Origin of the sequence: Paramaledivibacter caminithermalis DSM 15212 (assembly GCF_900142245.1) — a bacterium.
Taxonomy (GTDB): domain Bacteria; phylum Bacillota; class Clostridia; order Peptostreptococcales; family Caminicellaceae; genus Paramaledivibacter; species Paramaledivibacter caminithermalis.
This window is the reverse complement of the sequence record NZ_FRAG01000001.1, coordinates 57,672-115,342: the sequence shown is the minus strand read 5'-3', so window position 1 is coordinate 115,342 and position 57,671 is coordinate 57,672. Positions and strand designations below refer to the sequence as shown.

At 29.1% G+C, this 57,671-nt stretch carries 62 protein-coding genes (2 of these 62 cut by a window edge); 57 read left to right on the top strand and 5 right to left on the bottom strand.

The annotated features are described in order from the left end of the window. The 30 genes from htpG to BUB36_RS00415 all read left to right on the top strand — a co-directional run. Positions 1 to 1,763: the 3' portion of a molecular chaperone HtpG gene (gene htpG, locus BUB36_RS00565; RefSeq protein ID WP_073146391.1), read on the top strand. Its footprint begins 118 nt before the window's first position; only the last 1,763 of its 1,881 coding nucleotides appear in the window; its start codon lies beyond the left edge, outside the window; it ends in the stop codon at positions 1,761 to 1,763. Between the two features lie 405 nt (positions 1,764 to 2,168). Beyond that, positions 2,169 to 2,630, top strand: a complete 462-nt coding sequence (locus tag BUB36_RS00560; RefSeq protein ID WP_073146389.1) for a D-Ala-D-Ala carboxypeptidase family metallohydrolase — start codon at positions 2,169 to 2,171, stop codon at positions 2,628 to 2,630. A 471-nt stretch (positions 2,631 to 3,101) separates the two neighbouring features. Beyond that, positions 3,102 to 3,365 (top strand): late competence development ComFB family protein, encoded by a 264-nt coding sequence (locus BUB36_RS00550; RefSeq protein ID WP_073146386.1) that lies wholly within the window; start codon positions 3,102 to 3,104, stop codon positions 3,363 to 3,365. Between the two features lie 224 nt (positions 3,366 to 3,589). Beyond that, complete coding sequence (locus tag BUB36_RS00545) at positions 3,590 to 4,651, top strand: M24 family metallopeptidase (protein ID WP_084111540.1); 1,062 nt, start codon at positions 3,590 to 3,592, stop codon at positions 4,649 to 4,651. A gap of 160 nt (positions 4,652 to 4,811) precedes the next feature. Continuing rightward, entirely contained in the window at positions 4,812 to 5,369 is a 558-nt protein-coding gene (gene efp / locus BUB36_RS00540; RefSeq protein WP_073146382.1) for an elongation factor P, read from the top strand. A 103-nt stretch (positions 5,370 to 5,472) separates the two neighbouring features. Then, positions 5,473 to 5,880 carry a CD1247 N-terminal domain-containing protein gene (locus BUB36_RS00535; RefSeq protein ID WP_073146380.1) on the top strand — a complete coding sequence of 136 codons (408 nt, stop codon included), beginning with the start codon at positions 5,473 to 5,475 and terminating at the stop codon, positions 5,878 to 5,880. A gap of 112 nt (positions 5,881 to 5,992) precedes the next feature. Further along, complete coding sequence (gene spoIIIAA, locus BUB36_RS00530; protein WP_084111538.1) at positions 5,993 to 7,048, top strand: stage III sporulation protein AA; 1,056 nt, start codon at positions 5,993 to 5,995, stop codon at positions 7,046 to 7,048. Continuing rightward, positions 7,038 to 7,559, top strand: coding sequence for a stage III sporulation protein AB (locus BUB36_RS00525; protein ID WP_073146378.1), 522 nt, complete (start codon positions 7,038 to 7,040; stop codon positions 7,557 to 7,559). Before spoIIIAA ends, BUB36_RS00525 begins: the two co-directional genes overlap by 11 nt. 14 nt (positions 7,560 to 7,573) lie before the next feature. Next, positions 7,574 to 7,777 (top strand): stage III sporulation protein AC, encoded by a 204-nt coding sequence (spoIIIAC, locus tag BUB36_RS00520; RefSeq protein WP_330390349.1) that lies wholly within the window; start codon positions 7,574 to 7,576, stop codon positions 7,775 to 7,777. Positions 7,778 to 7,793: 16 nt separating this feature from the next. Further along, positions 7,794 to 8,180, top strand: a complete 387-nt coding sequence (gene spoIIIAD, locus BUB36_RS00515; RefSeq protein WP_073146376.1) for a stage III sporulation protein AD — start codon at positions 7,794 to 7,796, stop codon at positions 8,178 to 8,180. Between the two features lie 11 nt (positions 8,181 to 8,191). Then, on the top strand, positions 8,192 to 9,376 hold the full coding sequence (spoIIIAE, locus tag BUB36_RS00510) for a stage III sporulation protein AE (RefSeq protein ID WP_073146375.1): 1,185 nt from the start codon (positions 8,192 to 8,194) through the stop codon (positions 9,374 to 9,376). 8 nt (positions 9,377 to 9,384) lie between these two features. After that, complete coding sequence (gene spoIIIAF, locus BUB36_RS00505) at positions 9,385 to 10,005, top strand: stage III sporulation protein AF (RefSeq protein WP_073146373.1); 621 nt, start codon at positions 9,385 to 9,387, stop codon at positions 10,003 to 10,005. A 115-nt stretch (positions 10,006 to 10,120) separates the two neighbouring features. After that, on the top strand, positions 10,121 to 10,723 hold the full coding sequence (gene spoIIIAG, locus BUB36_RS00500) for a stage III sporulation protein AG (RefSeq protein WP_073146371.1): 603 nt from the start codon (positions 10,121 to 10,123) through the stop codon (positions 10,721 to 10,723). Positions 10,724 to 10,739: 16 nt separating this feature from the next. Then, complete coding sequence (locus tag BUB36_RS00495; RefSeq protein WP_073146369.1) at positions 10,740 to 11,435, top strand: SpoIIIAH-like family protein; 696 nt, start codon at positions 10,740 to 10,742, stop codon at positions 11,433 to 11,435. A 192-nt stretch (positions 11,436 to 11,627) separates the two neighbouring features. Beyond that, the gene (locus BUB36_RS00490) at positions 11,628 to 12,023 is read left to right on the top strand and encodes an Asp23/Gls24 family envelope stress response protein (protein WP_106406453.1); all 396 of its coding nucleotides are present in this window, start codon (positions 11,628 to 11,630) and stop codon (positions 12,021 to 12,023) included. A gap of 167 nt (positions 12,024 to 12,190) precedes the next feature. Next, a complete protein-coding gene (nusB, locus tag BUB36_RS00485) occupies positions 12,191 to 12,601 on the top strand; it encodes a transcription antitermination factor NusB (RefSeq protein ID WP_073146365.1) in 411 nt (136 codons plus the stop codon). After that, positions 12,594 to 13,535 carry a Kae1-like domain-containing protein gene (locus BUB36_RS00480; protein WP_073146363.1) on the top strand — a complete coding sequence of 314 codons (942 nt, stop codon included), beginning with the start codon at positions 12,594 to 12,596 and terminating at the stop codon, positions 13,533 to 13,535. The genes nusB and BUB36_RS00480 overlap by 8 nt, the downstream gene beginning before the upstream one ends. Before the next feature lie 181 nt (positions 13,536 to 13,716). After that, the gene (gene xseA / locus BUB36_RS00475; protein ID WP_073146361.1) at positions 13,717 to 14,943 is read left to right on the top strand and encodes an exodeoxyribonuclease VII large subunit; all 1,227 of its coding nucleotides are present in this window, start codon (positions 13,717 to 13,719) and stop codon (positions 14,941 to 14,943) included. Then, a complete protein-coding gene (locus BUB36_RS00470; protein ID WP_084111534.1) occupies positions 14,933 to 15,178 on the top strand; it encodes an exodeoxyribonuclease VII small subunit in 246 nt (81 codons plus the stop codon). The genes xseA and BUB36_RS00470 overlap by 11 nt, the downstream gene beginning before the upstream one ends. A gap of 1 nt (position 15,179) precedes the next feature. Then, a complete protein-coding gene (locus BUB36_RS00465) occupies positions 15,180 to 16,070 on the top strand; it encodes a polyprenyl synthetase family protein (protein WP_073146359.1) in 891 nt (296 codons plus the stop codon). Positions 16,071 to 16,086: 16 nt separating this feature from the next. Next, positions 16,087 to 16,530: a divergent PAP2 family protein gene (locus BUB36_RS00460; RefSeq protein ID WP_073146357.1), complete on the top strand. Its 444-nt coding sequence runs from the start codon at positions 16,087 to 16,089 to the stop codon at positions 16,528 to 16,530. A 30-nt stretch (positions 16,531 to 16,560) separates the two neighbouring features. After that, positions 16,561 to 16,800: a hypothetical protein gene (locus tag BUB36_RS00455; RefSeq protein ID WP_242655690.1), complete on the top strand. Its 240-nt coding sequence runs from the start codon at positions 16,561 to 16,563 to the stop codon at positions 16,798 to 16,800. Positions 16,801 to 17,404: 604 nt separating this feature from the next. Then, complete coding sequence (locus tag BUB36_RS00450) at positions 17,405 to 18,019, top strand: hypothetical protein (RefSeq protein ID WP_073146355.1); 615 nt, start codon at positions 17,405 to 17,407, stop codon at positions 18,017 to 18,019. Positions 18,020 to 18,107: 88 nt separating this feature from the next. Next, positions 18,108 to 19,979 (top strand): 1-deoxy-D-xylulose-5-phosphate synthase, encoded by a 1,872-nt coding sequence (gene dxs, locus BUB36_RS00445; protein WP_207550729.1) that lies wholly within the window; start codon positions 18,108 to 18,110, stop codon positions 19,977 to 19,979. A 22-nt stretch (positions 19,980 to 20,001) separates the two neighbouring features. Then, positions 20,002 to 20,811: a TlyA family RNA methyltransferase gene (locus BUB36_RS00440; RefSeq protein WP_073146353.1), complete on the top strand. Its 810-nt coding sequence runs from the start codon at positions 20,002 to 20,004 to the stop codon at positions 20,809 to 20,811. Between the two features lie 118 nt (positions 20,812 to 20,929). Next, the gene (locus tag BUB36_RS00435; RefSeq protein ID WP_073146352.1) at positions 20,930 to 21,379 is read left to right on the top strand and encodes an arginine repressor; all 450 of its coding nucleotides are present in this window, start codon (positions 20,930 to 20,932) and stop codon (positions 21,377 to 21,379) included. 16 nt (positions 21,380 to 21,395) lie between these two features. Next, positions 21,396 to 23,114, top strand: a complete 1,719-nt coding sequence (recN, locus tag BUB36_RS00430; protein ID WP_073146350.1) for a DNA repair protein RecN — start codon at positions 21,396 to 21,398, stop codon at positions 23,112 to 23,114. A gap of 231 nt (positions 23,115 to 23,345) precedes the next feature. Continuing rightward, complete coding sequence (gene spoIVB / locus BUB36_RS00425) at positions 23,346 to 24,650, top strand: SpoIVB peptidase (protein ID WP_073146348.1); 1,305 nt, start codon at positions 23,346 to 23,348, stop codon at positions 24,648 to 24,650. A 212-nt stretch (positions 24,651 to 24,862) separates the two neighbouring features. After that, positions 24,863 to 25,675, top strand: coding sequence for a sporulation transcription factor Spo0A (spo0A, locus tag BUB36_RS00420; RefSeq protein ID WP_073146346.1), 813 nt, complete (start codon positions 24,863 to 24,865; stop codon positions 25,673 to 25,675). Between the two features lie 274 nt (positions 25,676 to 25,949). Further along, positions 25,950 to 26,786, top strand: a complete 837-nt coding sequence (locus BUB36_RS00415; protein WP_073146344.1) for a hypothetical protein — start codon at positions 25,950 to 25,952, stop codon at positions 26,784 to 26,786. Positions 26,787 to 26,987: 201 nt separating this feature from the next. Here BUB36_RS00415 and BUB36_RS19525 read toward each other — a convergent pair whose 3' ends face one another. Continuing rightward, positions 26,988 to 27,134 carry a hypothetical protein gene (locus tag BUB36_RS19525; protein WP_165613005.1) on the bottom strand — a complete coding sequence of 49 codons (147 nt, stop codon included), beginning with the start codon at positions 27,132 to 27,134 and terminating at the stop codon, positions 26,988 to 26,990. Positions 27,135 to 27,411: 277 nt separating this feature from the next. After that, positions 27,412 to 27,879: a YbaK/EbsC family protein gene (locus BUB36_RS00410; protein ID WP_073146342.1), complete on the bottom strand. Its 468-nt coding sequence runs from the start codon at positions 27,877 to 27,879 to the stop codon at positions 27,412 to 27,414. Between the two features lie 328 nt (positions 27,880 to 28,207). On the opposite strand from BUB36_RS00410, the gene BUB36_RS00405 reads away from it, so the two are divergent. The 16 genes from BUB36_RS00405 (at position 28,208) to scpB (ending at position 46,191) form a co-directional block, all read left to right on the top strand. Then, a complete protein-coding gene (locus BUB36_RS00405) occupies positions 28,208 to 29,374 on the top strand; it encodes a leucine-rich repeat domain-containing protein (RefSeq protein ID WP_073146340.1) in 1,167 nt (388 codons plus the stop codon). A gap of 725 nt (positions 29,375 to 30,099) precedes the next feature. Further along, complete coding sequence (gene steA / locus BUB36_RS00400) at positions 30,100 to 31,236, top strand: putative cytokinetic ring protein SteA (RefSeq protein WP_073146338.1); 1,137 nt, start codon at positions 30,100 to 30,102, stop codon at positions 31,234 to 31,236. Then, positions 31,230 to 32,123 (top strand): copper transporter, encoded by an 894-nt coding sequence (locus tag BUB36_RS00395; protein ID WP_073146337.1) that lies wholly within the window; start codon positions 31,230 to 31,232, stop codon positions 32,121 to 32,123. The genes steA and BUB36_RS00395 overlap by 7 nt, the downstream gene beginning before the upstream one ends. 144 nt (positions 32,124 to 32,267) lie before the next feature. Beyond that, positions 32,268 to 32,951 (top strand): glycosyltransferase family 2 protein, encoded by a 684-nt coding sequence (locus BUB36_RS00390; protein WP_084111528.1) that lies wholly within the window; start codon positions 32,268 to 32,270, stop codon positions 32,949 to 32,951. Next, complete coding sequence (locus BUB36_RS00385) at positions 32,939 to 33,754, top strand: MraY family glycosyltransferase (protein ID WP_084111526.1); 816 nt, start codon at positions 32,939 to 32,941, stop codon at positions 33,752 to 33,754. The genes BUB36_RS00390 and BUB36_RS00385 overlap by 13 nt, the downstream gene beginning before the upstream one ends. A 244-nt stretch (positions 33,755 to 33,998) precedes the next feature. Then, positions 33,999 to 35,075, top strand: a complete 1,077-nt coding sequence (locus tag BUB36_RS00380) for a DUF3866 family protein (protein ID WP_073146335.1) — start codon at positions 33,999 to 34,001, stop codon at positions 35,073 to 35,075. Between the two features lie 51 nt (positions 35,076 to 35,126). Continuing rightward, positions 35,127 to 35,660 (top strand): NUDIX hydrolase, encoded by a 534-nt coding sequence (locus tag BUB36_RS00375; protein ID WP_073146333.1) that lies wholly within the window; start codon positions 35,127 to 35,129, stop codon positions 35,658 to 35,660. Between the two features lie 177 nt (positions 35,661 to 35,837). Further along, complete coding sequence (spoIIM, locus tag BUB36_RS00370; protein WP_165613004.1) at positions 35,838 to 36,470, top strand: stage II sporulation protein M; 633 nt, start codon at positions 35,838 to 35,840, stop codon at positions 36,468 to 36,470. Positions 36,471 to 36,825: 355 nt separating this feature from the next. After that, positions 36,826 to 37,710: a site-specific tyrosine recombinase XerD gene (xerD, locus tag BUB36_RS00365; protein WP_073146332.1), complete on the top strand. Its 885-nt coding sequence runs from the start codon at positions 36,826 to 36,828 to the stop codon at positions 37,708 to 37,710. A 186-nt stretch (positions 37,711 to 37,896) separates the two neighbouring features. Further along, complete coding sequence (locus BUB36_RS00360) at positions 37,897 to 39,063, top strand: phosphopentomutase (protein ID WP_408633760.1); 1,167 nt, start codon at positions 37,897 to 37,899, stop codon at positions 39,061 to 39,063. A gap of 212 nt (positions 39,064 to 39,275) precedes the next feature. Next, positions 39,276 to 40,442: a D-alanyl-D-alanine carboxypeptidase family protein gene (locus tag BUB36_RS00355; protein ID WP_073146329.1), complete on the top strand. Its 1,167-nt coding sequence runs from the start codon at positions 39,276 to 39,278 to the stop codon at positions 40,440 to 40,442. A gap of 434 nt (positions 40,443 to 40,876) precedes the next feature. Then, positions 40,877 to 42,181: a response regulator gene (locus BUB36_RS00350; RefSeq protein ID WP_073146327.1), complete on the top strand. Its 1,305-nt coding sequence runs from the start codon at positions 40,877 to 40,879 to the stop codon at positions 42,179 to 42,181. 194 nt (positions 42,182 to 42,375) lie between these two features. Further along, on the top strand, positions 42,376 to 43,554 hold the full coding sequence (locus tag BUB36_RS00345) for an HDOD domain-containing protein (RefSeq protein WP_073146325.1): 1,179 nt from the start codon (positions 42,376 to 42,378) through the stop codon (positions 43,552 to 43,554). Between the two features lie 35 nt (positions 43,555 to 43,589). After that, positions 43,590 to 44,666 (top strand): response regulator, encoded by a 1,077-nt coding sequence (locus BUB36_RS00340; RefSeq protein WP_073146323.1) that lies wholly within the window; start codon positions 43,590 to 43,592, stop codon positions 44,664 to 44,666. A gap of 165 nt (positions 44,667 to 44,831) precedes the next feature. Next, complete coding sequence (locus BUB36_RS00335) at positions 44,832 to 45,584, top strand: segregation and condensation protein A (RefSeq protein ID WP_073146322.1); 753 nt, start codon at positions 44,832 to 44,834, stop codon at positions 45,582 to 45,584. 64 nt (positions 45,585 to 45,648) lie between these two features. Then, positions 45,649 to 46,191 carry an SMC-Scp complex subunit ScpB gene (scpB, locus tag BUB36_RS00330; RefSeq protein WP_073146320.1) on the top strand — a complete coding sequence of 181 codons (543 nt, stop codon included), beginning with the start codon at positions 45,649 to 45,651 and terminating at the stop codon, positions 46,189 to 46,191. 149 nt (positions 46,192 to 46,340) lie between these two features. Here scpB and BUB36_RS00325 read toward each other — a convergent pair whose 3' ends face one another. Further along, on the bottom strand, positions 46,341 to 46,880 hold the full coding sequence (locus BUB36_RS00325) for a helix-turn-helix domain-containing protein (protein WP_073146318.1): 540 nt from the start codon (positions 46,878 to 46,880) through the stop codon (positions 46,341 to 46,343). Positions 46,881 to 47,141: 261 nt separating this feature from the next. On the opposite strand from BUB36_RS00325, the gene BUB36_RS00320 reads away from it, so the two are divergent. The 8 genes from BUB36_RS00320 (at position 47,142) to BUB36_RS00285 (ending at position 53,975) form a co-directional block, all read left to right on the top strand. Then, positions 47,142 to 47,771 carry a DUF2953 domain-containing protein gene (locus BUB36_RS00320; protein WP_073146316.1) on the top strand — a complete coding sequence of 210 codons (630 nt, stop codon included), beginning with the start codon at positions 47,142 to 47,144 and terminating at the stop codon, positions 47,769 to 47,771. A gap of 12 nt (positions 47,772 to 47,783) precedes the next feature. Next, positions 47,784 to 48,233, top strand: a complete 450-nt coding sequence (gene ytfJ, locus BUB36_RS00315) for a GerW family sporulation protein (protein WP_073146314.1) — start codon at positions 47,784 to 47,786, stop codon at positions 48,231 to 48,233. 49 nt (positions 48,234 to 48,282) lie between these two features. Beyond that, complete coding sequence (locus tag BUB36_RS00310) at positions 48,283 to 49,389, top strand: D-alanyl-D-alanine carboxypeptidase family protein (protein ID WP_073146312.1); 1,107 nt, start codon at positions 48,283 to 48,285, stop codon at positions 49,387 to 49,389. Positions 49,390 to 49,612: 223 nt separating this feature from the next. Further along, entirely contained in the window at positions 49,613 to 50,578 is a 966-nt protein-coding gene (locus BUB36_RS00305; protein ID WP_073146310.1) for a sulfide/dihydroorotate dehydrogenase-like FAD/NAD-binding protein, read from the top strand. Continuing rightward, positions 50,578 to 51,858 (top strand): FAD-dependent oxidoreductase, encoded by a 1,281-nt coding sequence (locus BUB36_RS00300; RefSeq protein WP_073146308.1) that lies wholly within the window; start codon positions 50,578 to 50,580, stop codon positions 51,856 to 51,858. The genes BUB36_RS00305 and BUB36_RS00300 overlap by 1 nt, the downstream gene beginning before the upstream one ends. A 122-nt stretch (positions 51,859 to 51,980) precedes the next feature. Continuing rightward, positions 51,981 to 52,688 (top strand): pseudouridine synthase, encoded by a 708-nt coding sequence (locus tag BUB36_RS00295; RefSeq protein ID WP_073146306.1) that lies wholly within the window; start codon positions 51,981 to 51,983, stop codon positions 52,686 to 52,688. A gap of 202 nt (positions 52,689 to 52,890) precedes the next feature. Next, positions 52,891 to 53,364: a GNAT family N-acetyltransferase gene (locus BUB36_RS00290; RefSeq protein WP_073146304.1), complete on the top strand. Its 474-nt coding sequence runs from the start codon at positions 52,891 to 52,893 to the stop codon at positions 53,362 to 53,364. A 41-nt stretch (positions 53,365 to 53,405) separates the two neighbouring features. Next, positions 53,406 to 53,975, top strand: a complete 570-nt coding sequence (locus BUB36_RS00285; protein ID WP_073146302.1) for a tRNA (mnm(5)s(2)U34)-methyltransferase — start codon at positions 53,406 to 53,408, stop codon at positions 53,973 to 53,975. A gap of 376 nt (positions 53,976 to 54,351) precedes the next feature. Here BUB36_RS00285 and BUB36_RS00280 read toward each other — a convergent pair whose 3' ends face one another. Continuing rightward, on the bottom strand, positions 54,352 to 54,990 hold the full coding sequence (locus BUB36_RS00280) for a hypothetical protein (protein WP_073146300.1): 639 nt from the start codon (positions 54,988 to 54,990) through the stop codon (positions 54,352 to 54,354). Between the two features lie 172 nt (positions 54,991 to 55,162). Between BUB36_RS00280 and surE the strand changes: the two genes are divergently transcribed. Beyond that, a complete protein-coding gene (gene surE / locus BUB36_RS00275) occupies positions 55,163 to 55,924 on the top strand; it encodes a 5'/3'-nucleotidase SurE (RefSeq protein WP_073146298.1) in 762 nt (253 codons plus the stop codon). 342 nt (positions 55,925 to 56,266) lie between these two features. Here the strand turns inward: surE and BUB36_RS00265 are convergent, their stop codons facing one another. Then, positions 56,267 to 56,935 (bottom strand): hypothetical protein, encoded by a 669-nt coding sequence (locus tag BUB36_RS00265; protein WP_073146295.1) that lies wholly within the window; start codon positions 56,933 to 56,935, stop codon positions 56,267 to 56,269. A 398-nt stretch (positions 56,936 to 57,333) separates the two neighbouring features. Here BUB36_RS00265 and BUB36_RS00260 point away from each other — a divergent pair, with 398 nt between their 5' ends. Both BUB36_RS00260 and BUB36_RS00255 read left to right on the top strand, forming a co-directional pair. Next, positions 57,334 to 57,543: an indolepyruvate ferredoxin oxidoreductase subunit alpha gene (locus BUB36_RS00260; protein ID WP_330390343.1), complete on the top strand. Its 210-nt coding sequence runs from the start codon at positions 57,334 to 57,336 to the stop codon at positions 57,541 to 57,543. Next, positions 57,533 to 57,671 carry the 5' portion of a 2-oxoacid:acceptor oxidoreductase subunit alpha gene (locus tag BUB36_RS00255; RefSeq protein ID WP_242655689.1) on the top strand. Its footprint extends 998 nt past the window's final position, so only the first 139 of its 1,137 coding nucleotides appear in the window; its start codon is at positions 57,533 to 57,535; its stop codon lies beyond the right edge, outside the window. The genes BUB36_RS00260 and BUB36_RS00255 overlap by 11 nt, the downstream gene beginning before the upstream one ends.

The window sequence follows — 57,671 nt, the reverse complement described above, 5'->3', positions numbered from 1 at the left end:
TTGATAAAATGTATTATAAAGAATTAACTGATGATTCTTTAACTTTTAATAAGGAAAACCATTATATAAAGGTTATTGCTGATAAAGAAAAGAGAATACTTAAGGTTTCTGATACTGGTATAGGCATGACAAAGGAAGAACTTGAAAATAACCTCGGAACCATTGCCAAAAGTGGATCATTGGCTTTCAAAAAAGAAAATGAGATAAAGGATGGATATGATATCATTGGACAATTTGGTGTTGGATTCTATTCTGCATTTATGGTGTCAGATGTTGTCACTGTTATTAGTAGGGCTTTTGGTAGCGATAAAGCATATAAATGGCAATCTCGAGGTACAGAAGGGTATACTATTGAAGAGTGTGAAAAGGATAGCGTTGGTACAGATATTATACTGAAGATTAAAGAGAACACAGAAGATGAAAAATATGATGAATATTTAGAAGAGTATAAATTAAAATCTATAATAAAGAAATACTCTGATTTTATTAAGTATCCAATAAAAATGAATGTTACCGAAAGTAGGATAAAAGAAGGAACAGAAAATGAATATGAAGATTATATTGTTGAAAGAACTATAAATAGTATGGTTCCTATTTGGAGAAAGAACAAGACAGAACTTACTGATGAAGACTATGAAAATTTCTATTCTGAAAAACATTATGGTTTTGACAAGCCATTAAAGCACATACATATTAGTGCTGATGGGGCTATAAGGTATAATGCAATATTATTTATTCCTGAAAACATCCCCTTCGATTATTATACTAAGGAATATGAAAAGGGTCTGGAGTTATATTCAAATGGCGTTTTAATAATGAATAAATGTCAAGAATTACTTCCTGATTATTTTAGCTTTGTTAAAGGAATGGTTGATTCAGAAGACTTATCTTTAAATATATCTAGAGAAATGTTACAGCATGATAGGCAGCTTAAGCTTATTGCTAAAAATATAAAGAATAAGATTAAAAAAGAATTAGTGAATATGTTGAAGAATGAAAGAGATAAATATGAAAAATTCTATAAAGCCTTTGGAAGACAATTAAAATATGGAGTATATGATAAATTCGGAATGAATAAAGACTTTTTACAGGATTTATTGATGTTTTATTCTTCAAAAGAGAAGAAAATGGTATCACTAGATGACTATATTTCAAGGATGCCTGAGGACCAAAAATACATTTACTATGCTGTTGGAGAAACATATGAAAGAATTGAAAAAATGCCTCAGATAGAACTTGTATCAGAAAAGGGATATGAAATTTTATATTTTACTGATGATATTGATGAGTTTGCCATAAAGGTATTAATGAATTATAAAGAAAAAGAATTTAAATCTGTGTCAAGTGGGGATTTAGGTATTGAGCCAGAAGAAAGCGAAGATAAATCTGATAACGAAGATAATGAAAATATAAAGCTATTTGAAAAAATGAAAAATATATTAGGAAATAAAGTAAAGGACGTAAGAGTGTCAAAAAGATTAAAAAATCACCCTGTATGCTTGGCAAATGATGGTGAGTTATCTATTGAAATGGAAAAAATACTTAACTCAATGCCTAATAACCAAAATATAGAAGCCGATAAGATATTGGAAATCAACGTTAACCATGAGGTGTTCAAAGCATTAAAGAATGCTTATGAAAAAGATGAAGAGAAATTAAATTTATATACTAATTTACTATATAATCAAGCATTGCTTATTGAAGGTTTACCTATAAATGATCCCGTAGAATTTTCAAATAATATATGTAAGATTATGGGTTAAGCTTACAGAAGCTAGTCTAAATATTTATACAACATCATAGGTTTAATTAAAAGAGTCAATAGATAATCATGAAATTATTGATCTTATTGACTCTTTTTTTATTGCTAAAGAACTCAAACTTTTTTTGCAAGAAATTACATGTTTGAATTCAAGTAAATTCAAATAACAGAAAGTAAATGCAAACTATTACCAGAAAAATTTTAGAATCAGGAGTTAAGGTTTTTTAGACCTAAAAGAATGACCTTAAAACTTGGAACTTGTAACTTACAACTAAAATGCGTCGAAGAAGCCTTTGTCCTGTGGATATATAAAAAGCATATATTTCTGATAAGTCCAGAAAGGATTAGAGTTTTCTGAGTAGCAAAAACAAGATGATTGAGTATTATATTAAGGGGTGAAACTAGAATGTTGAAAATACAAGTTTTTGATGGACAAATAACAAAAAATTTTAACATAGATGAATTTAAATGCAAAAATAATGGAGAAGTCCTTTTAAATGCAGCAGTATTAGATCATATAGAAAGATTACAAAAATTTAGAAATTGGTACAATAGGCCAATGATAGTTGTTTCAGGATATAGAACTAAAGAATATAATAAAAAAATAGGTGGTAGCCCTAACAGTAGGCATATGCAAGGTATAGCCAGCGATATATTATTACCCGATGAATTTTATGGCTTTACAAAAAAAAGACAAGAACAATTTTTGAATAATTTAAAAAATAAATGGATAGAGTTGTGTGAACTAGGAGGACTAGGTGGAGGAATAGGCTTTTATGATAATTTTTTTCACATAGATAGTAGAAAAAAAGGGAACTACAAAAACGGAGTATATGCTTTTTGGGATAATAGAAAGAAAAAGAAATAGTATGAAGCCAAGAACTATAAAACATCTTCATATTTTTTGTGATGAAGCATAGTATGTTGAAAGGGCAGAAGGTTTTTGGGTACATTTTTCATCCCAAAATTATGTGCTATTTTCCAGATAGCACATTTTTTATAGTAATATTTACAAAAATTTGATTTAAAAACCTCTTTAAAAGCCTTCTCATTTTTAATTGTGCCATTAATGTAAGAACATTCTTTTATATAGATACACTGACTCATATTAATAAACCATCCTTTCTTATATAATTCTTATTAATATTCGAAAAAGAGAAAAATATGATTATAAGATATTAAAAAACAGTAAATCCTTGGAGGATTTTTTGAAAACTAATTGAATTCTAATATATGAAGATATTATAAAGGATTATGTTTGAGAGACTGTACAAACATATGAGCATACGTTTTATAGATGTGCCAGTAAAAGGGTTGATTAAATTATGGAGGGATTTTTATGTTTCTTAAGAATTATATGGAATTAGCTGTTGACCATGTATTACCAAATTTACTTAAGGCTTTCGATAAAATATGTACCTGTGAAAAATGTATGTTAGATATGAAAGCTATTGCTTTAAATAAACTGAAGCCTCATTATGTTGTTACCAATAAAGGAGAACTATATTCAAAAGTTGATGAAATGAATAGTCAGTTTGAGACTGATGTAATGAAAGCATTGATAGATGCTATAGACATAGTTTCAAAAAATCCAAGGCATTAGTTAGTATATTTAATACCTTATTAAAAAGGGTGTACATTTTAATCTATAACCGTTTATTATTCCGAACTTTTGTATATAATAATGCAGAGAATAAAGTATATTCAAACAATGATTTTTATGATATTATAATCTAGTAAGAAGTGGCAAAAGCTTTATCAGAACTATATACTACTTATTTATAATTTTATAATGATTTAGCATCAATTTATAATGGGGGTGTACTTTTGAATAAGAGGGTTGAAGGTTTAAAAAAATACTTAAAGGATAAAGAACTAGATTCAGCAATAGTTTACAAACCAGAAAATAGAAGATATTTATGTGGATTTACTGGAACGTCAGGATATGTAATTATTACTGAAGATAGAGAGCTCTTTGTTACAGATTTTAGATATGTACAGCAAGCATCCGACCAATGTAAAGGGTTTGATATAATTGAACATAATAATGAAAGAACCTTATATGATATTTTGAATGAATTAGGTTTGAAGAAATTAGGCTTTGAAGATGAATATGTTACAGTCAGCCAATATAACGAATTTATGGAAAAGCTTAATAATATTGAATTAAATCCATTGAAGGATACGCTAAATAAGCTTAGAATAGTAAAAGATGAGGATGAAATAAAACAGATAAAAAAGGCTGCAGAAATAGCAGATAAGGCCTTTGAGTACATATGTAGTATACTAAGACCTGGTATTACTGAATGGGAAGTGTCTTTAGAGCTAGAAGGCTTTATGAAGAAAAAAGGAGCTTCAGGTACATCCTTTGAAAGCATAGTTGCTTCAGGTAAAAGATCTTCACTGCCCCATGGTGTGGCATCAAAAAAGAAAATAGAAGATGGAGATTTTGTGACATTAGATTTTGGATGTATATATAATGGATATTGTTCTGATATGACTAGAACAGTTGTAATAGGTAAAGCGACGGATAAACAAAAAGAAATATACAACACAGTATTAGAAGCTCAAGAAGAGGCTTTAAAGCATATAAAACCTGGTATTAAAGGATGTGATGTTGATAAGCTAGCACGTGACATAATTGAGAAAAAGGGCTATGGGAAGTATTTTGGTCATGGATTAGGTCATGGTGTTGGATTGGAAGTCCACGAAGGGCCAAGATTATCTCCACTAGGCAAAGATACTTTAAAAGCTAATATGGTAGTTACCGACGAGCCAGGGATATATTTACCGAATTTTGGAGGAGTTAGGATAGAAGATTTAATAGTAGTAACTGAAGATGGATGTGAAACTTTATCTAAATCACCTAAACATTTAATTGAATTATAGTTTGATATAATAAATATACTTGCAAAGCGTATTAATAACTATTATACTGTAAAAAGCAAGTCTAAAAACTTGACTCATACTAAAATCTAGCAGCTGGCAGCTGGCTAAAAAATTATTGATTTTTAAATTTGAAAACTAACTATTATGGAGGGATAAAAAAATGATTTCAGCAGGAGATTTTAGAAAAGGAATAACATTTGAGATTAATGGACAGCCATATGTAGTACTTGATTTTCAACATGTTAAACCAGGTAAAGGGGCTGCGTTTGTTAGAACTAAATATAAAAATATAGTAACAGGTTCTATTAGAGAAGAAGCTTTCAATCCAAATGATAAATTTCCTAGAGCGCATATTGAGACTAAAGAAATGCAATATTTGTATAATGATGGAGAACTTTATTATTTTATGGATAATGAAACCTATGAACAAATACCTCTTACAGAAGATCAAGTAGAAGATGCAATAAAGTATATTAAAGAAAATGATAACGCCACCTTGAAATTTTATAAAGGTAAATGCTTTCAGGTTGCTCCACCCAACTTTGTTGAGCTAGTTGTATCTGAAACTGAACCTGGTGTAAAGGGTGATACAGCTACTAACGTCACAAAACGTGCCGTGCTTGAAACTGGAGCTGAAGTTCAAGTGCCTTTATTTGTTAATGAAGGAGACAAAATTAAAATAGATACTAGAACAGGAGAGTATTTATCAAGGGCATAAAGGTAATAATATAAAATGAAGCTTAGAATGTACAAGTGTTTATTTATTGTTAAGTTTTTTTAGAAATGACTTTAAATAAAAATTAATTTTAAGGAGGTTTACTATGAGCTATTTAAATGAAAGGGTTTCATATCTTAAAGGATTAGCAGAAGGAATGGAATTAGATACAAATACTAAAGAGGGTAAACTATTAAAAAATATTATTGATGTTCTTGAAGACTTTGCTGATTCAATAGATGAATTAGATGATGGATTAGCAGAAGTTAATGATTATGTAGAAGCAATAGATGAAGATTTAACTGATATAGAAGATGATTTTTATGATGAATTTGATGATGAAGAGTTTATTGATTTTGACGAAATAAAATGCCCAGTTTGCGGAGAAATAATCTACTTAGATGAAGATTTATTAGATGAAAATGATGAAGGTGAAATAAAAATAGATTGTCCAGAATGCAATGAAACCATACATATAACTAATGATGATGAATGTGATTGCTGTAACCATTAAAATTTGAATTTAAACCCGATACAATTCGTATCGGGTTTTTGTTTTTTTTGAAAAAAAAACAAGCATAAATTCTTAATAAGAAAATATTATTTATAAAAAGGAGGGACATGTAGTGGAAAAACTAAAGAATAAGAATGTGAATTTAAAACTAAGCAACATAGGAGAAAACTTAGAAATAAATTATAGAGAAATATTTGAAATTTTACCTAGAAAGCTGAGAAACATTTTAGGTAATTTGCAGTATAGTTTTTTAAAAGATGTCGAAGAAATCAGATTGAGGGTCAATAAACCATTGCTCATAAATTGCCATGGAGAAGATTATTTTTTATCAGAGAATGGATGGCCTACAAAAATGATACATAAAATAATTATGGTAAATAAAGATGATATAATGACTTGTTTTAGGCTCGTAACCGATTATTCTGCCTATGCCCTTGAGGAAGAGATAAAAAATGGCTTTATAACCATAAAAGGAGGACATAGGGTGGGAATATGTGGTAAAGCCATTATTGAAAATAGAAAAGTTAGAACTATTAAAGATATATCGGCATTAAATATACGTATATCCAAAGAAAAAATAGGATGCAGTGAGAAGGTTATAAATTATATAATAAATGGTCCAGATTCAGTATTTAACACCCTTATAGTTTCGCCTCCTGGCTGTGGAAAAACAACAATATTAAGGGATATTATAAGACTTATTAGTAGCGGTATTAGGAGATACAATTTTAAGGGTATTAGTGTTTCTATAGTCGATGAAAGATCAGAAATAGCAGGATGCTATAATGGTATTCCTCAAAAGGATATTGGAATCAAAACCGATGTTCTTGATGGTTGTCCAAAGGCCGAAGGTATGATTATGCTTATTAGATCCATGTCTCCAAGGGTAATAGCAACCGATGAAATAGGTAGGGATGAGGATATATATGCATTAAAGGAGGCCATGAATGCAGGAGTAAAGTTCATTACAACCGTTCATGGAGATAGTATTGAAGATATAAAGAGAAAAAATATATCGATTTTAATTGAAAATAAAATATTTGAAAGAGTAATAATATTGACAAACAGACCAAGGGTTGGAACAGTTAAAGAGGTTATTGATCTAAAAACAAATAGTATTCTAAATGAAATACCCATAGATGAGAGGAGGGAAGGACATGGTACTTAAGCTTACTGTCGGGACAGTTTTACTATTCTCATCTTGGGCAATAGGATACCTAATATCTCTAAAATATGGACTAAGGGTTAGGCAGATAGAATATTTTATAAGTGCCCTTAATAGCTTGGAAAATGATATAGTATACTATTCTAATCCCCTTCCAGTAGCTATGAAAAGAATTGCTGATAGAAGTCATAAAAGTATAGCTTGGGTTTTTGAAGAAACATGGGAGAAGCTAAATAATAGAGAGGGGAATGGCATAGATGAAGCTTGGAAGCAGGTTATAAACAATAATATTGATTTATTATTCCTTACAGGGGAAGATATAGAGATAATAGTTGATTTTGCTAAGGAGCTTGGCTTAGGAAATAAGGAAACTCAACGAAAACATTTTGAATATACAAAAATACTTTTAATTCAACAGAAAGGTAAAGCCATAAAAGAAAAAGAGAAGAATGGAAAAATATTTAATAAACTAGGAGCTTTACTAGGCTTGGCAATAGTAATAATTTTAATTTAATTAGGAGGGTTAATATGGCAATAGATATAAGCTTGATTTTTAAGATTGCTGCCATTGGAATTTTAGTATCGATACTTAATCTGGTGCTTAAACATTCTGGAAGAGATGAAATGGCAATGATGACTACAATAGCTGGGCTAATAATTGTTCTTTTGATGATAGTAAAGCTGATAAACAACTTATTTACAACAGTACGAGCTATGTTTGAAATATATTGATAAAAGGTGTGATTTGATGGAGATATTCAAAATTGTTGCTCTTGGAATCACAGCTACAATACTTGCAGTGATAGTAAAGCAATACAAACCTGAATACGGAGTTCATATAAGTATCGCTGCTGGAGTAGTAATCTTTTTGCTTATGATAAGCAAGCTTGCTTCTATATTAGAGGTTATCCATGAGCTTACAAATAAACTGGATATAGAAGTAATATATTTAAAATCAATTTTCAAAATTATAGGTATAGCATACATTACTGAGTTTGGTGCTCAGGTTTGCAGGGACACTGGTGAGTCATCAATAGCATCAAAAATAGAGTTTGCTGGAAAGATTATTATAATGACTTTGGCATTACCAATATTACTGTCGGTTTTAAATTTAATAATTAAATTGATACATTAGGATGTGAGCAAATGAAGAAAAAAATAATTATTGTACTAATGTTATTTATTGCACTTACTAATATAGTTTACTGTAAGGAAGGCGATAAGAAAACGCTAGGACTTACGGAAAATTTAATAATGGAGCAGCTTGATTCCATAGACTTAAGCGAAATAGAAGAACTGATTAATAGTATGAATGATGATAATTCAATGAATATGACAAAAATTAATATTAAGACATATATAATGAAGGCTATAAAAGGAGAATTGAATTTATCCTTCAAAGGCATTTTAATAGGATTCATTAAGAAACTTTTTAAAGAAATAATTGTAAATTCAAAATTGCTATCTCAATTAATTATTATATCAGTATTATGTAGTCTACTAAACAATTTAACTAATTCTTTTGGAAATAATTCCACTAACGAAATAGCATTTTATGCCTGTTATCTAGTAATTGCTGGTTTGTTGGTAAAAGCCTTCACAGTTGCTATGAATGTTGGTCAGCAGGCTATAGATAATATGGTGAGCTTCATGCAATCTTTAATGCCCATATTACTTAGCTTATTAATGGCAGCAGGAAGTATAACCTCATCGGCTATTTTTAAACCAATTATGGTGGGAACAATTGGCATTACAAGTACTATTATGAGGGATATTATATTACCATTAATATTTTTATCTGCAATACTTGCCATAGTAAATAACTTACCAACAAAAATTCATGTATCGAAGTTGGCTTCGTTAATTAAGCAGGGAAGTATAACCTTAATAGGATTAATGCTTACTATTTTCTTTGGTGTTGTTACTATAGAGGGAGTTTTGACATCTAGTACCGATGGAGTTACCTTAAGAACAGCAAAATTTGCGGTTGACAGCTTTATTCCTATAGTTGGAGGCTTTATGTCTGACGCTGTAGATACGGTGCTTGGATGCTCATTATTAATAAAAAATGCTGTGGGAGTAGTAGGATTGATAATAATATTGACTATAGTAACATTTCCGATATTGAAGATATTATCACTTATCATAATTTATAAAATTACCGCTGTATTAATAGAGCCAATAAGTGATACAAAGATAGTGAATTGTATCAATGATATGAGTAATGCCCTTGTAGTAGTATTTGCTACAGTTATATCTGTTGCAATCATGTTTTTTATAGCTATAACGGCTGTAGTTGGAGCAGGAAATATTACGGCTATGATAAGGTAGGTGTCTTAATGATAGAAGATATAAAGCTTTGGATTAAAAATATTGTGATGGTAATAATACTAGTAAGCTTTTTAGATATATTAATACCCGATGGTAAAATAAAAAAATATTTGAATCTAATTTTGGGGTTTATAGTTATGATAATAATTTTAAGTCCCATAATAGATTTTTTAAACAGTAATGAAAATTTAGAAAATGAAGTCTTTAAGATATCAAGTAAACTGGATAAAAAAGAGTATTCCTTCATTAATTCTAATATAGAAAACAAACAAGTAGAGCAGTTGTCTTCATTGTATAAGAATAGAATTAAAGAGGATATAGTTTATAGAGTAGAAAGCAAATATGATGTTAAAGTTACTAAAGTAAATATTGAATTGGAGAATAGTAAAGATGGAAAATTTGGGGAAATAAAAAGCCTAGAATTATCGTTAGCGGACAGAAATACAAAACTAAATGAAAATGCAATTCCCATTGTAAAAATTGATGTTATAAATAATGAACAAAATACTGGTACTAATAATAATAGTAATGAGGATAATAATATTGATACAGACTTAAGAAAAAAAATAAAGGAAGATATATCTAATATTTACAACTTAAATGAAATTAAAGTGGTAGTGAATTATTGAGAGTAAGGTCAAGATTGAGGTTGAGATTAAGACTGAGATTTAGTGTTTGGGTCAAGCCTTCTAGCTATTATGAGAGGGTTGATGCTATAAAGCTTGGTTGCGAGGGGGATGGAGTATGAAATTTTTAAATAAGTTAAAGGATATATTAGATAATGCCAATAGAAAAAAGATTATAAATAATCTATTAGTAGTTGTTATAATTTGCATAATTATCTTGATTTCTTTAAGTACATTCTTTCCTAAGGAATATTCTGAAATTATGGATAATGACAATATTGATGAAATTGATGAAGCATCTAAGGATACTAAAATACTAGAAACTGCATATAGTGATAATATGGAGAGTCGATTAGAAGCAATACTAAATCAAATTGAAGGTGTTGGAGAAGTAGAGGTCATGATTACATATGAAACAACTGCTGAGGTTGTGCCTGCATCAAATACTACTAAGTCTGAACAAACCACTCAAGAAACTGATAATCAAGGTGGAAAAAGGGTTACAAAGCAAGAAAATATTACAGAAAATATTGTTACTGTAAGTGATAAGGATTACAGGAATTCTCCAATTGTAATAAAAGAGATTAAGCCAATAATTAGAGGAGTAATAGTGGTAGCACAGGGAGCAGATAACCCTGAGATTAGGAATAATCTTTTGGAGGCAGTTACGACCATATTTCAAATAAAGAGTCATAAGGTTAAAATCTATAATCAAAATTAAAATAGGGGGATAAAACATGTTTAATTTTAAATTTGAGAAAAGAAAGCTAATAATATTGTCCTTAGTTTTTGTATTGATATCAATCAGTTATTTGAACTATATGCTTAATAATCAATCTTCATTAGAAACCTCATCTAAGTTTAAAGAATATGAGGAAAATAAGATGGCTGAGATGAATGATGAAGATTCTTTAAAGGATAGCATAACCCATGAAGGCCCTTCAGATGGTGAAACGGCAACATCATCAATAATAACGATAGAAGATGGTAATAATATTGTTGATAGTACAAATAATGATTTAGAGGATATTATAGCTGTATCAAATTCAAATATTGAGAATTCCTTGGTAAGTAATGACATGAGGGACTTTAATTATTTTTTACAAGCTAAAATTGATATGGAAGTTGAAAGAGAAAAAACTATAGAGAGATTCGATGAAATAATCGATAATGATAAAGTTAGTGAAGAATTAAGAAAAAATGCTGTGAATAAAAAATTAAAGATGATTGACATTATGAATAAAGAAAAAATCGTTGAAAGCTTAATTAAAAGCAAAGGCTTTGAAGAAGCTGTTGTATTTATAACTGATGAAAATGTATATGTTACAGTACAAAGTCAAAAACTGATTCAATCTGATATAGCTAAGATATTGGATATAGTTACTAGAGAAACGAAATATTCACTAGATAATATAACAATACAAAATAAATAAATATAAAAAATACCTATATAGCTAATTGTAAACAAAATAACATTTTGATATAATAATCAATATATAGATATTCCAGTAAAACAGTTAATTTATGCACATCAAAAATCCTTAAAAACTCTGGATATTTTGATATTTATAAATTAAGGTTTACTATGGGAAATCCATATAATAGAGGAAATTGGAGGTAAAATTATGGAGAATAATTCTCAAATAGATAATATGCAGTATGGTCAGATAAAGATATCGGATGATGTTGTTGCGACTATTGCAGGATTAGCAGCAGGAGAGGTTGAAGGGATTTGTTCAATGAGTGGAGGATTAGCAGGAAATATTACTGATTTCTTTGGTAAAAAGAATCTCTCAAAGGGAGTAAAGGTTGATGTTGGAGAAGAAGAAGCTGCTGTAGATTTATTTGTAGTAGTAGATTATGGTGTTAAGATTCCTGATGTTGCGTGGAAGGTACAGGAAAATGTAAAAAATGCTATAGAAACTATGACAGGGCTTAAGGTGATTGAAGTCAATGTGCATGTTCAAGGAGTTTATATACCTAAAAAGGAAAAGGAAAAAGAAGTGGTTGATGAAGAATAAATTAATGTCAAAGCTTACAAACTAACTCTCTTGCAATAGAGAGTTAGTTTGTTTTATGTATCTTATGATAATATTAGTAAAAAATAAATAAGAATACATAGTTAGAAGACACAAGAATATATTTGATAATTTGACAGATTGAATATGATAACGTAAGGAGGATAAAAATGAGTAGAAGAATGGCTAGAGAAACTGTAATGCAGGTATATTATCAAATGGAGATTCATAAAGAATACACCTCAGATGTAGCTAGAAAATATATTGAAGGAGTAGTTGATAATAAAAATGATAGAAAATATATAGATAATATGATTGATATATTTATTAAAAATAAAGATTTGATAGATAAAAACATCAATGACAATTTAAAGGGATGGAATATGGAAAGAATATCAATGATAGATTTATCGATACTTAGAATAGGATTGTGTGAAATATTGTTTAGACATGATATACCTATGAAGGTATCTATAAATGAAGCTATTGAGCTTGGAAAAAAATATGGAACCGATGATTCGGCTGCTTTCATCAGTGGACTTTTAGGAGAGGTTGTCAGCAAGGAAGAGTACCATGAATAAATATGTTTTAGGTATTGATACAAGTTGTTATACTACCTCAATAGCTATAGTCGACGAAAAGAAAGGTCTTTTGATGGATGAAAGAAGGATATTAGATGTTAAGAAGGGATACAAAGGATTAAGGCAGTCCGATGCTGTTTTTCATCATATGAAGAATTTTCCATTATTATATAAAAAGATATCTGATGAAATCGATACAAAAAAAATTATTAAGGTTTGCTGCAGCAATAGTCCTAGAAATTTGGAAAATTCATATATGCCTGTTTTTTTGGCGGGGGTATCCTTTGGTAAAACCATAGCATCTACTCTAAAAACAGAATATGAAGAATATAGTCATCAGGAAGGTCATATAGAAGCTGCTAAATGGTCTTGTGGGTTTATGGATGATGATTTTATAGCATTACATATTTCTGGAGGCACAACCGAGGTCCTAAAAGTACAAAGGAAAGATAATAGATATGATTGTCAAATAATTGGTGGCACAAAGGATATAAGTGCAGGACAGCTTATTGATAGAATAGGAGTTATGATGGGATTAAAATTCCCATCAGGTAAAGAGCTGGATGAGATGTCTCAGGCTGGAGTATATGAGAGTATAAAAATCCCCGTTAGTACAAGTGGGACCTATATAAATTTTTCTGGAGCGGAAACCTTTACAAAAAAGTTAGTAGAAGAAGGTAGAGGAAACAAAAGTGATATTGCCCTTGGATTATTTGACTGTATCCACAGGTCTTTATATGAAGTAATCAGTAAAGCAGTAGATGTACATAGAATTAATAAAATTTTAATAGCAGGTGGAGTTGCATCAAATAGGTTTTTGAGAGATAATTTATATAGAAAGCTAAACCAAAAAGGTATAGAAATTCATTTTGGAAAGGCTAAATTCTGTACAGATAATGCAGTAGGTACTGCGCTACTTGGATTAAAGAAATAGCAGTTTAATAAACTTCAGATATAAGATTTTTGTATTTATGTATAGATATTCCAGTAAAACAATTAATTTATACATATAAAAAATCCTTAAAAGCTCTAGATATTTTGGTATGTATAAATTAAGTTTTACTATTGGAAATCTATATAATAGTAGAAAATATTTTGGAGGCATTTTAAAACTAATGGGAATAAAAACTTTAACAGTATCAGAATTGAATAGTTATTTAAAAAGAATATTAATGTATGATCCTATATTGAATAATATTATGATAAAGGGAGAAATATCAAATTTCAAGCTTCATAATAGTGGACATTGTTACTTTTCTTTAAAGGATGCAAATAGTAAGCTAAGATGTGTAATGTTTTCTAATGATTTTAGAAAGCTTAAATTTATGCCTGAAGATGGTATGAATGTAATTGCAAAGGGGTATATTTCCATATATGAAAGAAATGGAGAATATCAATTATATGTTAGCAGCTTAGAGCAGGTAGGTTTAGGTAAACTATATTTAGAATTTGAAAAATTAAAGGAGATATTATACAAAAAAGGATATTTTGATGAAAATAAAAAAAAGCCGATTCCATTTTTCCCTAGGAAAATTGCAGTGGTAACGTCACCTACAGGTGCTGCTGTCAGAGATGTCATTTCAGTCGTAACTAGAAGAAATAACCTTGTTGATATTCTTGTTTATCCAGTTTTAGTACAGGGTGAAAAAGCTCCTTTAAAAATATCAGAAGCAATAGAGGAGCTTAATAATTTAGATTATGTTGATTTGATTATCCTAACAAGGGGTGGTGGCTCTATAGAAGAACTTTGGGCATTTAATGAAGAAATTGTTGCAGAAAGTATATTTCACTCTAGGATACCTATAATTTCTGCTATAGGACATGAAACTGACTTTACTATATCGGATTTTGTATCGGATTTAAGGGCTCCTACTCCTTCTGCTGCTGGTGAAATAGCTGTTCCCTCCTTAAACGAAGTAAGAAATGCTGTCGATTATTCTTATAATAACCTTAAAAATAACATGGTAAATAGACTTTCCAATTTAACGGATAACCTTAATAGCTATAATGAAGATAGAATTAAAAGACATTTGTTTTATAAAATCAAAGAAGAACAGCAGACGCTAGATCATATGTATACAAGCATTAAAAGTAACATAAAGATAGAATATACTGTTTTAAAGGAAATTCTTACTTCATTGGGAGATAATCTAAATAATTTGAGTCCTCTATCAACAATTGAAAGAGGGTACAGTATACTTATGGATGAGAATAAGACTAAAACCATTTCTAATATTGACGACGTTCATATTGGAGACAATGTCAATATAATGGTAAAAAATGGTACTTTAAGATGTATAGTTAATGACAAAATGAAAGGGGAAAGTATTTTTGATAAATAGTAAGAATAATAAAGAAAGTTTTGAAGGGAATCTAAATAGATTAAAGGAAGTAGTAAAGCTACTTGAAGAAGGCAATCTGTCCCTTGAAGAATCTTTAATATATTTTGAAGAAGGTATAAGACTGTATAGGCTTTGCAATAATGTATTAAATGATGCACAGCAGAAGATTTCCTTATTACTTAAAGATAATGATTGTATTATAGAAAAGCCCTTTGATATTGGTGAGGAGGAGTAAAATGGACTTTAAGGTACAGCTTTTACAAAGGAAAAGTAAAATAGATAAGGTTATAGGAGAAGTTTTTAAAGATAAAAATGGGCTTCAAAAAACTGTAATTGAAGCAATGGAGTATAGCATTAAAGCTGGAGGAAAGAGATTAAGACCTGTGCTTTTATTGGAGGTTTGCAATATTCTTGATGGAGATATAGATTATGCTATGCCCTTTGCTTTGGCGATGGAGATGATACATACATATTCACTAATACATGATGATCTTCCTGCAATGGATAATGATGATTATAGAAGAGGTAAACTTACTAATCATAAGGTGTATGGTGAAGGCATCGCTATTTTAGCAGGTGATGGTCTTTTGAATCTAGCATTTGAAACAATGCTCGATAGTATAAATAATGATCCTAAGCTTTGTAATAGAGGGATAAAGGCTATGCAAATAATTTCCAAAGCATCGGGTATTAATGGAATGATTGGTGGGCAGGTGGTAGATTTGGAATGGGAAGGGAAAAAGATCGATATAGAGACCCTAGATTTTATACATAAACATAAAACTTCAGCGTTAATAGAAGCTTCTATAAATGCTGGAGCAATACTTGGTGGGGCAGAGGAAAATCAGTATCTAGAATTACAAAATTATGGCAGGTGTATTGGACTTGCATTTCAAATAGTCGATGATATACTTGATGAGATTGGTGATGAAGAAAAGCTTGGCAAAAAAGTAGGAAGTGATAAAAGCAATGAAAAATCCACATATCCATCTTTATATGGTATTGAAAAATCAAAAGAAATAGTTTCAGGATTAATTGAGAACAGCCTTAAATCTTTGGAAATATTTAAAGAAAAGGCTGAGTTTTTAAGGAGTCTGGCAAAGTATTTAGAAGTTAGAGATCATTAGAAAAGGGTGGGATTGAGTGACATTTTTTAATGAAATCCTAAAAAATCAAATATTAAATGTATCCTTTACTTCCTGGTTTATTGCCCAGGCACTAAAGGTAGTTATTACACTTTTGACTAAGAAAAAAATAGACTTATATAGATTTGTTGGTTCTGGTGGTATGCCTAGTTCCCATTCATCTATAGTGATGGGTTTATCCACTTCAGTAGGACTAAAGGCTGGTTGGACTTCGACTTCTTATGCGATTTCTTTAGTATTTGCTTTAATAGTAATGTATGATGCAGCAGGAGTTAGAAGGGCCGTTGGGAAGCAAGCCATAATACTAAATAAAATTTTAGAGGATAAGCATAAAAGCAAACATATTCAGGAAAAAAGACTAAAGGAATTGGTGGGGCATACCCCTGTAGAGGTCTTTGCAGGAGCAATTTTAGGTATTTTAGTTGCTAATTTAATGATTTAATAAAAGCCATTGGTTGTCCAAATAATGCAATTGAAAAATATGAAATTTTATGTTATAATGTCCTTTGCACTTGAGTGGTGCAGTATTCTAGTCAGAGCTGCTAATTCTGAAGGCGGGGCTAAAAATCCGTCAAAGGGCACATCGATGAAGTTCCTGGTATTGGCTTTCGACGCCCAGTCGGGGGCTTATGCTGGGAGTAAGGATTTGGGGGCGATCCACAATGGCATGTGGGCGTTGACCCTCTATCCGTGGAGACCTAAATTATATTAATAATTTAGGATTAACCTGCAATGTGGTAGTTCGTCTGCTACGTGCAGTGTAGCCTGCCTTGAGTGGGATAGGTGGATGGATACGTAAGGGTGTCTGTTTTATGGGACCATAAAATAGATACATTTGTATTCTAAACCTATGCTGCAAAAGAGGCTAGGGATTAGCGTGCCTGTTGAGGAAAACTCCTAGACTGTTCCAATATGGAGATATATTGAGGATTATAGTGCAGACTCAGTGGTAATCTAGTTTTATATATGGCGACAATATAAATATGGGTTTAAAGGGAAACCGCTGATCCGGCGACGGAACAGTACTCATATGGGAAATCCTACTGGACCTAAGCTGCAAAGTTTACTTAATATATTACCCTCAAGTAAAGAGTAATAATCAGGTTTTAGTTTTGGCTATTTAGAAATTCCTATAGATATTCAAGAGGACAATTTATCTTAAGCTTTTTTCTTGAACATCAAAAGCTTTGAAGTTGTATATCTTTATAACTGATGGCATTAGCTATCAGTTTTTTTGAATATAGTACTAATGGAAAAAATTACAAATTACATAAAAAATTAATTAGATCGAATGTAAAAAAAAGGTGTGTTCAAAATTGGATAAGAAAAAAAAAGAAAAGGAAAAAAATAAGAAAAAAAATGTTGGCAAAGGCTATAATATAAAATGGGTAATTAATATTACAATAATTACTTTTATCCTAGCGGTTTTTATGAGCTCTGCTTCTGAGGCTTTACTTAGAAATACATCTATAGCTATGGCATTTATAATCTTAATTATAATTGTTTTTTTAGGAATAATATCGGATTTAATAGGTATTGCAGTTGCTGCAGCAGATGAAAAACCTTTTCATGCCATGGCATCAAAAAAAATTGATGGAGCTAAATTTGGCATTAAATTAATAAAAAATGCAGGTCCAGTATCCAACTTTTGCAATGATGTTATAGGAGATATAGCTGGGATAATAAGTGGGGCGGCAGGAGCTATAATTTTAGTGCAAATAAGCAGGATTTATAATGGTATAAATACAGCTTATTATAGTTTCATTTTGAGTGGAGTTGTTGCAGCTATTACAGTAGGAGGGAAAGCCTTGGGAAAAGAGATAGCACTAAAAAACTCTAAGGATATAGTGTTTAAGGTTGCTAAAATACTTTATTGGATAAAGGTTAATTTAAAGATAGATTTATTACCCGAAAATAAGAAAAAAAAATAAAGGAACCAAGAAAAAAGAGGCTATTATTTTGGGATTTCGGAAAAATTGAGATGGTAAATTAAACTAAGAGAAAGTGAGATGAAGAGGTTTGTATAGAATCATAACTAAGGTTAATTCACCAGAAGATTTAAGAGAATTAAGCTATGAAGATCTTAGAAGGCTTAGTAAAGAAATAAGGAATTTCTTATTGGAATCAGTATCTAAAACTGGTGGACACTTAGCTTCCAATTTAGGAATTGTTGAACTTACTCTTGCTCTCCATAGAGTCTTTAACAGTCCTAATGACAAAATTATTTGGGATGTTGGTCATCAAGCTTATGTACATAAAATCATTACTGGAAGAAAGGATAAATTTCATACACTTAGGCAGTTTAAGGGACTTAGTGGATTTCCAAAATGCAAGGAAAGCGTTCATGATTGCTTTGAGACGGGACATAGTAGCACCTCAATTTCAGCTGGGTTAGGTATGGCGTTGGCAAGGGATTTAAAGGGTGAAAAATATTCTGTTTTGTCTATTATTGGTGATGGAGCTTTGACTGGAGGAATGGCCTTCGAGGCTTTAAATCATGCAGGACATTCAGAAACCGATTTTATTGTAATATTAAATGATAATGAAATGTCAATATCTGAAAATGTGGGAGGATTATCAAAATATCTAAATAGGTTAAGAACTGACCCCACATACTTTAAAATGAAGGATGATGTAGAGCAAATATTAAGTAAGATTCCTGCCATAGGAAAATCTGTGGTAAAAACTGCTCAAAAAGCAAAGGAAACTATAAAATATTTCTTTGTTCCAGGAGTATTATTCGAAGAACTTGGATTCACATATATTGGACCTGTGAATGGACATGATATAAAAGAGCTAACTGATGTTTTTAAAAGGGCTAAAAAAATGAAGGGACCTATTTTAATCCATACTATAACTAAGAAGGGAAAAGGTTATAGATTTGCTGAAAGATATCCAGACAAATTCCATGGTATCGGACCCTTTGCTCTTGAAACAGGGAAAAAAATTGAAAAGACAGAAGGGCAGACCTATTCTAACATTTTTGGCGATACTTTATTAGAGTTGGCTGAAGAAAATTCAGACATTGTTGCCATTACTGCTGCTATGCCATCTGGTACTGGACTAAGTAAGTTTGCTGAAAAATATCCCGAAAGGTTTTTTGATGTAGGAATAGCTGAGCAGCATGGAGTAACCTTTGCAGCAGGATTAGCTTCAAATGGATTACGACCTGTATTTGCTGTTTATTCAACATTTTTACAAAGAGGATATGATCAAGTATTACATGATGTTTGTCTTCAAAATCTACCTGTAGTTTTATGTATTGATAGAGCTGGGATAGTTGGACATGATGGTGAGACTCATCACGGAGTTTTTGATTTATCCTTTCTTAGCAATATTCCAAACATAAAGATAGCTGTACCAAAGGATGGCAAAGAACTCAGATCAATGATGAAATATGCTTTTTCACAGAAAAGTCCTATTGCAATAAGATATCCTAGAGGAATAAGTAAAGACCTTACAACAGAAAATAATATAGATGATATATATGATGAAAGGGCTGAAGTAATTAGTATTGGTAAGGATGCTTGTATTATTGCTGTAGGCAAAATGGTAGCAAGAGCCATAGAAGTGTCAAAGTTATTAAAGAAGGATGGTATAGAAACTACAGTTATTAATGCTAGATTTGTTAAACCCCTTGATAAAGATACTATATTATCTAGTATAAAAGATATCAATAATATATTTACAATGGAGGATAATGTAAAAATAGGTGGATTTGGTAGCCAGATTTTAAATATGCTAAGTAGTAATGAAATAGGAAGTAAAAATGTAAAAGTTTTTGCTTTTCCAGATAAATTTATTGAACATGGGGAAACAGAAACTCTTTTTAAAAATTACAATTTAGATACTGAAGGTATATATAAACAAATAATTAGTTATTTAAAATAGTAGCAATAATAAGGAGAATTATATGAAAAAAAAGGTAAGAATTGATACATTACTAGTGGAGAGAAATTATTTTGAGTCTCGTGAGAAAGCAAAGAAGTCTCTTATGTCAGGAATTGTTTATGTAAACAATTTACTTGTTGACAAGCCAGGGATGAAGGTAGATAGTGATGCTGATATTGAGATAAAAGGCAAAGCATTACCTTATGTTAGTAGAGGTGGATTAAAACTAGAGAAGGCAATAAAAAAATATAATATTGATTTAAAGGGAAAAATATGTATGGATGTTGGTGCATCAACTGGAGGCTTTACCGATTGTATGCTTCAAAATGGAGCAAAGAAAGTATATTCTATAGATGTTGGATATGGACAGCTTGATTGGAAATTACGTCAAGATGATAGAGTAATATCTATGGAAAGAACTAATATACGATATGTAAAGCCCGAAGATATAGAGGATAAAATAGATTTTGCATCAATAGATGTTTCGTTTATTTCTTTGAAAATTGTCCTACCTGTTGTAAAGAGCTTGGTAAAGGAAAATGGCAAGATAGTATTTCTAATAAAACCACAATTTGAAGCTGGAAGAAGCAAGGTTGGCAAAAATGGTGTTGTTAGAGATAAAGGTGTGCACAGAGAAGTTATTGAAGATATACTGAACTTTGCTATAGAAATAGGTTTAACAGTCAATGAACTAACCTTCTCTCCTATTAAAGGACCAAAGGGTAATAGAGAATTTCTTGCATATGTTTCAAATATCCCCTCTGTAGAAGCATTGGATGTGGGAAATATTGTCTACGAAGTTGTAGAAAAAGCTCACAATGATCTAAACTAGATATTTCATTCAAATTATGGCATAAAAATAAAATAAAAAAAGGAAAATGTAAAAATATGTAGTATAATAATATATATAAAAAGGTTTTCCTATAAAAATTATTTTTTGGGAGGTTTATATGAAATATTCAAGACATGCAAAAATTCTCGAAATAATTGAGAATCATGAAATTGAAACGCAAGAGGAGTTAGCTGAATATTTAAAAAAGAATGGTTTTAATGTTACACAAGCAACTGTTTCTAGAGATATTAAAGAACTTAGATTAATTAAAGTGTTAACGAAAAATGGGAAATATAAGTATGCTGCTATAAAACAACAAGATAATGTTGTATCAGACCGTTTAATTAAGATATTTAGAGATTCAGTCTTAGGTATTGATCATTCTGGAAATATTATTGTATTAAAGACTTTAAGTGGTGCTGCCAACGCTGCGGCTGAAGCTATTGATGTCTTGGATTTAAAAGGAGTAACAGGAACAATGGCTGGAGATAATACTATATTCGTACTAGTTAGTGAAGATATTGATAAAAAAGAGATAATTGATGAATTTAAGAAATTGATGAAATAGAGAATGGAGGATGTATATGCTCCTTGAACTCAATATTGAAAATTTTGTATTGATTGAAAATGTTAATATAAATTTCACTGAAGGGTTTAATGTATTATCAGGCGAGACTGGAGCTGGAAAATCTATTATAATAGATGCAATAAGTTTGGCATTGGGCGGAAAATCTAGTAAAAATTACATAAGAACAGGAAAAAAGAAGGCTGTAATACAAATTGTTTTTGCCTTTGAAAATGAAGCTTTAAAAAAATTGCTCGATGAATATGGAATCGATTGTGAGGATAATATTATTATTTTAAACAGAGAAATTTTTGGGACTGGCAAAAGCATTTCTAGAATAAATGGACGAATAGTACAATTAGCCTTTGCTAAAAAAGTGGCAAAAATGCTTATAGATATTCATGGTCAACATGAACACCAATCCCTTTTATATTCAGAAAATCATTTACATATGTTAGACTTATTTGGAAATGAAATATTATTTGATGATTTAAATAAAGTAAAAAAAATATATAAAGAAATAAAAGATATAGAAGACAAATTACAATCTATTGATTTTAATGATAAAGAAAGAGAAAGAAGAATAGATTTAATAAAGTTTCAAATTGAAGAGATCGATTCTTGTAATCTTAAAATTGAAGAAGATAATACTTTAGCAAAGCAATTTAATTTACTTAAAAATGCAGAAAAAATTTATTCAATCATTCATGAGAGCCATGATAAAATTTCAGCAGGCTTACAGGATAATCAGTCAATATTAGGAACATTATCTAACATTCTGAGCGACTTTGAAAAAATATCTAATCTTGACGATAGTATAATGAGTTTAAATAACGAGCTTCAAGATATATTTTATAGATTACAAGATATTGCAACAGATATGAGAATTTACGGTGAAAATATTACTTATGATCCAGAGACTCTATTTGATGTTGAAAAAAGACTAGATACTATTAATAATTTAAAAAGAAAATATGGAAATACTATTGAAGAAATATTAGAGTATAGAGATAAATTATATAAAGAACTTGTTGAATTAGAAGATAGCGCAAATAGGATAAAGACCTTAAACGAAGATATAAAAGCGTGTAAGGAAGAGTTTTTGAAAGTAAGCAATACATTAAGTAGGAAAAGAAAAAAAATAGCTAAAGAGTTTGAAGATAAAATGGTTCGAGAGTTAAATGATTTAAATTTTAGAAACGCAAATTTTAAAGTAAATATAACTCAAAATATTGGTAAAGATAAAAATTTGATTTTTTCGAAATATGGTATAGATAAAGTTGAGTTTTTGATTTCAACTAATCCTGGTGAACCATTGAAACAACTGTCAAAAGTAGCCTCTGGTGGTGAGATATCCAGAATTATGCTGGCTATGAAGGTTATTTTGGCTAAAATAGACAATATATCAACATTAATATTTGATGAAATAGATACAGGAATAAGTGGAAAGACTGCTAATGTTGTTGGAGAAAAAATTGCACTTATATCGAAAAATCATCAAACAATTTGTATTACACACTTGCCTCAAATCGCTGTAATGGCTGATAATCATTTGTTTATAGAAAAAGTAGTTTCAGACAATGAAACCAAAACATTTATAAAGAGACTCAATGCAAAGGATAGAATAAATGAGATAAGCAGATTGATTGGTGGTAATAAAATAACTGATTTGACTATAAAAAATGCAAGAGAAATGCTAAATATGGCCGATAGTGTTAAAAAAAGCCTCATTTCGTAAATATAAAAAATAAATTCGGCCTTGTCAAAAGCCTGAAGCTGCAAGATTGGTGCAGCTTTTTTTTATACCCAAAAATTGAGAGATTTTATTGTGCTATATATAGAATAAAGAATTCAGAAATAGGCTAAATTATTAATAGATTTATGTTTCAAAATAATAAAACATGCTATGGAATTTACTCTATTGTAAAATCTATTTTTAGGGAGTGATTAATGTAGGGAGTGGGTTTATTTGAGATTTAAATACAAAAGAATAATAACCCTTTCAATACTATTTTTTTTCTTTGGTTTAGTTTTTTTGAATTTAGTTACTTTTTTATATTATCCAACAAAAATAGATATATTTGAAGGCGAAGGACATGTTTTAAATATAAAATATCCCTTTGAAATTATAGACAATGAAGATAACGAAATTGTTGAAATATCTGTAGAAAACAACCCAGAGGATAAAAAAAACCAAGTGAAGATAGTACCATTGAAAAATGGAAAAACAAATCTTGAAATAAAGCTTTTAGGTATATTGCCAATCAAAAAATTAGCAATTGATGTATTTCCTAAGCTTAAGGTAATACCAGGAGGAAATTCAATAGGAGTGAAATTAAATACAAAGGGTGTGCTGATCGTAGGATTAGAAGAAATAGAAGGACCAGACAATAAAAAATATAACCCAGGTTATGATGGAGGTTTAAGAATAGGAGATAGTATAATAGAAATAAATAATATCAAAGTAAAAAATGCAGATCATGTAATCGATATAATAAACTACAATAAAGGAAAGGAAATAAACGTTAAAGCTAAGAGAAATAGTAATACTATAAATTGTAAAATCAAGCCTGTTAAGAGTAAAATATATAAAGACTATAAGATAGGACTTTGGGTAAAGGATAAAACCGCAGGTGTAGGAACTTTGACATTTGTTGACCCAAAATCAAAGATATATGGTGCATTAGGTCATGCTATATCGGATGCTGAAACTGGAAAAATATTGCCTATAGGCAAAGGAGAGATTATGAAATCCAGAGTAGTTTCTATAAAGCAGGGGAAAAGAGGAAAAGCAGGTGAAATAAGAGGAATTTTTCTAGAGACAACTGAACCATTGGGGGCTTTAGAAAAAAATACAAATTACGGTATATATGGAACAATGTATAAAGAATTAACAAACCCAATATATAATAAGCCTATTGAGATTGCACTTCAGAATGAAATTAAACTAGGACCTGCAAAGATTCTTACTACTACAGATGATAATAAAATAAAAGAATATGATATTATAATAGAAAAAATTAATACACAAAGGAAAGTAAGCAATAAAAGTATGATAGTTAAAATAGTAGATGAAGAACTTCTCAAAAAAACTGGAGGAATTGTACAAGGAATGAGTGGAAGCCCAATAATACAAAATGGAAAAATTATTGGAGCCGTGACCCATGTATTTGTAAATGACCCCACAAAGGGGTATGGTATATTTATTGAGTGGATGATTAAAAAATCAGGAATACAAACCTATAATAACATGAAACTAGGAAAAACTGGTTAAATATTTGGCACTTTAAATTATTTATAACTTAAAGTGCCAAATTTTTTAGACGTAAATTATCTAATTAACATATGAAAATAAATCCATTTACACGAATCAAATGGATATAAATTACATTTTTTTTTGAAAATTAAAAAAAACAGAAGGATATTTATTTTCTATGTCGAATTCATAAAAAGTGCGTATTAAATATATTATAAGGGGGTTTTTTTGTGAAAGAAAAAATAAAGATATTGATCGCAGATGATAATAAAGATTTTTGCGATATTCTGTATGAATACTTGAGTAAGCAAGATGATTTAGAAATCATTGGTGTGGCTAAGGATGGGATAGAAGCTATAGATATCCTCTCCCAGTGTATACCAGATGTTATGATTCTAGATATCATAATGCCTCACCTTGATGGATTAGGTGTTTTAGAGAAAATGTATACTTTGGATTTACCTGAAATGCCAAAGGTTATAATTCTTTCTGCTGTGGGACAGGATAGAATTACTCAGAAAGCTATAAATCTTGGCGCTGATTATTATGTTGTAAAACCCTTTGACTTTGAGGTGTTTATTAAAAGAATAAGACAGCTAATGGGAAATTCTGATGAAAGTTTTGAAAGGAAAAGGGCTTTAAGAGATTTTAACTTTTCAAATGTAAATGTAGATAAAAAACCTAAAAATATCTCAGTAGAAGCAGAAATTACAAATATTATTCATGAAATTGGGGTTCCAGCTCATATAAAGGGATATTTATATCTGAGGGAAGCCATAGGAATGGTTGTAGAAAATGTTGAATATTTAAGTGCAGTGACAAAAGAATTATATCCTGATATAGCTAAGAAATTTAATACTACTCCAAGTAGAGTAGAGCGAGCAATAAGACATGCTATAGAGGTTGCTTGGAGTAGAGGGAAATTAGATACTATAAATAGATTATTTGGATACACAGTAAGTAATGGTAAAGGCAAGCCGACAAACAGCGAATTCATAGCAATGGTGGCTGATAAACTTAGGATAGAGCAGATGATTGGTTAAATAGAGTTTAAAGTAAGGGTTTTTAAAATTTGTGTTTAATAATTAACACTATTTACTACATACCGATAAACACCTTTCATTTATAGGTTTGAATTTCAAAGCTATTGTGGAGGTGTTTTTGTGTCATGTAAAATTTGATTTAGAAATTGATAAACTAATTGATACATTGCTGAAATTATTTAATCTATCTATTTTTATATAGAACTGAGTTAGTTTATTGACGGTATACAAGCATTTGTAACGGTAGTTTAATAATGAAATGGGAGAGGAATATATGTCGAAAATAAAGTTCATAATTATTTTCTTAGCTATTGGTTTATGTTCATGCGCTACAATAAATATTGATAAAATTGAAACAGATGAGAATATGTCCAATATTGATATAGAATTATTTATGAATATTGATAAACTAGCAATAGATTTTATTGAATTGGAAGAGATTGAAGGTGATGAACTTAAATCTTATTCAATAAAGGAGAATTATGATTTCGATTGTGACGGTAAGAAAGACTTAGTTAATTTTCTCATAAAGTTTAGAGGGAGTAGACTTAATAAATCTGTATTACAGATTAATGATAGCTTTATTGAATATGAGTTTCATAATCCTTATGAAATATATGTAATTGATTTAGATACTAAAGATAAATTCGTTGAATTTACTATACATGATGATGGTCCAAGTGGCGATTCATCTTTTACTTTCTTTAGATATACAGGAAAAAAGATACTTCTATTAGGTCAAGTAACTGGATATCCAAAACTTGATGGCAATGGTCATATGATAACTTCATCAGCAAATTTTGTTTCTCCAGCTATTATATTCGAGATTGCTGAAGTTACTGGTAGTAATATAATATACACAGTTATTGATCATACTAAATATTTAAATAAAGAGTATAAAGTATGTTATGACTTTAATGCTTATTTTAAGGAATATGATACTATTCCCAAAAATTTCATGCCAGCGTACGATATTGAAGAAACATTAATTGCTAAGGACAGTATTATAAAGATAAAACACATCGAACTTGAAGGAAGTGTACCATGCTGGTATGAAGTTGAACTTGATGATGGAATAAATGGCATCTTGTATTTTTGGCTAGGTGATTGATTATGATTTATTTATCTGTGGTTATCAAAATATACTAATAACTAAGGCGTTTGATTGTAAACTATAACCAGTAAAATTTTAGAAGCAGAAATTCAGGTTTTTAGATCTAAAAAATGATCTTAAAACTTGGAGTTTGAAACTAAAACGCATTAAAGGCATATTTGCTATAGTAGATTTTTAAAGATCTTACAAATAAAAAAATTATTTAGTTTTCTTGCATTTATTAGGTTTTGTACAATTTTCACATGAGTAATAAAACAAATAATCGTAATTAATCCAATATAAAACATTTTGAGTATTTTGTAATTTGTGTTCTTTACATACCTCAATAACATTTTTATTATTCATAAAAACCCATCCTTTCAAATTATATTTTAATATTAAAAATATTATGACTTATTAATTAATATTTTAAACCATTTTGAAGTGTTTTTTATTAAAATGAATAATACAATATAAGAATTAATTATCTCAATAGTTACTTAACAAACAGAAAGTTTGCTTGTAAAAGATTTGGTTAAAATAGGGATTATATATAGATAAACAGCATTAAAACAAGGAGTTAGTATTTAATTAACTGATACTGACTCCTTTACATGTACATGTAGTATGTTTTTTTGTGATTTTACACTATCTGCTTGCAGACATCTATCCATTCAGCATTGGTAATTTTTTTTAATTGGATAGGTGTAATTTTGATTGATGAGTTTGTGGAACCAGCAGCAGGGTAGACATATTCAAAATTATTTAAAGATATATCTAAATATACATCCATTGGATTTTTCAGCCCAAATGGACATACTCCACCTACTGGATGTCCAGTTATTTCTAATACTTCGTCAGGCTTTAACATTTTACACTTTGTTTTAAAGGTATCTTTAAATTTTCTATTATCTATTCTAGCATCTCCCTTAGTAACAATTAAAATATTCCTATCTTTTAATTTAACAGCCATAGTCTTTGCAATGAGCTGAGGCTCAACACCATGGGCTTTGGCTGCTAATTCAACAGTTGCTGTACTTTCATCCATTTGGAATATTTCATAATCCAGATTATTTTCTTTAAAATATTTTCTCACATCTTCCAGAGCCATTAAAAAAACCTCCTTAATGTTTTCTATAGATTATATTATTATGTATAATTATAAAATTAACTAACCAAACTAGTTTCTATGGCGAGGGTGCTACAAAAAAATAAAGAATTATTTACCAGCTTGGTAGGTTGAATTATATATATTATAGCATAATAATGGAAATAATTAATAATAATACATACTTAATCATAAAAGTACAAGTATTATAATTATAATAATTTACATAATATAATTATAGTAAATAATTACATATGTATTATATTTCTATAAAATGGTAACAATTATATTGAAGGAGATTATTAATTCTAAATTTTTAGGAGGTATTGAAATGAATAAACAATTCCTTAAAGGTTTAATTTTAGGTATACTTAGCACATTTATATTAGGAACTATATTAGTTTTTTCAGAAAATATAAAGCATACCATAGAAGTAGTATTTGATTCAGTTAATTTGGAAATAAATGGAGAAGAAATAAAAGTAGATAATATACTTTATGAAGGTACGACCTACATACCCATAAGAAAAGTTGCTGAACTGTTAGGGAACGAAGTAGAATGGGATCAGAAAACACGTACAGCGACTATAAAAGAAGTGATTAACAGTAGCGATGAAGATAAAGAACCTAAAGAAAAAGGTGAAAAAGAAGAAGTGAATAAAGCAACAACATCTAAAATAATCAATTTTAGTGAAAAAAGTTTAGAAAAGCTAGTTAGAGAGATAATTAATAAGCCAAATGGAAATATAATGAGGGATGATGTTGAAAATATTACAAGCCTTTCCTTCTCTAATCCTACTAAAGAGGATGAAAAAATTTGTGATTTGGATTCCTTAAAACATTTCGTTAATTTAAAAGAATTAATTTTGGATAATCATAAAATATCAAACTTAAAGCCATTAGAGAGTCTTACAAATTTAGAGAAGTTATCTCTAAATGGAAATAACATAGAGGATATTAACTCCTTAGCTAATTTAACCAACCTAAAAGCATTATATTTAAGTAGAAACAGAATCAAAGAAATTGATGCTTTAAAAAATCTAGCATCCTTAAAAATATTAGCATTAAATGGTAATAAAATAAGTAATATTGAGGGAATTAAAAATAAAGATAAATTAGAACAACTATATTTATCCGAAAATAACATAAAGGATATTAGTGACTTAGAAGGAATAACTAATCTACAGGTTCTGTATTTATATCATAACAAGATAGAAGATATTAGTCCTATAGGTGATTTAAAGAGACTTAGAAATCTATCTTTAAATAAAAATGAAATAATCGATATAAAGCCATTAAATAAACTAGCTGTATTAGAAAAGTTGGTAATAAAAAACAATAAAATTTCAAATATCACTCCAGTATCAAATTTAAAGAATTTAAAAATACTATATTTAGCAGGTAATGATATAAAAGATTTTTCTCCAATTAATGAAATATATAAGGAATTAAAGGACAAGGATTTTGTTTTGGAAACTAATGAAAAAAAGAATGAATAATAAAATATTAAAATACCCTAAGGCAGCTACAACGTGTTCTAAGTTACAGGTTCTATGTCCCAAGTACTAAGATCTTTCTAGTGAGTTTTGGAAGAAAATAATTTGCATTAATATTTTACTGGTAACAATTTTAATTTTTTCTAGCACTCTATTGTACTCTGTTTTAGCTATGCAATTTTTTGCAAAAAAATTTGAGTTCCTAAGCAAGTACAAATACGCAATGCTTATGGGGGTTTTGGATATGTATAAATTAAAATATTTACTTAAAATCCCTATAATTAATTTGTGTGGGAGAGTTTATTAATATCTGCTATTTATAGTTTTTATACATGTAAGATCATGTAATATAACAGTATTATTTTTTATACTTTTCCCATTTCCGAGGCAATAGTAAAATTACAACAATTTGTATCAAACTTTTTAATAAGAATAAGAAAATTGCATAATTATGGCTTGATTAAATTGTGGAATTTGCTTTAAATAAATAGAAAATGTAGTTTTAAAATAAGTTTTGTAAAAAACTAAAATTTTGTAATGCATATAGAGATAAACAACTTCAAGGTTTAATAAATTTCAAAGAAAAAATGTAGAAGCGTTTATTATTTTCTTTGAAATATATTTTAAATGTTAATGTTGTGTATCTATATTAAAAATCATAAATTTACTGTTAATGGAAATAATAAGAGGGGGAATGATATGAAGAAATTTCATTATTGGAGGTAGTAATGGTTATTGAATCCATTGCCAGAAAGGATTATAAAACTAAGAATCTAGTAAAAAGATTAAATTATGGAGAAATCGCTGTAATAAAGCATAAAGATATTGATGAGATAGCAGCTAAATCTTTAGTTGAAAAACGCCCTAAAGCTGTTATCAATGCAGAAGAATCTATAAGTGGTAAATACCCAAATAGAGGACCATCAATATTACTTGAAGCAGGTATTATGATGATCGACATGGAAAATGAAAACACTTTTGATTTAATAGAGGAAAACAAGAAAATTAGAATAATTCATAATAAAATTTTTGTTGAGGATAAATATATTGGAAAAGGTAAAATATTAACAAAGGAAATGATTAAAATAAAAACTGAAGCTGCAAATAATAATTTAGAGATTGTACTGGATGACTTTATAGAAAATACTTTAGAGTATGCAAAGAAGGAAAAAAATCTTATTTTAGGTAATCTAAAAATACCTGACATTGATATAAATATGAAAAATAGACATGTATTAGTAGTTGTAAGGGGGAAGGATTATAAAAAAGATTTGTTAGCAATAAGAACATATATTCAAGAAGTCAAACCTATACTTATTGGTGTAGATGGTGGTGGAGATGCACTCTTGGAATTCGGATATATTCCTGACATAGTTGTTGGAGACATGGATAGTGTATCTGATGACTGCTTAAAAATGTGTAAAGAAATCATAGTACATGCTTATAGAGATGGCAGAGCTCCAGGGCTTTATAGAATAGAAAACCATGGATTAGACTACAAATTGTTTCCTTCTCCTGGAACTAGTGAGGACATTGCAATGCTTTTAGCCTATGAAAAAGGGGCAGATGTAATTGTTGCAGTTGGTACCCACACCAATATGATAGATTTTTTAGAAAAAGGTAGGAGGGGTATGGCAAGTACGTTTTTGGTTAGGCTTAAGATAGGTAGTAAATTAATAGATGCCAAAGGAGTCAATAAACTATATAAAGAAAGAATAAAGCCTATACATTTATTTAGTGTAGTTATTTCATCATTAATTCCAATAATAATTATTTCATTATATTCACCGCTTAGTAAGCATATAATTAGATTGCTTCAAGTAAGACTTAAATTGTTATATGAATTGAAGGGGATTTTATGGTAATAAATATAAAACATTTTATTATAACAATAATTGCAATATTTTTATCCCTAGGAATAGGAATATTTGTCGGGGTAATAATAGACAGTCAACAATTATTCATTGAACAACAAAAGGTTTTAGTCAGTCAAATTGAAGAAGGCTTTGATGGATTCAAACAAAAAAACTATGAGCTTATGAGTAAGCTTGAGAAGTATAGAGAGGATAATGAAAGGAAGGATAAATTTTTAGATATAGTGTATTATGATTTATGCCAAAATAGTTTAAACGGATTAAATATAATGACCATAGATATGTTTACTGAAAATGATTATTTTGATGTTGAGGAAATTTTCAACAATACAAAAATAAACAAAATAATTAAAGTTAATATTCCTAAAGTAAGGGATGATCATATTGAAGACATTGTAAAAACTTTAAAAAGTAATCTTAATATTGAAAGTCAGTATGAAAATGGGAGTAAAATTGCTAATTCAGAAAAAATATATTCAAAAACTCTTATAAAAAGCAACAGTACACTACCTTTCTATTTAAGGAAAATGGATCATGTAAATTATAAGGGAGATATATATTCAAACATTGATTTTATTATATTAATTGATGATGGATTTAATATAAATAATCAATCCTATACATTTGTAAGAAAAGAATTTATAAATTTAATTAATAACAGTAATATTCCACTAATGGCAGTTGAAAAGTCGAACACAACCCACTCATGCATATCCTTTTACAAAGAACATGGAATATCTACTGTAGATAATGTTGATACTAAGCTAGGACAAATAGCCATGCTAATGATCTTAAAGGGAAAAAAAGGACATTTCGGGGAGAAAGTAACAGCTGATAGTTTAATACCAAAAGACATCTTAAGTTTTGATGTAAATTAGCAAAAATATTATCAAAGCATTTTAGGGTCTAAGAGAATGACCTGAGTTCTCAACCTTAAACTATACTTAAAAGGATTGACCTAAAATGGAATCTTAACCTACAAAGTTCCAAAGGAAGCTTTGTTTAAAGGAGGTACAATATCAATGATAGATATATGCGCATTAGTTCCTGCTCATAACGAAGAAGATAAGATAGAAAATACTATCAAAACTATAAAGGACTCTAAATACATAAAGGAAGTATATGTTATAGATGATGGTTCTAAGGATAATACTGCTTTGAAGTCAGGTAAAGCAGGAGCAAAGGTATTTAAGCTTAATAAAAATAGAGGCAAAGGATATGCATTAGAATATGGACTAAGGAAAATTATTGATAAAAGTGAAATAATTGTTTTTTTAGATGGAGATTTAGAAGCATCTAGTAAGGATATTGACAACCTAATTGAACCAGTATTAAAAAATGAATGTGATGTAACAATAGCCAAGTTTGCAAGGACTAAAAAGAAGGGTGGTTTTGGATTAGTAAAATCACTAGCTAAAAATGGAGTTAAGTATTTTACAGATCAAGAAATAGATTGTACCCTTTCAGGGCAAAGAGCTTATAAAACTGAGGTTCTTAGAAGTATACAAGATATACCTAGAAAATATGGAGTGGAGGTGGGCATGACCATTGATATTTTAAAATTAGGCTTTATTATAAAAGAGATTGAGGTAGAGATGGGACACAGAGAAAGTGGAAGAAATTTCAAAGGATTTATCCATAGAGGGAAGCAATTTTATCAAATACTTTGGATATTGATTCAAAAGGGGTTAGGATGGGAGATATGATATATCTAACTGTATTTTTTTCATATTTTTTTAATAAATTAATTATTCCCTTAGTTGAGGAACTTTATACAAATTCAGGATTTTTAAAGAAAAACTATAAGGGTGCTTTGATACCTAATAGTATGGGAATAATTTTTATTTTTAACATGTTATTTGTATCTTTATTTATACTGATATTTATAATTAGGATCAATTATACTGAAATATATATTTTTTTATTAGGCACATTAGTTATGGGGATTACAGGATTATTAGATGATTTTATTGGCAATAATGATATAAAAGGGTTTAAAGGTCATATAAGCATGCTCCTAAAATTAAAATTAACTACAGGGGGAATAAAAGCCATATTTGGAGGAGTAGTTGCAATTTTGATTAGTTTAACGATTTCTTCTAATTTTCTTAATTTTCTAACGAACATACTAGTAATTTCACTATTCACCAACTTTATAAACTTAGTAGATCTTAGACCAGGGAGGGCTTTAAAGGTTTTTTTTGTTTTTAGTATGCCTTTATTATTTTTTGTTAATGGAATTTATAGAATAATACTATTAAGTTTTATAGGAGCAGCCTCAGCATATTTTTCCCACGATATAAAGGGAAGATCGATGCTTGGTGATGTTGGTTCAAATTGTTTAGGAATTATTTTAGGTATTATTGCAACAAGTCTTGAATTTAATATAAAAACTTTACTGATTATTTTTTTGATTTTAGCCAACCTATATTCAGAAATATATTCTTTTACAAAATTGATAAATAAAAATAAAATTTTAAACTTTTTTGATGAGTTGGGTAGGGGTTGAGGTTGTTGAGCTTATGTATAAAATATGATTTAAACCGTTGTGAGAATAAATAAAGTTTTTGTCTTTAAAAACCCTGCCATAGAAACTATCAAAATAAGTTGATTTAATATCTTTAATTGATCAAATTACATAATTACATTCTGCAAAAACTTTCTACTACATATAGCTTTAAGTTTCCTAAAGCTATACCATATATATTATGCAATTTCCTCAATTAAATAAATCCTTGTGTAGGTGATTTAAAGTGTTAAATTTAAAAACTGGAATAGTTGAGAAAATAATAGATGCTAGAGAAGGCAGTATGGAAATAATAGTTAATATTAATGGCAAATTGGAGAAGGCTATAGCCTATAAAAGTCTTATAGATAACATCGAAGAAGGTAATGAAATAATATTAAATACTACTGCTCAGGATTTAAAACTTGGCTCGGGAGGATATCATTTTGTATTAGCTAACTTGAAAAAAACTACCAAGCAAAGTATGAAAAATGGACATATTATGAAGCTAAGATATACTCCTATACAAATAAGAGTGAATTCTGTAGAAGAACAAGGGAGTAAATATCATCATGTATTTAATGAATTTAACAGTTTAAAGGGAATGCCTGTGTTAATAGGTGGCTTGCATAGTGTTTTAGCACCACTTACAGTAGTTCTAAAAGGCTTAAATACTAGATTAAGTATTGCATATATCATGACTGATGGAGGAGCATTACCTATAGATTTTAGTAAGACAGTTAGATATTTAAAAAAGGAAGGATATATAGATGGTACTATAACTATTGGGCATGCCTTTGGTGGCGATTTAGAGTGTATAAATATATATAATGGATTAATAGCTGCAAAGGAAATATTGAATTGCGATATATGTATTGTTTCAATGGGACCTGGAATAATCGGAACTGGAACAAAATACGGTTTTACAGGTATTGAACAGGGAAATATAATTGATGCTGTAAATGATTTGGAAGGAGTTCCAATTTGTATACCAAGAATAAGCTTTAAGGATAGAAGAAAGAGACATTTTGGAATCAGTCATCATTCTATTACAGTGCTTTCAAAGATAGCTAAGACAAAGGCCTATTTAGGTATTCCTAAATTTTTAGATGAAAGAGAAGCTATCATTAAAAATCAGATAGCCACTCATGATATCCATAAAAAACATAATGTGCTATTTACCCAATATAGTGATATAATAAATATGTTAAAAAAATCAAATATTACTATGGATACCATGGGTAGGACTCTTAAGGATGATATGGACTATTTTATAACCATTGGAGTTAATGGAAAGCTTGCTGAAAGCTTAATACAGTTTTAGCTGTTGGTAAATCTATGCTTAATTAAAAAACTGTTTTAAAGGGGAGTAGTTATGAAAAATATAGAAAGAACTATAAAATCTGACAAATTGTACCAAGGTAAAATCATTAATTTAAGAATTGATACAGTTGAACTACCTGATCAAAAGTACTCCAAAAGAGAGATAGTTGAGCATCCAGGGGCCGTTGCTGTCATTCCTATAACTGAGGATAATAAAATAGTAATGGTAAAACAATATAGAAAATCCGTGGAAGAATATCTTCTAGAGGTACCTGCAGGAAAATTAGAAATTGGTGAAGAACCTTTAGATTGTGCAAAGAGAGAACTTTTGGAGGAAACTGGATACAAAAGTGATAACCTACAATATATATTTAAATTTTATACATCACCAGGATTTTGTAATGAAACCATTAGCATATTTTTGGCAAAAGATCTGATAGTGGATGTTGCACAGCCCGATGAAGATGAATATATTGAAATAGAAAAATATGATATCGATGAATTAATAGAGAAGATTAATAAAGAAGAGATAAAGGATGCAAAGACTATTATATCAATACTATACATAAAAAATTATTTAAAATAAGAATAGGAAAAGGAAAATAGGAGAAGGGTGTATCTTCTTTTCCTATTTTAGTTTTTATTTTCATTTCTTTATCATCTTTTTTAAACCTTTCCTCGTTTTTTATATATAAATCAAGACATATAATCCTCAATCTATGCATACTATTTAATAGCATGTACCATAGATGGAGGGATTTTTTTGATTAGAAGAATTAATGATATAGTTGCAAAGCATATACAGGGAAATCTAATAACATATTTTTTCGTCATATTATTCTTTATGACTGGAATATCATCTGGAGCCTTTATGTCTAAAGCATTGACAGACTTCCAAAATAAAGAACTGATCGTTTACCTAAAAAATTTTTTTAGTATTGTAGATTCAAAAGCAATAAACAATTTGGCTATATTAAAGCAGTCTTTATTGAACAATTTTCAAACAGGCATAATAATATGGATTTTAGGTGTAACAGTTATTGGTATTCCACTTATTTTATTGATTATTGGTCTAAGAGGGTTTATAATAGGATTTACCGTAGGTTTCTTTGTGAAACAAATGGGGTTTAAGGGAGTAATTTTTTCTTTAGTATCAATACTACCTCAAAATATCTTAATAGTGCCTTGTACTGTTTTTATTGGTGTTTTAGGAATAAGCTTCTCACTAATGCTTATTAAAAATAAGACTAGAAAGAACACACGATATAGTATTGTAAATCAGTTTTTTTTATATAGTACTATTATTGCTATGATACATATTATTATAGTTGTTGGCTGTTTGATAGAAGCCTATATTTCACCTTTTTTTATTAAATATATATCTACTTATATGTAAAACTCACTAATACATCTTTGAATATTTTATAAAGGTTGTTAAATTTAACTATTTTGATTTAATTTAAGCTTAAAGAGTACAAATTTATTTTTATTAACTTTCAAAAAATTAAAGAGGATTTTATTTATAGGTGTTGAATTATAAAAATAGTATATTATAACGTAAAAAAAGTTAAGCAGTAAAATGATTTAATATATAGATTTCCCATAGTAAAACTTAATTTATACATATCAAAATATCCAGATTTTTTGGAGATTTTTGATGTTTATAAATTAACTGTTTTACTGGAATATCTATAGAATCTAGTATTTTTTAGTCATTAAAAAAAATGGCTTTATATAAAGGAGTTAATGGAATGGATGTAATTATAGAGGATTTTCTTACATACTTAAAAGATGAGAAGGAGTTATCTAATAACACCTTAGAGTCCTATGGAAGAGACCTTCGTCAATTTGGAGAATTTTTAAAAGAAAAGGGTAGAGGGTCATATAAAGATGTAAATAAGACAACAATTATAACATATCTTTTATATCTCCAAAAAAAAGGACGTGCTACTTCTACTATCTCTAGAAGTCTAGCTTCTATAAGGTCGCTATATCAGTACTTACTAAATATTGGAGGAGTCCAAAATGATCCAACAATAAATCTTGAATCTCCAAAATCTGAAAAGAAACTTCCATGTGTATTGAGTTTAAATGAGGTTGAAAGGTTAATAAATCAACCTAATGAAGATAGTCCTATTGGTTCTAGAGATAAGGCAATGCTGGAACTATTATATGCAACAGGTATACGTGTTTCGGAGTTGGTTGCATTGGATATGAGTGACTTAAAGATTGATTTAGATTTCATAAAATGTAGAGGAAGTAATAGTAAAGAAAGAATTATACCCATAGGAACGATGGCTAAAAAAGCCTTGTCTAAATATACAAGTGAATATAGAGGACGATTAGTAAAGGATGATGAAGAAGCTTTATTTGTTAATTATTATGGAAAAAGATTAACTAGGCAAGGATTTTGGAAAATAATAAAAAGATATACCAATGAGGCTAAAATAAGCAAAAAGATAACTCCGCATACCCTTAGACATTCTTTTGCTACCCATTTGATACAAAATGGAGCAGATTTAAAATCCGTTCAAGAAATGCTTGGACATTCAGATATCTCTACTACTCAGATATACATGCAACTGACGAAGAATAAAATTAAAGATGTTTACAATAAATCTCATCCAAGAGCCTAATAAAGGCTCTTATTAACTTTATATGATTAAATATTATATTAGAAGAAATAATATTATTATGATATCATTTAATATAAGTGGTTATGGATAAACTTTAATTCGTCTTAATTTCTTAATGTCAACCTCAATCTTAACCTTGACCCAAAAGGTTAGATCCAAAAGATATCACAAGGAGGAATATATATGATTAACAGAATAACTATTTTAGTAATGGATAGTGTTGGAATAGGCGCACTACCAGATTCCGAAAAGTTTGGAGATATTGGAGTGAATACTTTAGGAAATATCTCAAAGAAAATGGGAGGGATAAATCTACCTAATCTAATAAAATTAGGATTGGGTAATATCGATGGAATAGAAGGAGTAGGTAGTATTCAAAATCCTAGAGGTTCCTTTGGAAAATCAATGGAGATGTCTAATGGAAAGGATACAACTACTGGACACTGGGAAATTGCAGGTTTATACATTAAAGAACCATTTAAGACATATCCTGATGGTTTTCCAGAGCATGTAATATCTAAATTTGAAGAGCTTATAGGAAGAAAGGTTCTGGGCAATAAACCAGCTTCTGGAACAGAAATAATCAAAGAATTAGGAGAAAAACATATAAGAACTGGTAATCCTATAGTTTATACTTCTGCAGATAGTGTGTTTCAGATTGCAGCCCATGAAGAAGTAATTCCTTTGGATGAATTATATAAAATGTGCAAAGTAGCTAGAGAGATTTTGATGGGTGAAGATCAGGTAGCGAGAGTAATAGCTAGACCCTTTATCGGTAAACCTGGAGACTTTACTCGAACACCAAATAGAAGGGATTATTCTTTAGACCCATTTGGTAAAACTATACTTGACTTTGCTTCAGAAGCTGGATATGAGGTCATGGCAGTAGGTAAAATAGAGGATATTTTTAATGGAAAAGGAATAACAAAGGAAATACATACTAAAAGCAATATGGATGGTGTAGATAAAACAATAGAATTTTTAAATACAGATTCAAAGGGTATAATATTTACAAATTTAGTTGACTTTGATGCAAAATTCGGCCATAGAAGAAATGCTAAGGGCTATAAAGAAGCCTTGGAAGAGCTTGATCTTAGGATACCAGAGATTCTTGAGAACTTAAGGGAAGACGATATGCTAATTATTACTGCTGACCATGGCAATGATCCAACGTATAAAGGGACTGATCATACAAGGGAATATATACCTATAATAATTTATGGTAAGAATGTGAAAGCTGGTGTCAATATAGGAACGAGGGAAACCTTTGCTGATATAGCTGCAACTATAGCAGATATATTGGATATAGAAAAGCCTAAGTTTGGAAGAAGCTTTAAAGACTTAATATTGTAAAATTATTAGAATGAGTCATAAATGCCCCTGGATATTAATTTAAAGGGGTGTTTTTATGTTTTGTAAAATACAACTAAATATAAAAAATAAAGGTAACAATACAGATGTAGAATTTTAAATTCATTCATTTAACACAAGATTACATTATAATGTATAAGCAATTATTCCAATGGAAACTATAAAAGTACCAAGATAATATAGGAGGAATGCAGATGAATGAAAATTGCATTAAAAAGAAAGTATCGTTGATAATAAGTGTACTATTACTATTTATTAGTTCTTTTTCTTATTCCAGTGCCATTGAATTTGATTTAAATGCAAAGTCTGCAATTTTAATAGATGCTGGGACAGGGAAAGTACTTTACGAAAAGAATAGTAATAAAAAATTACCACCTGCTAGTGTTACTAAAATAATGACAATGCTGTTAGCAATGGAAGCTATTGATAAAAATCACATTACATTAGAAGATAAAGTAACCATTAGTGAGAGAGCTGCTAGTATGGGAGGTAGTCAGTTATATTTTGAACCTGGCGAACAGAAGTCGGTAAAGCAGTTATTAAAGGGAATTGCAGTAGCATCAGCCAATGATGCTTGTGTTGCTTTAGCTGAGCATATAGCAGGAACTGAGGAAGTTTTTGTAAAGAAAATGAATGAAAAAGCTGCAGAGCTGGGAATGAATAATACACAATTTATGAATACCAATGGGTTGCCCCAAGAAGGTCATTATACATCTGCTAAAGATATAGCTATAATGTCTAGAGAATTATTAAAATATCCCAAGATACATGAGTGGTTAAAAATATGGATGTCCTCAATGAAAGTTGGCAAAAAAGGCAGAGCAACACTTGAACTTGTTAATACCAATAAACTGATAAAGACTTATCCAGGTGCCAATGGAATAAAAACAGGCTTTACACAGGAAGCTAGATATTGTTTATCAGCATCTGCTACAAGAAACAATTTTAGTTTGATAGCCGTTGTTTTAGGATGTCCTACCTCTAAAATTAGATTTGCAGAAGCAAAAAAATTGCTTGACTATGGATTTGCCTCATATAATTCAGTATCAATATCAAAAAAGGGAGAGATATTTAAGGAAGTTATTGTTGAAAAGGGAAAGGTCGATAAAATAAATATAATTGCCAAGGATGAATTAAAGGTTTTAGTTAAAAAGGGAGAAGAATCAAAAATTAAAAAGGAAATAGTGTTGCCAAAAACCATAAAGGCACCTTTTGAAAAGGGTCAGAAGGTTGGAGAAATCATTGTAAAAAATTTAAATGGCAAAGAAATGGGAAAAGTTGACCTTATTACTGAAAGTAAATGCAAAAAAGCATCTATATTTGATACCTTTGTTAAAATATTGAAAATTGTTCCCAAATAGATAATTAGCCTGATAATATATTGATATATAAATTTATACTTGCTATAGGGATTTAAGTAAAGACTTTAATTTATACATGTCCAAAATGCCCAGAAGCATTGCATATTTGCACATGTATAAATTAAGTTTTACTATGTAAATCCTATATAGGGATTTAAGTAAAGACTTTAATTTATACATGTCCAAAACGCTCAGAAACGCTGCGTATTTGTACATGTATAAATTAAGTTTTACTATGTAAATTCTATAAATATAAGTTTATTTGAAGATTAGATATAGTATAAACCGCAGATGTTTTAGTGAAGTTCTAATAAAATATCTGCGGTTTATGGTATAGAAAAAAATCTTCTACTTTTTATAGGATTTTAAATATTTATGATAAAATAATAGAAATAGGAGGAAAACTAGTATACTTAGTTTAAGGGGGATATCTAATGAAGATACTAATAATTGACGATAGTAAATTAGTTATAGAATATGCTAAAAGCATATTATTAGAAAATAATATAAATTGTGATATAGTTACATGCAATAATGGAGAAGACGGATTAAGGATATTAGAAAATGAAGAAATAGATGTAATAATATTAGACATTGTTATGCCTAATATCAGTGGAATTGAAGTGCTGAAAAGAATACGATTAAATAAAAAATATGATGATGTTCAAATATTAATGTTTACTTCTTTGCAAGACAAAGAGTTTTTAAAAATAAGCTTTGAATATGGAGCAACGGATTTTGTTAGAAAACCGATAGAAGTTATTGAATTTATATCAAGGGTTAAGGCAGCCATAAGAGTGAGGAATTATCAATTGAGTTTAAGGGAAGCTTTATCTATTTTAGAAGATAGAAATAGCCAATTAGTAGAATTAAATAAGCAGTTAAAAGAAGCACAAGACTATATGGTTCAAAAGGAGAAGCTTGCTGCAATAGGACAGCTTGCTGCTGGGGTTGCACATGAAATAAATAATCCATTGGGATATGTTTCTAGCAATACCGAAACCTTAAGTAAGTATATAGTAAAATATAAATCTATTATAAAAGAATATCGTAGATTAATTGAAATAATAGAAAAAAATAATTTGAATTTTGATGAAATAATGGAGATAATAAAAAACATTAAAAAGCTTGAAAATAAATTACATATTAATTTTATTAGCGAAGATGGAGAGATGCTTATTAACGATTCCTTTGAAGGAATAGAGAGGATTACTAAAATAGTTCATAGTTTAAAGAATTTTGCAAGGGATGAAAAAAATGATGAATACGATAATTATGATCTTACAGATATTATTGAAGAAACCTTATTACTAATTAAGAATGAATATAAGTACTCAATTGATATTGAGAAGGACTTTCAAATTACGTCTCAAATATTTTGCAATAGGATTCAGATAAGCCAAGTAATAATGAATATTATAATTAATGCAGTTCAAGCCATAAAATCTCAAAATAGAAATGACAGAGGGTTAATTAGAATTAAAGTCTATCAACAGGAAGGCTATGTTATATGTGAGATAAAAGATAACGGACCAGGTATAGAAAAACAAAATATAAATAAAATATTCAATCCATTTTTTACAACTAAAAATATTTCACAGGGTACAGGGCTTGGTTTGAACATAGCCTATGATATTATTGTCAATAAGCATGGTGGAGATATTTTTGTTGAAAGTGAACTAGGTAAATATACTATTTTTACAATTGTATTGCCTATTAAAAAGCTAGAAAATAATTAAATGAAGAGATTTCATAATTCTAATTTGGCAAAATCATATATGCCAATGTCGTTCTTAATTCAGTTGTTTAGAATAAAATATATTTTGATAGTATGGCTTTAGAGAATTTAAAGATATATACGGTAGATGTTTTTAAAAGAAGGTAATTGTGTATTTCTTAATATATTAAAAGGTATAGCAATAGGAGGTTAGGGATGAATAAAATACTTATTGTAGATGATGAAATCCAAATCCTAAGGTCATTTAGAAGATTGTTTTTAGAGAGTAACTATGAAGCATATTTTGCCAATAATGGATTAGAAGCTTTAGAAATTTTAGAGAATAAACAAATTGACCTAATAATTACCGATATTAGAATGCCTAATATGAATGGGTATGAATTGTTAGAAGAAGTTAAAAAAAGACATCCTAAAGTATTAAGAATGGTAATAAGTGGCTATACCGATGGTGATAGAATATACAAAGCTTTAGAGAATGGATTAGCAAAACTGTATTTGCTAAAGCCATGGGAGAACAGCACTATAATAGAAATACTGGATAAGGCTTTTAAAGTAGAAGAAATATTGAAAAATAAAAAAATATTTGAATTAATCAATAATATAGGAAATTTACCTAGTATACCTAAACTATATAATGAAATAAATTTTTTAATAACTAAAGATTCAAATATTGATAAGATTGCAGATATTATTGAAAAAGATCAAGCCATTGCTTCTAGGATACTTAGAATTTCCAATTCTATTTATCCTAAAAAAGAAATTGGTTCTGTTAAACAGGGAATAATTTATTTAGGTTTATCAATAGTAAAAAATATTGTACTTACAAATAGTGTTTTTGATAATTCAAGAATTAATCCTTATATACAAGAACTATTATGGACCCATTCAAGCATGACTAATAATATAATGTTAATGATTTATGAAGAATTGCTTAATAAAAAGCTTATAAACGCATATAAATCTGCAGGCTTGTTACATGACATAGGATGGGTAGTTTTATTGGAGAATTTTAAAGAAAAGTATACAGAGATAATCAAAAACATTAATGAAAACGATGATTCCAATATAAGTGAAGTTGAAAGAAGATTTTTTGGATGTTCTCATGAAGAAATAGGCGGCTATCTCTTAGATTGGTGGGAATTACCATATCCAATAGTTGAATCAGCCTTATTTCATAATACACCATTGGATTCAAGGGTCATAAATAAAGAATTGGTTTGTATAGTACATATTTCTAGCTATTATTCATGGAAGTTGGTAAATGGAGATTCATTTTTTAAAAGAAAGCTTAATGAAGATGTATTTGAATTTTTAGGTATATCTTTAGATAGATTTGAGATGCTATTTGATAATTTACAAAAAAATACAAAGTAAAAAGACAAGGAATACATAGCTTAGGGGGAATAGTTATGGAAAATAGTAATGTACTATTTGTTGATGATGAGAAGAACATTTTAAATGCCCTTAAAAGAGGCTTAATTGATGAAGAATATAATTGTTTTTATGCCAACAGTGGAGAAGCGGCTATAAAAATAATGGAGGAAAATAATATTCATGTAATAGTAACGGATATGAAAATGCCTAAGATGGATGGACTTGAACTTTTAAAATATGTTAGGGATAATCATCCCGATACTATAAAGATTGTGCTAAGTGGATATGCACAACTACCTCAAATAATAGCTACTATTAATCATATTGATATTTTCAAATTCATTTTAAAGCCTTGGAAGCTAGAAGATGAATTAAAGGTAGCAATAAACGAAGCTATAAAGACCTATAATTTAAAATATGAAAGCGCAAGGCTCAAGGAAGAATTGCGAAAAAAGAATGAGTTATATCAGTCTATACTTAAATCTACAGGAGAGAAATTTGATATAATAAAAAATGATTTTAAGAATGTTAGAAAGATTAATGATTTTACAAACAATTATATAAAACAAATCGTTAAAAAAATGGACGGTAGTGAAGCACATAGAATATACTTATTAAAAGAAATAAATTTATTAGAGGAAATAACAAGAGCTTTTTTAAATATATTTCCTTCAAAGTTTATCGATTTTGATATAGAGAAACTTCGTAAAGAGTTAGATGAATATATTGTCACCTTAAGAGGAGACAAAAATATAGAAATACAAATATCTGAAGGCTCAAATTTAAGCTATTATGGAAATTATAATTTAATTTTTTTAGTGATTAAGACATTTATTAAATATATACTAAATAATATTGATTTTAAGTTATTAAAATTGACTTTGTTAGGCAAAGAAAATGGTGAAACAATAGAATTTGCACTTTTTGCTGAAATTTTAGATAAAGAGAAAAATTCAAACAGTAAATTAGTACAAGCTAGTCTAAATAAGATTATTACTATATTACAAAACTTGGCAGAAGCCGCAAATGGGAAATTAGTTTTACATGAAAAAGATCACTCATACATTACTATTTTACAAGCAATTTGGTATAATAAATATCAAAATATATAAACATTAGCCTTATATTCAATAATAGCTTGATTGGCCAAAATAGTAAATAAATTTTTGGGTTTAATATGTTTTAGGAAATATTAAAAGCCTTTTATAGAGGTATGAGGGGTTAGAGTAATATGGATTTACAAAAAGAAAATTCAATTTAATGCTGAGGGTGTTGTTATGGATTATGAGGTGAAGCTTGAAGCCTTTGAAGGTCCCTTTGATTTATTATTTCATTTAATAGAGAAAAACGAAATTGACATATATAATATACCTATATCCCAGATAACAGACCAATATCTTGATTATTTAAATCAGATGAAATATTTAGATATGGAAGTAGCAAGTGAGTTTTTAGTAATGGCTGCAACCCTTTTAGAAATAAAATCAAAAACCTTACTTCCAAATCCTGTTGAAGAGCAGCTAGAATTTGATATGCAAGGAATGGATCCAAGAAGGGATTTGGTTATAAAGCTTATAGAATATAAAAAATATAAAAATATTGCAAATTTCCTAAAGGATAGAGAGGATATCTATGGAAAGGTATATTTTAAAGCACAGGATGATTTAGAAAAATTTGTTAATGAAGATATAGTAGAAAAAAAAGAATTAGATTTAAAGGAAGAGCTATTGATTAATGCAGTTAAAAGAGTAATGAATAAAATAAGTAAGTTGGATATGAACAGAAAAAAATTCTTTAGAGAACTAAAGAGAGATATATACACTGTAGAAGATAAGATATCCTTTTTAAAAAGCAGGATAGAAGAAGAGAAAATTATCAAATTTCATACTTTGTTTAACGGAGAATGTTGTAGACTTGAGGTAGTTGTAACTTTTTTAGCGTTATTAGAATTACTAAAGCTAAAAATTATTAATATAAGACAGGATAAAGTTTTTGATGAAATATATTTATTTCCAGCTGTAGAAAAATAGTATTAAAATTTATATAAATAATATAGTATTTAAGATATACATTAAGGGGGCATGAGCATAAATAATGGAAGATAAAGATATAAAATCTATCATAGAATCTATTCTATTCGTTTGGGGCGAACCGCTGCACATCAAAGAATTAGTCAAGGTATTAAATATCCCCAAAGGAAGGATTAAAGAATATATTTATGAGCTACAAAAGGAAATGGAGGAGCAAAGAAGAGGAATACAACTTATAGAAGTAAACGATTGTTTTCAATTGGCAACAAGGCTTGAGAACCATCCCTATATTGAAAAGATGTGTATTACTTCCCCAAATAGAGGGTTATCTCAACCGACTCTAGAGGTTTTAGCAATAATAGCCTATAGACAACCTATAACAAGGCATGAAATAGAAGTTATAAGGGGAGTTAAATGTGATAAACCTATAAGCACCTTAATGGATAGGGATTTGATAGAAATTAAAGGGAGGTTGGAAAAGACAGGAAGGCCCATTGTGTATGGCACTACAGATACTTTTCTAAAAGCCTTCGGATTTAAAAACCTTGATGACTTACCTCAAATAGAAGCCTTTAATGATTTTGAGATATTAAAGCAAGAAGCCTAGAGAATAGGTCCTTGCTTTTTTAAAATCAATATATTTAGCATTATCTCTGCATTGCTAGCATCAATTCCCTAACAATTTTAGATGTAACAATTATTAATGCAATAGTTTAATCATAATATATAACATAGTTTAAACTCAATCTTAAATTTTTAGAATGAAGGTGGGGTAGAAACCCAAAGAATAGTTGCAGGTTTGTTATATGGGTTTTCTAAATAGTGTGCCTTGTTTGATTTAAAATAAAAGCTTTCACCATTTTTTATCTTAAAAGTTTGTTTTCCAAGTATTAGGTTCACCTTACCCTTTAAAACATATCCAAATTCTTCACCTTCATGGGGACCATCTTCCTTTGTGGTACATTTCTCTGCAAGTCTAATTAATATTGGCTCCATTTCATTTTTTTGGGCATTTGGAATCAGCCATGAAACTGAATAACCCAAATCCTCATAAATTCGTTCATAGATATCATCTTTAGAGAAAACTATTTTTTCTTCATCCTTTTCATTAAAAAAACTACTTATATTTGTTCCTAATGCTTCTAAAATATCTATTAAAGTATTGATAGAAGGAGAGGTTAGATTTCTTTCTATTTGAGAAATAAAACCCTTAGTTAAATCACATCTATTTGCAAGTTCATCTTGAGTCAGATTATTAACACGTCTTAATCTTTTAATTTTTTCTCCAATATTCAAAATATTACCTCCTGAAACAATAAAATCTATAAAAATAGAAAGTAACACAAATATTAAACTTTTTGTTTATATTTATTAAGTTTTATATAATTATAGAAAATTGTCAAGTCTATTATGCTTTTTTTTAACAAAAAGATTATTGAGAGTTTATTAAAGTATAATAATGGAAATGATACTATTAGGGTAAGGGTGTTTGAAGTTTTATTATGGTTGAAGGTTGAAGACTCTTAGGTCATTCTTTAAAGTTTTGAGGTGGCAATTTTGCTTGTAGGAATAATAATTATAATTCTAATGACATTGATACTTATTTCATCTGTAAAGGTTAATATTATTGCTTTAAAAGAAAATGATGATAATAAAGCTGTGATAAAAATTAGTTTTTTATATGGATTGATTAGATTTAAGAAAGAATTGGATTTCATGGGAATAACTAAAAAAAATAAAGAATACGATGAAGGTGTTGATACAGATTTAGAGCTTAAAATGAAAAATGACTCATGGACAGAACATAAAGGATATACTGATTATGTCAATATAAGAAAAATGATAGAAAAAACCATAGAAATATTGAAAACTTACAAAAATATTATTAGATATTTAATAGATAGAATTAATTTTAGAACTCTATTATGGAAAACGGAGGTTGGTTTTGAAGATGCAGCTTTAACAGGAATAACTTCTGGAATAATTAATATTTTTAAGAGTAATTTATTTACCATGTTAAATAGTAGTAAAAAAAAGCCTGAAAAAATTCACTTAAAAATCTTGCCTAATTTCAATAAGCATGTTTTAAAAACTGATTTAAATTGTATATTTACTATGAGAATAGGCTATATTATTATAGTAGGGTTGAAATATCTATGGATAAAGGGTAATAACAAGTATAGATAGGTGGTGTAAGATATGAATAGTCATCCTATTGAAGCACTAATGAAGACTACAATGGAGAGTTTAAAGCAAATGATTGATGTTAATACAATAGTTGGAGATGCTGTTGAAACACCAGATGGTACCACAATAATACCGATATCTAGAGTTTCCTTCGGGTTTGCTTCTGGTGGTGGAGAATATAAAAACAGTTACGATGAAGAAGAAAGTAGCTATGAAGACAAACAAACTCTTCCCTTTGCAGGTGGAACTGGAGCAGGGGTGTCGGTACAACCTGTTGCATTTATGATTGTTGGGAAGGGAAATATGAAATTATTATCCGTTGACCAAAGTGCAAATATGTTTGAAAATCTAGTTGGATTATCATCAAAATTGATAGATAAAATACAAGGGGGAGATTCAAAAAACAAAAATGATAGTAAAGATAACAAAGATGGAAATGATAATGGCAATAACCAAGAATAAGGGCGGTTTACCGCTCTTTAATATTTACTAAAATAATGGAGTGAAGTATATGTTTAAAAAAAGAATCATATATATATCTATGGTTTTTATAGCTATCCTTCCTATAATTGATGTAAATTCATATGCTAATTCTGCTCAGAGTGCTATTGTGATGGAGGTTAAAACTGGGAGAATATTATATTCAAAAAATATACATCAGAAAAGTCCAATGGCCAGTACAACGAAAATCATGACAGCCTTGTTAGCCTTGGAAAATGGTGAATTAGAATCAAATGTAAAGATATCTAAATCAGCTGTGGGTGTTGAAGGTTCTTCAATTTATCTTAAATATGGTGAAGAAATGAAACTTAAGGATTTAATTTATGGCCTTATGCTTAGGTCAGGAAATGATTCTGCAGTAGCTATAGCTCATCATATTTCTGGCTCAGTAGAAGAATTTACAAAATTGATGAATGAGAGAGCTAAGATATTAGGAGCTAAAAATACAAATTTCAAAAATCCCCATGGATTACACCATAAAGATCATTATACAACAGCTTATGATTTAGCACTAATTACAAGGGAAGCTTTGTTGAATAAGGATTTTAAAGAAATAGTAAAAACAAAAAAATGGGTTGCTCAAAGAGAAGGCTATAATGTCTTTTGTAATAAAAACAAAACGTTGAGCCAGTTTAGAGGCGGAGATGGTGTAAAAACTGGATATACTAAGGCAGCAGGTAGATGTTTGGTTACCTCTGCTACTAGAAATGGGATGCAAATATTATGTGTTGTTTTAAATGATCCAAATTGGTTTGATGATTGCTACTCTTTAATGGAAAGGGCTTTTGAGAATTATAAACCTAAAAAGACATTAACTAAGAATGATGATATTAAATGCTTTACTGTTGAAAAGGGAAAGAAAGAAAGATCATATATGACGGTTAATGAAGATATAATTATACCTATTAAAGAAGATGAGGAAAAAAAGGTATTTACAGTTTTTGAGTGCAAAGAAAAATACGAAGCACCCATAAAGAAAGGTGAAGTGTTAGGAAAGGCTAAGGTTTATGTAGGAGATAGGCTTATAGTTACTACCCAGTTACTTGCTAAAGAAGATATTGAAAAGAAAAAACTATTAGATATAATAAAGAATTTCTTTAAAGCTAGAGATAAATAACTTTAAGGTTTAATAAATTTGAAAAAATGTAGAAGCGTCCATTATTTTCTTTGAAATTTATTTTAATTGTTAATGTTGCTTATCTATAATTAATAATATTAATCAAGTCAAGGAAAAGCCCATATTTCAAATAAAATGAAATATGGTTTTTTTATGTAACATAATTTATACGCTTTCAATATTCTAATATTATAAGGTTTATTTTAAAAAGTGAGGGATTGATTTGGGTAGAAAAATAATATATGAATGTATCGATGCAGGTAGCGATTATTGTCCATGTTATTTGGCTGAAACCAACGATTGTATTACATGTTCCCATTTACAGGGAAAGGATTTTTGTGATTGTAATTGGAGAGGAGTTTGTATATTTCAAGAGTATATGTGGAATGGGAAAAAAGCAAAGCTAGCTAGAAAAAATTTTATGGGAAAAGTTTTAGATAAGGAAGTAATAGGAGATAATCTAATAATCTTTAAAATTGCAGTCACAAAATCATTTGCAAGGGATTTAAAGCAGCCAGGTTCATACGTATTTATCAGAGACCCAAATAAACAGGAATATTTTGATATACCAATGTCTATAATGTATGCCGATGATAATAAGGGAGAGATTCATATTGCAGTACAGATAATTGGCACCAAGACAAAAACTCTGCTTTCCGTAGAGGACGAAATAAATATAAGGGGTCCATACTGGAATGGAATTCTAGGATTGAAAGAACTTAAAACTCTTAAAAATGCAAATACATTAATTGTAGCTAGAGGTGCCGCATTAGCTCCTGCTGTTAATATTTTGAAGTATCTGGTAAGAAACAACAACAAAATAACTTTATTAATGGATAAAGGTAAATTTGATAATATTTTTATTGACGATTATATTGACGAATCTCGAATATTGACGATAGATATGGACATCATGAGTGACAAAGGAAAATTAATAATACAAGAACTGATTAGAAACAATAATTATGATTTATGTTTTAGTGGAGGGTCTGATGTACAACATAAGGATATTAATGAATTCTTAAAGGAATTATCGCCACATACAAGGTATGTAGTAACAAATAATAGACAAATATGCTGTGGAGAAGGTATATGTGGTTCATGCTCTATAAGGATTGGAAATAAAACCTTAAAAGCTTGTAAATCTCAGATAGAACCTGCTTATATGTTTGAAAAGGGGGAGATATAGTGATTAAAGTAGTAGTAATAGGAGGAGGTTGGGCTGGTTGTGCAGCCGCTATTACAGCAAGAAAAGCTGGTGCAAACGTTTTAATAATTGAAAGAACTGATTTACTTTTGGGTCTTGGAAATGTCGGTGGAATAATGAGAAATAATGGAAGATATACTGCAGCAGAAGAAGCAATACTAATGGGTGCAGGAGAGCTTTTTAATATTTGCGACAAATTATCTAGACATGTAGATATAGATTTTCCAGGACATAAACATGCCAGTTTATACGATGTGACAAAGATAGAGCCAATGGTGAGAAAGAAACTTCTCGAAATGGGAATCGAAATTATGTTTAGAACAAGAGCTGTAGATGTTGATATTGTAGATAATACAGTAAAGGGCATAATTCTTCATAATGAAGAAATTATAAGGGGAGATGTATTTATTGAAACAACAGGTTCCACAGGACCTATGGGGAATTGTTTGAAATATGGTAATGGATGTGCTATGTGTATTCTTAGATGTCCAACCTTTGGTCCTAGAATAAGTATAAGTATGAAAGCAGGTATAGAGGATATTTTTGCTAAAAGGAAGGACGGTTTGTATGGCGCTTTTAGTGGTTCATGTAAATTGAATAAAGATTCTTTAGGGGATGAAGTAGTAAAAAAACTCAATAAAAATGGAGTAGTAGTTTTACCAGTTCCAAAGGAAGATATTAATGAAGATAAATTAGATAAAAAGGTATGCCAGCAATATGCTTTAAAGGAATATGCTCAAAACGTTGTCTTGCTTGATACAGGTCATGCAAAACTAATGGCACCATATTATCCTTTGGAAAATCTTAGAAAAATAAAAGGATTAGAAAATGCGAGATATGAAGATCCCTATTCTGGTGGTATAGGAAACTCAATAAGATACCTATCTATTGCTCCCAGAAATAATGGTATGAAGGTTAAAGGTATAGATAATTTATTATGTGCTGGAGAGAAGTCGGGATTCTTTGTTGGACATACAGAGGCTATTGTTACTGGAAGTTTAGCAGGACATAATAGTGTAAGGCTAAGTAAAGGAATGAAGGCTTTAGAGCTACCAATCAGTATAGCTATAGGCGATATAATTGCATTTGCCAACGAGCAACTCAATACTGCAGAGGGTTTAAAGAATAGGTATACCTTTGCAGGTTCAATATACTTTGAGAGAATGAAAAAGTTAAATCTATATAGTTTAGATAAAGATTATTTAAGAAAAAAAATAAAAAGATTAGATCTTTTAGATATGTTTGAAGAGAAATTGGTATAAAATATTATTAGATATTTAGAGGCATTAAAAAAATGAGATAGGAGAAAGGAAAAAGGAGATAGGTTGAGTTTTAGATTAACCTTTTTTAGAAATACTAATTGATGATAAAGGGGCGGTCAAAAATGAGACTTCAAAAATTTATATCTTTAGCAGGAGTTGCATCGAGAAGAAAAGCTGAAGAATATATAAAAATGGGTAGAGTTAAAGTAAATGGGAAGATAATAAAAGAAATGGGGGTAAAGATTAATCCTGAAGCTGATAGAGTATCTTTAGACAATAGGGATATAAAGATATTGGATAATAAGATTTATATTGCATTAAATAAACCTAAGGGCTATATAACAACCTCTTCTGACCAATTTAACAGACCGACGGTACTAGATTTATTAAAGGGTGTATCAGAGAGAATCTATCCTGTAGGAAGACTGGATTATAATACTTCTGGACTACTATTACTAACTAATGATGGAGAATTAACACATAGGATTACTCATCCCAGCAGTCATATATATAAAACCTATGTGAGCAAGATAAAGGGAATCATTTCATCTAAAGAAATGAGTAGGTTTGAGAAGGGACTAAATATAGGAGGATATGTAACTGCCCCTGCTAAAATAGAGCTTTTAAAGGAATATAGAAACAATTGCTTAGTTGAAATTATTATATATGAAGGGAAAAACAGACAGATTCGAAGAATGATGGATGTTTTAGGGCACCCTGTCATTACACTAAAGAGAATTTCCATAGGTAAAATACATATAGATAATTTACCAGAGGGGAAATGGAGATACTTGACTAAGGAAGAAATAAAATATTTAAAGTCATTATAATGATTGAAAAAGGGTATGTTACCGTGAGGTAGTTACAAGTTCCATGTTTTAGGGTCATCCTCATGAGCATGGAAAAAAGTTTGGATTTAAAAAACCTCGCTGAAATATGCGAGGTTAGGTGTTTTGAAAATTGGTATAGATTTTAAATCCTATTGTTAAATATGAGAATGTTTAATATAATTATGTTGCTAGGAGGTATGATATGTTAAATATTAGAATACCGAAGGAAAGAGATAAGAAAAAAATTTCAAGTTTATTGAGAGAAGAAAATATCAAAATTGGTGATTTGGATGATGATAAGCTTAATAAATCTATGGTGGTATGTGATGGTGATGAAATAATAGGATATGGGAGTTATTTTGAAATTTCAGATAAAACTGCTTTTATTGATGCATTGATTATAAAAAGGGAATACAGGCGACAGTATATGGGAGATGGATTAATTAAGGCATTGTTAAATTTAGCGGATAAGAGAAAAATAAAAAGAGTTTATATTATCGATGGCAATAACAATTCACTATTTTATAAAAAAGTAGGACTAGCTAAAAGAAAACTAGATGTATCTGAAGATATTTTAAAGTGTATTGGAAATGAATTGAAGAAAGATGAGACTGTAGAAGTTTTTGAAGCAATACTTCCTGATTTTTTTAATAAGGCATGTAAGAGTCACTGTTAAATTAGGGATTTTGTTAATAGTAGGTATGATGGAGGTTGAATATGCAAGCAAAATACATAAATAAAGCTACTGATCTTGCAAAGGAATTGATTACTAAGGCAGTTTCAAAAAAAGATATTGTTGTTGATGCTACAGTTGGAAATGGTAATGATACATTATTCCTATGCGATTTAGTTGGAGAAAAGGGAAAAGTAATAGGATTTGACATTCAAGATATGGCCATTAAAAAAACCGAGGAGAAATTAAAAGATAAAAATATGATGGCTAGGGTGTTTCTTATAAACTCTGGACATGAAAACCTAAAGAATTATGTTGATACAGAGGTTTCGGCGATTATGTTTAATTTGGGTTATTTACCTGGAGGAAATCATGACATAACAACGAATTATGAAACCACTTTACAAGCAATAAAACAAGGTATTGATTTATTAAAGAAAAATGGAATAATGACTATAGTTATTTATCCTGGTCATAGTGAGGGACGGGAAGAAAAGAAAAGACTACTAGAATATCTATGTACAATTGATCAAAAACAAGCTAATGTACTAAAGATGGAATTCATAAATCAGATAAATAATCCACCATTACTCGTAGTTATAGAGAAGAAGTAGATTTATAAGTTGCAAGTTACATGTTCTAAGTTCCAAGTTTTTTAGCATTACTCATAAGTCTATAGAAATTTTTTATGAAGATATAGGGTTAAATAAATTAATACGCCAAGCTAGTAAATAAAATTTCTAGTTTCAAGAATATCTTAGAGGGTTTAATATTTCATTTGAGTGATTTTTATAAACCTGTTTTTCAACTTCAAAATAATATAAGAGAACAGGTTTATTACATGAACGAAAAGGAAATATTGCAACTGCCGTGATAGAAACTAGTACAATGCGTTAAATTTATAAATCTTTTATATTTAAAACATAATAGAATAGACATAAATACTTGCAACTTAGAACTTAGAGCTAATAATCTGAAGCTGGGCCTTTGTTAACATTCATCATGAAGATAAATTTTCTGAGGTTTATTACTGGTAAATTCTAAAATTTTTACATAGCTATTATTTTCAATCCTTTTATTACATTTAAGACAAATATAGCTAGATTTCTTAATTTTATCAAACCTAGTTTTGATTGGAAGATAACCATATTTTCTAAAGCTTTTCCAGCCAGTTTTACAAAGTTTTACCCTTTCATTGTAGTCGGCATATACCCAGCTAAGTATTCTATGAAAATGAAATGGGTATTTTGTATAGCTTATGAATCTTTCTGGAAAGCCTAAATTAATAGCATAGTCTTCAAATGCTGATTCAATTTTGGATTGGAGTGGTTCTTCAATTTTGGTATTGATATATTTATAATTATTCTCAGAAATCCATTTTCTAAGGTTATCAAACATATAACCTCTGCATACTAATATTTTCTCATTGGGAGTTACATGCAGTTTAAGGAATAGGGTTTTAACTATTTCTATAACATAATCTAAATACAGTTTCTTATTAAAAAACTCAGAAGAATAATATTTTAATGGAATAATATCGTAATAAAATTCTCTAGTCTCGTATCTCATTACACCAATGATAGTACCACCAATTAAACTACCACTTCCTGCATCATCAATCAAAATCAAATAAATCACCTCAAGGAATTATTTAAAATTATATTTTTTAGTATTTGTATAAAGCTAAATGACTATTATAGAAATTAATAATAATTTTTTTAAAAAAGAACTTACTATTTAGAATGTAGAACTACAGCTCTCTTTGTTTAGCCTTTGATTACTTGAAAGGATGTGTTTTAAAATGAATATACTTGTAACAAACGATGATGGAATATTTGCAGAGGGCATATATAAATTGGCAAAAGTTTTAAGTAAAAAACACAAAGTTTTTGTTGTTGCACCTGACAGACAAAGGAGTGCTACAGGCCATGCTATAACAATGCATCATCCCTTAAGAACGCAAAAAATGAAGTTTTTTGATACAGATATAGAGGCTTGGTCAGTTGATGGCACACCCTCTGATTGTATAAAATTAGCTATAGAGGCAATACTCAATGAAAAACCTGATCTTATTATTTCAGGTATAAATGATGGACCTAATTTAGGTACAGATGTGTTGTATTCAGGAACAGTATCTGCTGCAATGGAAGGAGCTATACATGGAATTCAGTCTATGGCAATATCAATGGCATATACAAAAAATATTGATTATAATATCGGTGCTGAATTTGCTAGTAAAATGGTTGAAAAATTTAAAGAAAATAGTATTCCTGAAAATACCTTGCTAAATATTAATATTCCTGATTGTAAAAAGAATGATATTGGTGGAGTAAAGATTACAACCTTAGGAGTAAGAAGGTACAAAAACTCCTTTATAAAGAGAATAGATCCAAGAGGTCAAGTATATTACTGGCTTGGTGGAGATATAATCGACGAAGCTCAAAATGAGAGCTCAGATATAAAGTGTATAAAGGATAAATATATATCAGTAACACCAATTCATTATGATTTAACTAAATATGATTTGATAGAAACAATTGAAAAGTGGAATATTAGGATTTAAAAAGGCGTCGTAAGACGCCTTTTGGTGGTTACTTTTTAAAATGAACAAGTTTCATTATCTTATAAAAATTTATATATATAATTAAATAAATTAAAATTTTAAAAACTATTTTACAGATAGTTAAGTCCATATAATTTAAACTATATAAGGTTAACATTAATAATCCATTAACTAAAATAAATTGTAAAAGCAAATCTTTATTTTTATTAATATTAATGAGATAGGTATTTTGAATTATTTTACTTAAAATTGGACTAAACAATACTATTAATATTGAAAATATGAATAAAAATTGAGTTAATATTACTACTATATCTAAAAACATGATTAATCCTTCATCTTTTAATAGATTGGTTTACCTTCTCCAGCTTTAAATGAAACTTTAAACATAACTCTCCACTTAAAGGCAAGTTTATCAGTTACACCTAAACTAAAAACGCCCTGACCTCGAACGTTTGCTTTTTTCCCTGATATAGACCAAACTTCTGTACCAGTATCATGCTCATAATCTCTGATAAATGAAGCTTGTCCTGCATCGGATGTTACGTTATTAATGCTGTCAATTCCTAAAATTTTACCATTTCTATCTACTAAACAATTGTAATCTATATATACATATATTTTGAAGTTATAATTTTCACCATCAATATCTGTAGTTCCTTTATAAGTCTTTTTTACAATCATTGGTACAATTTTCTCATCAAAAGATCTTATTCCTATTATTGGTTTAATTGATAACTTATCGAATTTTTTTTCTTGGGGAAAATTTGATTTTTCAAAATACAGTTCTTTTCCTAGTGAACTAATTGCTTCTAAATCTTTTTTTAATTTATTAATATCTAAGTTGGCATAATCTATATTTGAAATATCCCCATCAATTTCAAAACCCTTATTTTTAGCCCAATTTATTATATTTTTCAGCTCAGCTTCTTTATTTTGTTCAGCAAAAACAGTTGTAGACATTGCAAACAATAATGTGAAAATCATTATACAACAAACAAATCTTTTCATATTTATTTTCTCCTTTCCTTTTTTCCTTTTAATCCAAAATTTTTGATGTGGCCACATGAAAATAATACTATGCAACAAATATGAAAAATGTAGAATTTTGTAAAAGAATATTAAGATTAAGAAAAAATTAAGATTTATATTATTTTAGAGTTGGTTATCTTTAAGAAGCTTTTAAAAATTAGGAATTAGAAAGTATTTTTAATATATTTTGTATATAAAATAAATGTATGCAAATATTAAAAAAGCCACTTATACCACGATGTAAATATACAATTTGCAATATATATTGCAAAAATATAAAATGATTTTTTAAAATGAAATTTTTATTGCAAAATATATCAGAAACTGTTATTATGTTGTTAGAAATAATGTTTAAATTATCTAAGGAGGTAATAACCTTGAGCCAAAATAATAGTAAGCTGGTTGTAAAAAAAGAATTTTGTAAGGGATGTGGAATTTGCGTAGAGTTCTGTCCTAAAAAAGTTTTGACTATGGAAAATGGAAAAGTGAAAATTGCTGATATAGAGAGATGTATTAAATGTGGGCTATGCGAATTAAGATGTCCAGATTACGCTATTTTCTTAGGAGGTAATGATGATGAGCAATAAGAAAGTGAGATTAATGCAAGGAAATGAAGCTTGTGTTGAAGGTGCTTTAGCAGCTGGAATGAGGTTTTATGGAGGGTATCCAATAACTCCTTCTACAGAAATTGCAGAGATTTCTGCTGAAAAGTTAC

Coding starts and splice junctions, on each gene's coding strand:
- BUB36_RS00375 (WP_073146333.1), top strand. CDS start 35,127: ATGAAAAATATAGAAAGAACTATAAAATCTGACAAATTGTACCAAGGT.
- BUB36_RS00525 (WP_073146378.1), top strand. CDS start 7,038: ATGGTACTTAAGCTTACTGTCGGGACAGTTTTACTATTCTCATCTTGG.
- spoIIIAD (WP_073146376.1), top strand. CDS start 7,794: ATGGAGATATTCAAAATTGTTGCTCTTGGAATCACAGCTACAATACTT.
- BUB36_RS00480 (WP_073146363.1), top strand. CDS start 12,594: ATGAATAAATATGTTTTAGGTATTGATACAAGTTGTTATACTACCTCA.
- BUB36_RS00495 (WP_073146369.1), top strand. CDS start 10,740: ATGTTTAATTTTAAATTTGAGAAAAGAAAGCTAATAATATTGTCCTTA.
- BUB36_RS00440 (WP_073146353.1), top strand. CDS start 20,002: ATGAAAAAAAAGGTAAGAATTGATACATTACTAGTGGAGAGAAATTAT.
- surE (WP_073146298.1), top strand. CDS start 55,163: ATGAATATACTTGTAACAAACGATGATGGAATATTTGCAGAGGGCATA.
- BUB36_RS00390 (WP_084111528.1), top strand. CDS start 32,268: ATGATAGATATATGCGCATTAGTTCCTGCTCATAACGAAGAAGATAAG.
- scpB (WP_073146320.1), top strand. CDS start 45,649: ATGGAAGATAAAGATATAAAATCTATCATAGAATCTATTCTATTCGTT.
- xseA (WP_073146361.1), top strand. CDS start 13,717: ATGGGAATAAAAACTTTAACAGTATCAGAATTGAATAGTTATTTAAAA.
- BUB36_RS00345 (WP_073146325.1), top strand. CDS start 42,376: ATGAATAAAATACTTATTGTAGATGATGAAATCCAAATCCTAAGGTCA.
- ytfJ (WP_073146314.1), top strand. CDS start 47,784: ATGAATAGTCATCCTATTGAAGCACTAATGAAGACTACAATGGAGAGT.
- BUB36_RS00265 (WP_073146295.1), bottom strand. CDS start 56,935: ATGAAAAGATTTGTTTGTTGTATAATGATTTTCACATTATTGTTTGCA.
- steA (WP_073146338.1), top strand. CDS start 30,100: ATGGTTATTGAATCCATTGCCAGAAAGGATTATAAAACTAAGAATCTA.
- BUB36_RS00335 (WP_073146322.1), top strand. CDS start 44,832: ATGGATTATGAGGTGAAGCTTGAAGCCTTTGAAGGTCCCTTTGATTTA.
- BUB36_RS00355 (WP_073146329.1), top strand. CDS start 39,276: ATGAATGAAAATTGCATTAAAAAGAAAGTATCGTTGATAATAAGTGTA.
- BUB36_RS19525 (WP_165613005.1), bottom strand. CDS start 27,134: ATGAATAATAAAAATGTTATTGAGGTATGTAAAGAACACAAATTACAA.
- BUB36_RS00340 (WP_073146323.1), top strand. CDS start 43,590: ATGGAAAATAGTAATGTACTATTTGTTGATGATGAGAAGAACATTTTA.
- BUB36_RS00350 (WP_073146327.1), top strand. CDS start 40,877: ATGAAGATACTAATAATTGACGATAGTAAATTAGTTATAGAATATGCT.
- BUB36_RS00550 (WP_073146386.1), top strand. CDS start 3,102: ATGTTTCTTAAGAATTATATGGAATTAGCTGTTGACCATGTATTACCA.
- BUB36_RS00310 (WP_073146312.1), top strand. CDS start 48,283: ATGTTTAAAAAAAGAATCATATATATATCTATGGTTTTTATAGCTATC.
- recN (WP_073146350.1), top strand. CDS start 21,396: ATGCTCCTTGAACTCAATATTGAAAATTTTGTATTGATTGAAAATGTT.
- BUB36_RS00285 (WP_073146302.1), top strand. CDS start 53,406: ATGCAAGCAAAATACATAAATAAAGCTACTGATCTTGCAAAGGAATTG.
- BUB36_RS00535 (WP_073146380.1), top strand. CDS start 5,473: ATGAGCTATTTAAATGAAAGGGTTTCATATCTTAAAGGATTAGCAGAA.
- spoIIIAE (WP_073146375.1), top strand. CDS start 8,192: ATGAAGAAAAAAATAATTATTGTACTAATGTTATTTATTGCACTTACT.
- efp (WP_073146382.1), top strand. CDS start 4,812: ATGATTTCAGCAGGAGATTTTAGAAAAGGAATAACATTTGAGATTAAT.
- BUB36_RS00295 (WP_073146306.1), top strand. CDS start 51,981: ATGAGACTTCAAAAATTTATATCTTTAGCAGGAGTTGCATCGAGAAGA.
- spoIIIAC (WP_330390349.1), top strand. CDS start 7,574: ATGGCAATAGATATAAGCTTGATTTTTAAGATTGCTGCCATTGGAATT.
- BUB36_RS00290 (WP_073146304.1), top strand. CDS start 52,891: ATGTTAAATATTAGAATACCGAAGGAAAGAGATAAGAAAAAAATTTCA.
- xerD (WP_073146332.1), top strand. CDS start 36,826: ATGGATGTAATTATAGAGGATTTTCTTACATACTTAAAAGATGAGAAG.
- spoIIIAF (WP_073146373.1), top strand. CDS start 9,385: ATGATAGAAGATATAAAGCTTTGGATTAAAAATATTGTGATGGTAATA.
- spoIIIAG (WP_073146371.1), top strand. CDS start 10,121: ATGAAATTTTTAAATAAGTTAAAGGATATATTAGATAATGCCAATAGA.
- BUB36_RS00435 (WP_073146352.1), top strand. CDS start 20,930: ATGAAATATTCAAGACATGCAAAAATTCTCGAAATAATTGAGAATCAT.
- BUB36_RS00410 (WP_073146342.1), bottom strand. CDS start 27,879: ATGGCTCTGGAAGATGTGAGAAAATATTTTAAAGAAAATAATCTGGAT.
- BUB36_RS00395 (WP_073146337.1), top strand. CDS start 31,230: ATGGTAATAAATATAAAACATTTTATTATAACAATAATTGCAATATTT.
- BUB36_RS00490 (WP_106406453.1), top strand. CDS start 11,628: ATGGAGAATAATTCTCAAATAGATAATATGCAGTATGGTCAGATAAAG.
- BUB36_RS00465 (WP_073146359.1), top strand. CDS start 15,180: ATGGACTTTAAGGTACAGCTTTTACAAAGGAAAAGTAAAATAGATAAG.
- nusB (WP_073146365.1), top strand. CDS start 12,191: ATGAGTAGAAGAATGGCTAGAGAAACTGTAATGCAGGTATATTATCAA.
- BUB36_RS00385 (WP_084111526.1), top strand. CDS start 32,939: ATGGGAGATATGATATATCTAACTGTATTTTTTTCATATTTTTTTAAT.
- BUB36_RS00415 (WP_073146344.1), top strand. CDS start 25,950: ATGTCGAAAATAAAGTTCATAATTATTTTCTTAGCTATTGGTTTATGT.
- BUB36_RS00560 (WP_073146389.1), top strand. CDS start 2,169: ATGTTGAAAATACAAGTTTTTGATGGACAAATAACAAAAAATTTTAAC.
- BUB36_RS00405 (WP_073146340.1), top strand. CDS start 28,208: ATGAATAAACAATTCCTTAAAGGTTTAATTTTAGGTATACTTAGCACA.